46 protein-coding genes and 2 tRNA genes (1 of these 48 only partly in view) are annotated in these 57671 nt (G+C 39.9%); 37 read left to right on the forward strand and 11 right to left on the reverse strand.

Features of this window, described 5'->3' with window-relative positions; translation table 11 throughout:
• The first annotated feature begins 217 nt into the window (after positions 1 to 217).
• The 9 genes from glmS (at position 218) to HPC67_RS08535 (ending at position 9293) form a co-directional block, all read left to right on the forward strand.
• Complete coding sequence (glmS, locus tag HPC67_RS08495) at positions 218 to 2014, forward strand: glutamine--fructose-6-phosphate transaminase (isomerizing) (protein ID WP_217587157.1); 1797 nt, start codon at positions 218 to 220, stop codon at positions 2012 to 2014.
• Positions 2015 to 2651: 637 nt separating this feature from the next.
• Positions 2652 to 3224: a glycerol-3-phosphate 1-O-acyltransferase PlsY gene (plsY, locus tag HPC67_RS08500; RefSeq protein ID WP_217587158.1), complete on the forward strand. Its 573-nt coding sequence runs from the start codon at positions 2652 to 2654 to the stop codon at positions 3222 to 3224.
• 224 nt (positions 3225 to 3448) lie between these two features.
• A complete protein-coding gene (locus tag HPC67_RS08505) occupies positions 3449 to 4087 on the forward strand; it encodes a GNAT family N-acetyltransferase (RefSeq protein WP_217587160.1) in 639 nt (212 codons plus the stop codon).
• 284 nt (positions 4088 to 4371) lie between these two features.
• Positions 4372 to 5718 (forward strand): TrkH family potassium uptake protein, encoded by a 1347-nt coding sequence (locus HPC67_RS08510; protein WP_217587161.1) that lies wholly within the window; start codon positions 4372 to 4374, stop codon positions 5716 to 5718.
• A 218-nt stretch (positions 5719 to 5936) separates the two neighbouring features.
• Entirely contained in the window at positions 5937 to 7229 is a 1293-nt protein-coding gene (locus HPC67_RS08515; RefSeq protein ID WP_217587162.1) for a protoglobin domain-containing protein, read from the forward strand.
• 118 nt (positions 7230 to 7347) lie between these two features.
• Positions 7348 to 7800: a GNAT family N-acetyltransferase gene (locus HPC67_RS08520; RefSeq protein ID WP_217587163.1), complete on the forward strand. Its 453-nt coding sequence runs from the start codon at positions 7348 to 7350 to the stop codon at positions 7798 to 7800.
• Between the two features lie 94 nt (positions 7801 to 7894).
• Entirely contained in the window at positions 7895 to 8428 is a 534-nt protein-coding gene (locus HPC67_RS08525; protein ID WP_217587164.1) for a DUF1572 domain-containing protein, read from the forward strand.
• A 42-nt stretch (positions 8429 to 8470) separates the two neighbouring features.
• Positions 8471 to 8902 carry an N-acetyltransferase gene (locus HPC67_RS08530; RefSeq protein ID WP_217587165.1) on the forward strand — a complete coding sequence of 144 codons (432 nt, stop codon included), beginning with the start codon at positions 8471 to 8473 and terminating at the stop codon, positions 8900 to 8902.
• A 73-nt stretch (positions 8903 to 8975) separates the two neighbouring features.
• Positions 8976 to 9293, forward strand: coding sequence for a hypothetical protein (locus tag HPC67_RS08535; protein WP_217587166.1), 318 nt, complete (start codon positions 8976 to 8978; stop codon positions 9291 to 9293).
• 84 nt (positions 9294 to 9377) lie between these two features.
• On the opposite strand, the gene HPC67_RS08540 is transcribed toward HPC67_RS08535, so the two are convergent.
• Both HPC67_RS08540 and HPC67_RS08545 read right to left on the reverse strand, forming a co-directional pair.
• Positions 9378 to 10385, reverse strand: a complete 1008-nt coding sequence (locus tag HPC67_RS08540; RefSeq protein ID WP_217587167.1) for a hypothetical protein — start codon at positions 10383 to 10385, stop codon at positions 9378 to 9380.
• A gap of 2 nt (positions 10386 to 10387) precedes the next feature.
• Positions 10388 to 10729, reverse strand: a complete 342-nt coding sequence (locus tag HPC67_RS08545; RefSeq protein ID WP_217587168.1) for a PadR family transcriptional regulator — start codon at positions 10727 to 10729, stop codon at positions 10388 to 10390.
• Positions 10730 to 11044: 315 nt separating this feature from the next.
• Here HPC67_RS08545 and HPC67_RS08550 point away from each other — a divergent pair, with 315 nt between their 5' ends.
• The 4 genes from HPC67_RS08550 (at position 11045) to HPC67_RS08565 (ending at position 16165) form a co-directional block, all read left to right on the forward strand.
• Positions 11045 to 11845: a helix-turn-helix domain-containing protein gene (locus HPC67_RS08550; protein ID WP_217587170.1), complete on the forward strand. Its 801-nt coding sequence runs from the start codon at positions 11045 to 11047 to the stop codon at positions 11843 to 11845.
• Positions 11846 to 12014: 169 nt separating this feature from the next.
• The gene (locus tag HPC67_RS08555; RefSeq protein ID WP_217587171.1) at positions 12015 to 12563 is read left to right on the forward strand and encodes an RNA polymerase sigma factor; all 549 of its coding nucleotides are present in this window, start codon (positions 12015 to 12017) and stop codon (positions 12561 to 12563) included.
• Entirely contained in the window at positions 12556 to 14208 is a 1653-nt protein-coding gene (locus HPC67_RS08560; RefSeq protein WP_217587172.1) for a hypothetical protein, read from the forward strand. The genes HPC67_RS08555 and HPC67_RS08560 overlap by 8 nt, the downstream gene beginning before the upstream one ends.
• Before the next feature lie 265 nt (positions 14209 to 14473).
• Positions 14474 to 16165 carry a methyl-accepting chemotaxis protein gene (locus HPC67_RS08565; protein WP_217587173.1) on the forward strand — a complete coding sequence of 564 codons (1692 nt, stop codon included), beginning with the start codon at positions 14474 to 14476 and terminating at the stop codon, positions 16163 to 16165.
• Positions 16166 to 16479: 314 nt separating this feature from the next.
• On the opposite strand, the gene HPC67_RS08570 is transcribed toward HPC67_RS08565, so the two are convergent.
• Complete coding sequence (locus HPC67_RS08570) at positions 16480 to 17403, reverse strand: DsbA family protein (protein ID WP_217587174.1); 924 nt, start codon at positions 17401 to 17403, stop codon at positions 16480 to 16482.
• Between the two features lie 148 nt (positions 17404 to 17551).
• Between HPC67_RS08570 and HPC67_RS08575 the strand changes: the two genes are divergently transcribed.
• The 3 genes from HPC67_RS08575 to HPC67_RS08585 all read left to right on the forward strand — a co-directional run bounded on the left by HPC67_RS08575 (position 17552) and on the right by HPC67_RS08585 (position 19507).
• Entirely contained in the window at positions 17552 to 18097 is a 546-nt protein-coding gene (locus HPC67_RS08575) for a TetR/AcrR family transcriptional regulator (protein WP_217587175.1), read from the forward strand.
• Between the two features lie 176 nt (positions 18098 to 18273).
• Complete coding sequence (locus HPC67_RS08580; protein WP_217587176.1) at positions 18274 to 18933, forward strand: Crp/Fnr family transcriptional regulator; 660 nt, start codon at positions 18274 to 18276, stop codon at positions 18931 to 18933.
• Positions 18934 to 19015: 82 nt separating this feature from the next.
• Positions 19016 to 19507 (forward strand): OsmC family protein, encoded by a 492-nt coding sequence (locus tag HPC67_RS08585; RefSeq protein ID WP_217587177.1) that lies wholly within the window; start codon positions 19016 to 19018, stop codon positions 19505 to 19507.
• A 902-nt stretch (positions 19508 to 20409) separates the two neighbouring features.
• Here the strand turns inward: HPC67_RS08585 and HPC67_RS08590 are convergent.
• Positions 20410 to 23970, reverse strand: coding sequence for a GLUG motif-containing protein (locus HPC67_RS08590; RefSeq protein WP_217587178.1), 3561 nt, complete (start codon positions 23968 to 23970; stop codon positions 20410 to 20412).
• Between the two features lie 267 nt (positions 23971 to 24237).
• Positions 24238 to 27501, reverse strand: coding sequence for an ATP-binding protein (locus HPC67_RS08595; RefSeq protein WP_217587179.1), 3264 nt, complete (start codon positions 27499 to 27501; stop codon positions 24238 to 24240).
• A 498-nt stretch (positions 27502 to 27999) separates the two neighbouring features.
• Between HPC67_RS08595 and HPC67_RS08600 the strand changes: the two genes are divergently transcribed.
• The 4 genes from HPC67_RS08600 to HPC67_RS08615 all read left to right on the forward strand — a co-directional run bounded on the left by HPC67_RS08600 (position 28000) and on the right by HPC67_RS08615 (position 33733).
• Positions 28000 to 28566 (forward strand): hypothetical protein, encoded by a 567-nt coding sequence (locus tag HPC67_RS08600; protein ID WP_217587180.1) that lies wholly within the window; start codon positions 28000 to 28002, stop codon positions 28564 to 28566.
• Positions 28567 to 29270: 704 nt separating this feature from the next.
• Positions 29271 to 30584 (forward strand): YeeE/YedE family protein, encoded by a 1314-nt coding sequence (locus HPC67_RS08605; RefSeq protein WP_217587182.1) that lies wholly within the window; start codon positions 29271 to 29273, stop codon positions 30582 to 30584.
• A 113-nt stretch (positions 30585 to 30697) separates the two neighbouring features.
• Positions 30698 to 32392 carry an FAD-dependent oxidoreductase gene (locus HPC67_RS08610; RefSeq protein ID WP_217587184.1) on the forward strand — a complete coding sequence of 565 codons (1695 nt, stop codon included), beginning with the start codon at positions 30698 to 30700 and terminating at the stop codon, positions 32390 to 32392.
• A 12-nt stretch (positions 32393 to 32404) separates the two neighbouring features.
• On the forward strand, positions 32405 to 33733 hold the full coding sequence (locus HPC67_RS08615; protein ID WP_217587186.1) for an APC family permease: 1329 nt from the start codon (positions 32405 to 32407) through the stop codon (positions 33731 to 33733).
• Positions 33734 to 33853: 120 nt separating this feature from the next.
• On the opposite strand, the gene HPC67_RS08620 is transcribed toward HPC67_RS08615, so the two are convergent.
• Positions 33854 to 34267 (reverse strand): hypothetical protein, encoded by a 414-nt coding sequence (locus HPC67_RS08620; RefSeq protein WP_217587187.1) that lies wholly within the window; start codon positions 34265 to 34267, stop codon positions 33854 to 33856.
• A gap of 53 nt (positions 34268 to 34320) precedes the next feature.
• Positions 34321 to 34746, reverse strand: coding sequence for a YugN family protein (locus tag HPC67_RS08625; RefSeq protein ID WP_217587188.1), 426 nt, complete (start codon positions 34744 to 34746; stop codon positions 34321 to 34323).
• A gap of 201 nt (positions 34747 to 34947) precedes the next feature.
• On the opposite strand from HPC67_RS08625, the gene HPC67_RS08630 reads away from it, so the two are divergent.
• A complete protein-coding gene (locus HPC67_RS08630; protein ID WP_217587189.1) occupies positions 34948 to 37716 on the forward strand; it encodes a UPF0182 family membrane protein in 2769 nt (922 codons plus the stop codon).
• A 153-nt stretch (positions 37717 to 37869) separates the two neighbouring features.
• Here the strand turns inward: HPC67_RS08630 and pdxK are convergent, their stop codons facing one another.
• Complete coding sequence (pdxK, locus tag HPC67_RS08635) at positions 37870 to 38679, reverse strand: pyridoxine/pyridoxal/pyridoxamine kinase (RefSeq protein ID WP_217587190.1); 810 nt, start codon at positions 38677 to 38679, stop codon at positions 37870 to 37872.
• A 236-nt stretch (positions 38680 to 38915) separates the two neighbouring features.
• Between pdxK and HPC67_RS08640 the strand changes: the two genes are divergently transcribed.
• From HPC67_RS08640 to HPC67_RS08660, 5 genes are all read left to right on the forward strand, one after another.
• Positions 38916 to 39449 (forward strand): GrpB family protein, encoded by a 534-nt coding sequence (locus HPC67_RS08640; RefSeq protein WP_217587191.1) that lies wholly within the window; start codon positions 38916 to 38918, stop codon positions 39447 to 39449.
• A gap of 42 nt (positions 39450 to 39491) precedes the next feature.
• Positions 39492 to 39899 carry a secondary thiamine-phosphate synthase enzyme YjbQ gene (locus HPC67_RS08645; protein ID WP_217587192.1) on the forward strand — a complete coding sequence of 136 codons (408 nt, stop codon included), beginning with the start codon at positions 39492 to 39494 and terminating at the stop codon, positions 39897 to 39899.
• A 167-nt stretch (positions 39900 to 40066) separates the two neighbouring features.
• On the forward strand, positions 40067 to 40567 hold the full coding sequence (locus tag HPC67_RS08650; protein ID WP_217587194.1) for a hypothetical protein: 501 nt from the start codon (positions 40067 to 40069) through the stop codon (positions 40565 to 40567).
• 24 nt (positions 40568 to 40591) lie between these two features.
• A complete protein-coding gene (locus HPC67_RS08655) occupies positions 40592 to 41278 on the forward strand; it encodes an RluA family pseudouridine synthase (protein WP_217587196.1) in 687 nt (228 codons plus the stop codon).
• A gap of 72 nt (positions 41279 to 41350) precedes the next feature.
• Entirely contained in the window at positions 41351 to 42733 is a 1383-nt protein-coding gene (locus HPC67_RS08660) for a M17 family metallopeptidase (RefSeq protein WP_217587198.1), read from the forward strand.
• A gap of 57 nt (positions 42734 to 42790) precedes the next feature.
• Here HPC67_RS08660 and HPC67_RS08665 read toward each other — a convergent pair whose 3' ends face one another.
• Complete coding sequence (locus tag HPC67_RS08665; protein ID WP_217587200.1) at positions 42791 to 42997, reverse strand: CDGSH iron-sulfur domain-containing protein; 207 nt, start codon at positions 42995 to 42997, stop codon at positions 42791 to 42793.
• 229 nt (positions 42998 to 43226) lie between these two features.
• Between HPC67_RS08665 and HPC67_RS08670 the strand changes: the two genes are divergently transcribed.
• The 3 genes from HPC67_RS08670 to HPC67_RS08680 all read left to right on the forward strand — a co-directional run bounded on the left by HPC67_RS08670 (position 43227) and on the right by HPC67_RS08680 (position 44914).
• Positions 43227 to 43299 (forward strand) — tRNA-Thr (locus HPC67_RS08670).
• Between the two features lie 49 nt (positions 43300 to 43348).
• Positions 43349 to 43441 (forward strand) — tRNA-Ser (locus HPC67_RS08675).
• 243 nt (positions 43442 to 43684) lie between these two features.
• Positions 43685 to 44914, forward strand: coding sequence for an NRAMP family divalent metal transporter (locus HPC67_RS08680; protein WP_217587202.1), 1230 nt, complete (start codon positions 43685 to 43687; stop codon positions 44912 to 44914).
• A 179-nt stretch (positions 44915 to 45093) separates the two neighbouring features.
• On the opposite strand, the gene HPC67_RS08685 is transcribed toward HPC67_RS08680, so the two are convergent.
• Complete coding sequence (locus tag HPC67_RS08685) at positions 45094 to 45960, reverse strand: alpha/beta hydrolase (RefSeq protein WP_217587203.1); 867 nt, start codon at positions 45958 to 45960, stop codon at positions 45094 to 45096.
• Positions 45961 to 46995: 1035 nt separating this feature from the next.
• On the opposite strand from HPC67_RS08685, the gene allC reads away from it, so the two are divergent.
• From allC to HPC67_RS08725, 8 genes are all read left to right on the forward strand, one after another.
• Positions 46996 to 48243 (forward strand): allantoate deiminase, encoded by a 1248-nt coding sequence (gene allC, locus HPC67_RS08690; RefSeq protein WP_217587204.1) that lies wholly within the window; start codon positions 46996 to 46998, stop codon positions 48241 to 48243.
• A 19-nt stretch (positions 48244 to 48262) separates the two neighbouring features.
• A complete protein-coding gene (gene allE / locus HPC67_RS08695) occupies positions 48263 to 49027 on the forward strand; it encodes a (S)-ureidoglycine aminohydrolase (protein ID WP_217587205.1) in 765 nt (254 codons plus the stop codon).
• Positions 49028 to 49136: 109 nt separating this feature from the next.
• Positions 49137 to 50186, forward strand: coding sequence for an ureidoglycolate dehydrogenase (gene allD, locus HPC67_RS08700; RefSeq protein ID WP_217587206.1), 1050 nt, complete (start codon positions 49137 to 49139; stop codon positions 50184 to 50186).
• A 48-nt stretch (positions 50187 to 50234) separates the two neighbouring features.
• Positions 50235 to 51284 (forward strand): ureidoglycolate dehydrogenase, encoded by a 1050-nt coding sequence (gene allD / locus HPC67_RS08705; protein ID WP_217587207.1) that lies wholly within the window; start codon positions 50235 to 50237, stop codon positions 51282 to 51284.
• Between the two features lie 559 nt (positions 51285 to 51843).
• On the forward strand, positions 51844 to 53226 hold the full coding sequence (locus tag HPC67_RS08710; RefSeq protein ID WP_217587208.1) for an NCS1 family transporter: 1383 nt from the start codon (positions 51844 to 51846) through the stop codon (positions 53224 to 53226).
• Between the two features lie 66 nt (positions 53227 to 53292).
• Positions 53293 to 54642: an allantoinase AllB gene (allB, locus tag HPC67_RS08715; RefSeq protein ID WP_217587209.1), complete on the forward strand. Its 1350-nt coding sequence runs from the start codon at positions 53293 to 53295 to the stop codon at positions 54640 to 54642.
• 173 nt (positions 54643 to 54815) lie between these two features.
• Complete coding sequence (locus HPC67_RS08720; protein WP_217587210.1) at positions 54816 to 56135, forward strand: allantoinase; 1320 nt, start codon at positions 54816 to 54818, stop codon at positions 56133 to 56135.
• A gap of 174 nt (positions 56136 to 56309) precedes the next feature.
• Positions 56310 to 56684 carry a RidA family protein gene (locus HPC67_RS08725; RefSeq protein ID WP_217587211.1) on the forward strand — a complete coding sequence of 125 codons (375 nt, stop codon included), beginning with the start codon at positions 56310 to 56312 and terminating at the stop codon, positions 56682 to 56684.
• Between the two features lie 114 nt (positions 56685 to 56798).
• On the opposite strand, the gene HPC67_RS08730 is transcribed toward HPC67_RS08725, so the two are convergent.
• A protein-coding gene (locus tag HPC67_RS08730) for a PucR family transcriptional regulator (RefSeq protein ID WP_217587212.1) crosses the window boundary here: on the reverse strand, positions 56799 to 57671 show its 3' portion. 801 nt of this gene lie beyond the right edge of the window; the window shows 873 of its 1674 coding nt (coding positions 802-1674); its start codon lies off the right edge, out of view; the stop codon is at positions 56799 to 56801.

The following is a 57671-nucleotide window of genomic DNA, read 5'->3' on the forward strand; positions in this document are numbered from 1 at the left end:
AGTTGACGAGGTGGAGGTTTATCGAGTTTTCGGCGGGTACCTCCCGATTGCCGCATCCCAATTGTACGATTTGTTCATAAAACAGTGAGGCGACTCATTGGCCAACGGAACAAATTAGGGTGCCTATAACCAACACGAGAAAGGGGCAGGTCACAACGCCCCGGTTGATACACAATTCAGGGCGTTTGCCTGTCCCTTATCCAAGGAGGCAAATGCTATGTGCGGAATTGTAGGCTATATTGGACAGAATCAAGCAACAGACATTTTATTATACGGACTGGAAAAGCTCGAATATCGTGGGTATGACTCAGCAGGAATTGCGCTTATGAACGATGAGAACATTCACCTTTTTAAAGTGAAAGGACGCATAGAGGCTTTAAGGGAAAGAATCAACCATCGAATTCATGCGACAACAGGAATAGGTCATACGCGTTGGGCGACGCATGGTGCCCCGAGTGGCGTTAATGCGCATCCACATCAAAGCCCGTCTGGTCGCTACACACTTGTGCATAATGGTGTAATTGAAAATTATCAAGCATTGAAGCGTGATTATTTAATCGAGACTGTTAGTGATACAGACACGGAAATTGTCGTTCAGCTTGTTGAAAAACTCAATGATACGTATGCGGATACTGTAAAAGCATTTCGCGAGGCGATGCGTTTATTAAAAGGATCATATGCGATTGCGATGATTGATTCAGAAGACCCTGATACGTTGTACGTTGCTAAAAATAAAAGCCCACTCTTAATCGGTCTTGGAGATGGATTTAACGTCGTGGCAAGTGATGCGATGGCAACACTTCAGGAGACTGATCAATATGTGGAAATTGCTGATGGAGAAATCGTGCTCGTACAAAGAGATCGCATTGACATTCAAACACTTGATGGCACACCAGTTCAACGTGCGCCTTACACTGCTGAAATCGACCTCAGTGACATTGAAAAGGGTACCTATTCCCATTTCATGCTGAAGGAAATCGATGAACAGCCAATTGTCATGAGAAATATCATGAATGCGTATCAAAATGATCACGATGAGCTCAGTCTTGATCCAGCCATTCGCTCTGCCATGACAGCTTGCGATCGCATTTATATCATTGCATGTGGCACGAGCTATCATGCAGGTTTGGTTGGAAAATCATTGCTCGAAAAACTCGCACACATTCCAGTCGAAGTCCATGTGGCGAGCGAATTCTCTTATAATATGCCATTGCTGTCGGAAAAACCATTGTTCATATTCATCTCTCAAAGCGGTGAAACAGCCGATAGTCGTGCAGTTTTAGTAAAAGTGAAAGAAATGGGACATCACGCTTTAACGATTACAAATGTCCCAGGCTCCACCCTTTCTCGTGAAGCAGACCATACACTCCACCTGCATGCAGGACCGGAGATTGCTGTGGCATCAACAAAAGCATACACAGCCCAAATCGCTGTTCTAGCCATCCTAGCTGTTGACACGGCTAATGAAAAAGGGATTGAATTAGATTTTAATCCGATGCAGGAGCTTGCGATCGTCGCGAATGCGATGGAAGTATTAACAGACCAAAAGCCGACATTTGAACGTCTCGTCAACGCGTATTTACCGACGAGCCGCAACGCATTTTTCATTGGTCGCAGCGCAGACTATTATGTGTCTCTTGAAGCAGCTTTGAAGCTGAAGGAGATTTCCTACATTCAGGCAGAAGGATTTGCCGGTGGCGAGTTAAAACACGGCACGATCGCATTAATTGAAGACGGAACACCAGTCATTGCATTGGCTACTCAGAAAGACGTCAACGGTGCAATTCGCGGCAACGTCCAAGAAGTGGCTGCACGCGGTGCTAATACAATGGTCATCAGTATGAAGGGCCTTGATGAAGCAGACGATGCATTTGTACTTCCAGAAGTGCACGAGCTGCTCACACCGCTCGTCTCAGTAGTACCAATGCAGCTCATCGCTTACTATGCAGCCCTTTACCGTGGCTGTGACGTCGATAAGCCAAGAAACCTTGCAAAGTCGGTGACAGTGGAGTAGAGAGATGTTGGGAAGCAGGATTTTCTATCCCCCTGTTAAATAATAATTTAAATCAGGCTGGATCCAATAGCGGGTTCAGTCTTTTTTTTATGTCAAATATCCTTCAATTCCTTATCAGTATTATCTTCAGTAAGTGTCCAATCCGTTTTCAATAGTATTCCTTCATCTTTATAGGCATAAAGTGAAAATTGAATGTTTAGAATTTGTGGTAAAATAAACAAAGATATTAGAGGTTGTGCAATAAAGGGGCGGGTTATTAAAAGGTGGAAACGGTCAAATCAAGGTGAAAGGAGTAACTTATGAACAACTATTTTAAAGATGCTCCTCAGCTGAAATGAAAACGAATAACATTAAGACACATAAATCCTGAGATAGATAATCCACTATTTTATAAGATGCTCCTCCAACCAGATATGCATTTATGGACGGGTAACGACATACTCAATAATGCTAAGAGGTAGTATGTTAACTATTACACTTAACTATCGGGTAGCTTATGTTGAACTTAGGGGTTGCAGCGGCAATCCTTTCCTTGTTCTGCTAACGTAGCAGTTGAACGTAATAAATATTGCAAGAAAAAAGATACAGCAAATAGAAATACTTAAAATAACAAACTAAGTGAAGGGGTAATACTACTTTGAGTATGTTAACTTTAATTTTAAGCTATTTAATAGGGTCAATTCCATTTGCTTTAATAGTTGGTAAAGTGTTTTATAAGAAGGATATTCGTGATTATGGTAGTGGTAATCTTGGTGCAACTAATGCATATAGAGTCTTAGGTATGAAAGCAGGATTGATTGTTGCAATGGCTGATATATTAAAAGGTACACTTGCTTGTTTACTTCCATTAATACTGAGTTCTACGATTAACCCTGTTGTGTGTGGTTTATTAGCCATATTGGGACACATATTTTCTGTGTTTGCTCGTTTTAAAGGTGGAAAGGCTGTTGCGACTGCAACTGGAGTTTTTTTATTTTTGTCACCTTTAGGTGTTTTTGTTGGCTTTGTAGTATTTGTGCTAACTATATTATTTACTAAGTATGTATCACTAAGTTCAATGTTGGCCAGTATAGCATTATTTATTTACAGTTTAATATTTGAAGATAAAGTTATAATAGCACTTTCCCTGCTAGTAAGCGTATCAATCATTATTCTTCATCGACACAATATAAATAGAATTCTTAAAGGAACAGAGAACAAAGTAGTCTAAAAGCGGAAGAATATCCTAAATACAAGCGTGTCTAGTGAAATTAAGGATTAGTAAAGGGGGTGCTATGTCTTTGGAGATGAAAGAAGGCCCAATTGTATATTATAATCTCTATGAGGAATAAGAATTTGGCGGAAAAATGCACGGAGGTTTTCCAAAGAAAAGTGTAAACACAAGGGACAGATTATCAATGAAAGTAATTTACTTGATGTAGAAAGGATAAAATAATGCTGATCAATATAAGACGTGAAGAACCAAAAGATTATAGAATCGTTGAAGAAGTAGCACGAGAAGCTTTTTGGAATTTATATTTTCCTGGAGCACATGAGCATTATGTCGTTCATAAAATGAGAGAGCATGCTGATTTTATAAAAGATCTTGCATTTGTCATTGAAGTTGACGGTAAAATTGAGGGTGCAATCTTTTATACCCATTCTAAAATCGTGTCAAAAGACAATGAGGAATATGAAACAATTAGTTTTGGGCCAGTTTTTATATCTCCAGAGCACCATCGAAAAGGTCTTGGCAGAGAGCTTATCACTTATTCAATTAAGGCAGCTAAAGAAATGGGGTATCGTGCTATTTTAACACTTGGATATCCGTATCATTATGAGCCTTATGGGTTTTTGGGGGGAAAGCGATATAACATATCGATGCCTGATGGAAAGTTCTATAAAGGGTTATTGGTATTACCGCTTTATGAAGGTGCATTAGATTATACATCTGGACATGTTGTGTTTTCTGATGCATTAGAAGTTAGTGAGGATGCCGTTGAAGAATTTGATAAGTCGTTTCCGCCAAAAGAAAAGAAATATCAGGAAAGCCAAGATGAGTATGAAGCTACAATTTCCTTGCTAGATGAGTAAAGCAAGTGGGTTTATAAAAAAGTAGACGTAACAAATAGAGCATGTTTTTTTGAACATATGGTTTTGTTGCAGCACCAATATTAAGTCAAAAAACCACACATCAGTTAAGACTGGATCCAATCGTAATCCAGTCTTTTTTCTATGTGATGATTAACTTAAGAAATTATTGACAAGCTAAAATTGCAGGAGTAAATTTATCTTTGTTATATAATTTGTTGGCTTGTTTTTTAGAGTGAAGCAGATGAAGGCAACAAAAATCAAAAAAGAAAATGAGGAAACGTCAGATGCTAAAACCATTGAAAAATATCAAGTTAAGTCCTGCACAAGTTATTGTTTTGTTTTACGTAGTTGCTGTCATTGTATCTGTCGGTTTGCTCAGTTTGCCGATAACTTTGAAGCCTGGTGTTGAGTGGTCTTTTTTAGATGTGCTGTTTACGACAGTTAGTGCGATTAGTGTAACGGGACTGACAGTCGTATCAATTCAAGAGACCTTTAGCACGTTTGGCATATTTGTTTTACTATTTATCGTTCAGTTTGGCGGAATTGGGATTATGACGCTCGGGACATTTTTCTGGCTCGTGTTGAGAAAGAAGATCGGGTTGAAGCAGCGGCAATTAATTAGTAAAGATCAAAACCAATCGCATTTATCAGGGTTGGTCATTCTGATGCGGCAAATATTAATCATTATTCTTCTTATCGAGCTGGTTGGTACGATTATTTTAGGCACTTATTTTTTAAAATATTTTCCGACCTGGCAGGAGGCTTATTTGCAGGGGCTATTTGGAGCGGTTAGTGCGACGACGAATGCCGGATTTGATATTACTGGGAGCTCACTCATGCCGTTTGCGCACGATTATTTTGTGCAAATTGTTAATATTATTTTACTAACCTTAGGTGCAATTGGCTTTCCGGTGCTGATCGAAGTCAAAGAGTTTTTACGGAATAAGAAAGCGTATGGTGTTCACTTTACATTATTTACGAAGCTAACGACTTTAACTTTTTTCTCCCTAATGATTTTTGGAACGATTATTATTTTATGCTTTGAAGCCAATCACTTCTTTGCTGATAAAAGCTGGCACGAATCGTTCTTTTATGCATTTTTTCAATCGTCTACAACGCGGAATGGTGGATTAGCAACAATGGATGTCAGTCAGTTTACGACGCCGACCTTATTGTCTTTATGTGTGTTAATGTTTATTGGCGCTTCTCCAAGTTCTGTTGGTGGTGGCATTAGAACGACGACTTTTGCGGTTGTGATCTTATTAATTTGGTCTTTTGCAAAGGGTCATAAGAATGTTAAAGTATTCAAGCGCGAGCTGCACGAGGATGATGTTCGGAAGTCAGTCGTTGTGACGTTTCTCGCCGTTCTCATATGTTTTATTGCCTTAATGATTCTCACGCAGACGGAGAACTTTTCTTTAATGGCAATTATGTTTGAAGTCAGTTCTGCGTTCGGAACAACCGGCTTATCGATGGGCATAACCCCTGAACTGAGCTCAATTGGTAAAATTGTCATTATTCTCCTTATGTTCATCGGGAGAGTAGGGGTGTTATCCTTAGTGTTCATCTTTAACAAACAGCCTCGAGACGTGAGCTATCATTATCCAAAAGAACGGGTAATTGTCGGATAAAAAGCTAGGGGAGTGCTTGTCGCCCCTAGTATTTTTACATATTTTATAAGTGTTAACAACACTGACGCTTGTCAGAAGTGACAAAAATCGACAAGTAAAGCACCGTAAAATAACACATAGTACAAAAGTAGTCGGCATAAAGTACCAATATATTACATATACCCCTTAAATGTGTATAATATTACCATATAAATAACATACATACAGGGGGAACTTGGGTGCTTTTTAAAAAGACAAAACAACAAGATGTTAAGCTGAACATTGAGAGTGGGAATGGGGAGATAAGTCTCCAAAGAGGTAGTGAAGTTGAAAAGCAATTAAAAATGATAGGGCTTACAACGGAGGACTTACAAATTATAAATACGTTACAGCCATTTGTCCTAGAAGATGTAGATCACATTGTCGATAGGTTTTATAAAAATCTTGAAAATGAGCCTTCATTGTTAAATATCATAGATGATAATAGCTCTATTGAAAGGTTAAAAAAGACGCTCAAGCAACATATAGGTGAAATGTTTGAAGGGACAATAGATGATTCATATTTGGCAAAAAGAGTTACAATTGCTCATATACACGTTAAAATTGGTCTGCAGACAAAATGGTATATGGGGGCCTTTCAAGATTTGCTTTTATCACTTATGACCATCATTGAAAAAAATGTCACTCAGAAGGAAGATGTATGTCTTGCGATAAGAGCTGTAACTAAAATTTTAAGCTTGGAGCAACAATTGGTCTTAGAAGCATATGATGCGGAAACAGAACGGTTAAAGGCAGAAGGTGAGCAACAAAAACAAGCGGTTCGAGATCATGTAGCAAGCACAGCACAAAATCTTGCCGCTGTATCTGAAGAAACGAATGCTGCATTTCATCAATTGACCTCACAAGCTAACGGAATTGTTTCTCTCGCTGAAACGTCAACGAAATTAACCGTACATGCAAAAGAAAGTGCTGAGGACGGGAAGGAACACCTACATAAACAAACGATAAACATGTCAAACGTACATAGCTCTGTAGAAGAGATATCAAATGATGTCCAAGTATTGTTGGACATCTTGAACCAAATGCAAGAAATCGTTGGTATTGTTACCGATATCTCGGACCAAACGAATCTACTTTCTTTGAATGCCGCCATAGAGGCTGCGAGGGCAGGAGAATACGGCCGAGGCTTTTCGGTAGTGGCTGGGGAAGTACGTAAATTATCGGAGCAAACGAAGAGCTCGGTTACAAATGTGTCTTCGTTGATTTTAAATACCAATTCACAAGTGGAGAAACTATCAAAGTCTCTTGGGAAGATACGATCTGAAGTGGAAGACGGCAATCATAATATGCAAGCAACGACAAAGCAATTTGAGGAAATTTTACAAGGTATGGGAGAAACGATGGTTCAACGCAACAAGATTGGGCGTGACCTTCATTCATTTATAGATGTCGTCAATGAATTAGGGACGGCATTCGAAGAAGTCGCACACTCTGCAGATCGCCTGACTATGATTACACAAGAAATGGACTAGACAGTGCCTGGCACTCCCCGGAATTTGAAGTGTTTTGTCGATTTGATTCATGCCTGTGATGTTGAAAGCTGCAAAAACCGACAATTAAGGTGCTGTAAAGGGTATGGGGGGTTTTTAGATGCGCATAAGAGAAGTTGAAAATAAAGAAGAATTGCCCAAACGGTTATTGTTAATGGCTGATCCATCAGAAAAGGCGATTCGTGATTATACAAAAAGGGGAAGATGTTTTGTATTGGAGGAAGATGCCAAAACGAAAGGGGTTTTTGTCTTACTTCCAACACGACCGCATACGATAGAAGTCGTGAATATTGCGATTGATGCGCCCTATCAAGGTCAAGGGTTAGGCAAATATATGTTAACAGAAGCGATAAAAACCGCTGAGCTTGAAGGTTATCAAACAATTGAAATTGGTACAGGCAATTCAAGTTTAGGACAATTAGCCCTTTACCAGAAATGTGGATTCAGAATAACTGGTATTGATATCGATTTTTTTAATAGATATTATAGTGAAGAGATTTATGAAAATGGCATTCGGTGCTGTGATATGATTCGACTCTCAAGAGATTTATAAAAAAGGCTAAGTAATGTGCACATACCGAAAGAAGAGCGGCTTTTATGGGCTGGGTTTTTAGCTGATGAAAGTCATATAACGAGGGGGCGTGTTGATGAATCTTGGAGATGAATATTTGAAAGTTATAGTAGAAAGGTTTAGAAGTGTTAAAGATCTTGGAGATCGAACGCTAAGCCGATTATCTGAGGATGACATTCACTGGACCTTAAATGAAGCGTCAAATAGTGTTGCGATTATCGCAAAACATTTAAGTGGGAATATGGTGTCCAGATGGTCAGATTTTTTAACGACGGATGGAGAAAAAGCTGATAGGCACCGTGATCAGGAATTCGAAAATGACATCTCCTCTAAACAAGCATTAATAGCAGTGTGGGAAAAAGGCTGGAATACGCTTTTTGATACATTAGAAGGGTTGGGCGAACAAGATTTATTAAAGACTGTCAAAATTCGAGGGGAAGGCCATACGGTTATAGAAGCGATTGAAAGGCAATTGGCTCACTATGCCTATCATATCGGACAGATTGTTCACATTGGCAAGCAATTAAATGACAATTGGGAGAGCCTCAGTATCCCAAAAGGAAAATCAGAGGAATACTTACAACAAAAGCTGAATGAACATCGGTCTTGATTGGGTTAGGGTATGTTCGGTCCCATTTAAAAAGGTGATAACGTGAAGATTAGAAAATACGATAAAACAGACGTCAATCAAATCATTGACATATGGTATACAGCTTCCATACTGGCGCATGATTTCATCCATAAGGATTATTGGGAAAAACAGCGAACAGCGATGAGAGACACATATTTGCCTATGTCTGAAACATATGTGATAACGAATAAAAAGGGTGTTATCGGTTTCGTTTCAATGGTCGATCATTATTTGGCAGCTTTGTTCATTGAGGTTGCGCATCAAGGTGAAGGTTACGGACGTGAGTTGTTGGATTATATAAAGGCACGAACGGATCACATTCAACTAAAAGTGTACAAGAGAAATCAAAGAGCGGTTAATTTTTATGAGCGACATGGCTTTTCAATAAAAGAAGCGTTAATAGATGATCAAACTGGTGAGGCAGAGTTTTTAATGGAATGGCGCAAGGATTAGGTGTGTAGGGATTGTGAAGTGAAATATTAACGGAATATATTATGCGAAAATTTTAAAGAGGATGGTGCATGATATGGGTTTACCGTTAGATTTTTTACCTATTGTACTGCCGATAATAGTAGTAGGTGGGATTGCATTATTTATAATTCTAAGGATGAAACATAAGTATGAGAAAGGGACTCTGGGTAAGAAGAAAACAAAAAGTGCTCAAAATTTCTTAGACAGCTTAATACCACTCGGAATGATGATTGGTTTAGCTGTTGCGACACTTCTCAGCATTTTTACGTCTTTTTCATTATTAGCTGCAACTGCTTGGGGACCTGGAATAGGTATGTTAGTTGGTTATATTGCTTATGAAGTTTATAGCAAAAAAGAAGAAGTTGATCCATAATAGTCCTTCCGGAATAGAGCTCACTAATAAGAGTGAAGCTGCAACAGTCACCATCCTTTACAACGGATCGTGACTGTTGGATGATTATTTTCGATATGCCTTATAAAATACCGAAACCGTTTCAATTAATATGCCAGCTATGAAAATGATTAATATCCATTGTGTAGACCGTTGCCAGATGTCGTTGATCATAGCATATTCATTACTGTGCGTTTTTAGTTCAAGGACTTGTGATAGCTGGTCCATAAAAGTAGGATTCCAGATCATTTGATCCTTGAAAATAACAAAGAGCAGGCCTATGGATGCGATATTCAGGAAAAAATAATAAAGGGCGAGCTTCTTTGTCCATTTACCACTGATTAATTTCAAACATTCCTTAAGAATGCTAATTCCTAAGAAGACATAAATAAACGGTAATAGTGTGTTAATGGCTGTTTGGTTGAAAAATGGAATAATGCCTGCGAACGTGTCGTCTTTTACAATTGGAATCCCTAATAATCCACTTGCAGAAATGATTAGCACAATAAATATTAAGGAAAATACAATCCCTACGATCGTTTCTCCGCGTTTTATTTGCTTCTTTTCGTCTGGAATAGGGGGAAGATCTGTTGGCTTCCACTCACCCTTGAAATTATGCTTGAGCTCTTCGGGTATGATTGCTTTATAATCTGCAACTGCAAATCCGATTGTAATCCATGCAAAAGCATGTATGCCTGCATTAAAGAATGACGTTATCAATCCAATAAAATGATTTAAAATAGCTTGCGGATCCATGATGGATTCGATTATGAATACGACGCCCATTGCAATAGAAATAGACAATAATACGATTTTCAAAAGTGTTGTGTACGAATGAAATAGTTCGGGACTAATTAAATAGTGTTTTGAGCCGCGATACTGTGCAGCTAATTCTCCCGGGCTACCTAGTTCTAACAGCACTTCTTCAATCGCATCTTCCTCATTGCGCTGTTGACCAGTTCTTCCTTCAAGCATATCTTCAATTAACCCTCGCAGCTCCATTCCAATATCAGATCTTTGGGACTGAGGGACTTTCTGTGTCACAGCATAAATATAACGTTCGATCATATCCATCTTTATTTTCCCTCCTCCATTAAGATGTCCATGCTTGTCACAATGTTTTTCCATTCTAAACATAATGTGTCGTAAACATTTTGGCCTGTTTCACTTAATACGTAATATTTACGCGGCCTCGCTTCATTTGTATCCCATTCACTCTGTAATAGTCCTTGGCTTTCTAACCGTCTCAGCAATGGATATAGCGTGCCTGGCTCCACTTGTACGCCTTTCTCTTCTAATAACGTAACTAAAGAATAGCCATATTGTTTTTCTTTTAACTGGCTTAAGACACCAATCGTAATGGTGCCCCTTCTCAATTCCTGCATCAGCTTATGAATGATCTCATTGTCAGCGCTCATACAATCAACTCCTACTTCCATTATACTGTGTGACACACACTATTGTAAATTAAATATTATTATAGGAATAAAAAAGAGGCTTTTTAGTAGTGCCTACCAAACCGAAAACTCCCGTTGGATTATGTTGAATAAGCTATTAAAGCTACTGGCACATTTAGACCCAGTTGTCTAAAGGGCTTTTTTACGAGGAGTTGCCTTTAAACCCCGTTATAACAACAATGCAACCTTTAGTTGACAAAGTGCAACCGCTGAGATATAGAATGGGTTATATTGTTTTAATACAATCGAGCTATTAGAACAAAGGAGTTGGTTGCAATGGCTTTTGGTGAAAAGCTATTTAAGCTGAGAAAACAAAAAGGTCTGTCGCAGGAGGCTTTAGCGGAGAAATTAAATACGACAAGGCAAGCGATTAGTAAATGGGAAAACGGACAAGGCTATCCTGAGACTGACAAGCTACTTATGATCGGCAATATTTTTGATGTGTCGGTTGATTATTTGTTAAAGGACGGCCCTGAAGAACAACATGATCATGCTGAAGGGTATTATGTGAGTAAAGAAATGGCGGAAGGGTACTTGATAAGTCAGCGCAAAATTGCTAAATACATTCCGTTAGGATTAAGCTTTATCGTCTTATTTTTATTTTTAGCGCGTGTTCCGTATGTCCAATTGAAGGAAACAATGGACATGTACTCGATCATGATCGTCGTCATTGGCGTACTCGGTATTGGCTTGCTTGTTACGGCTGGGTTTAAAGAGGAAGACCACTATAAAGTGCTGAAGCGGGAGCGTCTATTATTTGATCACAACTATCATAAAGAGCTGATCGCGAGATATGAAACGCTTAAGAAAAAGTACACGGCTATTTCCGTCATAGGTGCTATCTCACTTGCTGTGGGTGGAATTGGTTTTTTACTAGAAAGAAAGCATATTGATCCAGAATTGTTTCAGACTTATTATCCAATATTTGTAGGTGCAATTATGGTTGGCGTTTATATTTTGACACGAACTATCATGATTTTAGAGGCATATAAACCACTTGTAAAAAATGAAGAGCATACCAATTCGTTGACCTTTAAGCTTTGGAAGAACGTAAGGAACAGGATTAATAACCTATGATGAAAGATATAAGGCGCCTGCCACTTGTCTAATTTTTGACAAGCGGCAGGCGTTTCTTCTATTTTGATCTAAAAATTTTCTTTTAACTTATGTAACAAACGGGTGGAAATGTTACGTTATATAAGTAGATACATCATTATTAGAGGCAGCATTAGAGGAGAGGATCGTTGTGGACGACGATGCAATCATTGAACGTGTGAAATGCAATGATATGTATGCTTTTGAGCAGATGATTGATGACTATAAGCCTATCATTGAACGGTTTGCCTTTCAGTTTGGGGTAAACGAGGCGTCGATACCTGATATTGTTCAGGAAACATTTATTAAAATTCATCGGAACATCCATCGGTACACGAAGGGAAAGTTTTCGACCTGGGTTTATCAAATTACATTAAATGTGGCGAGAGATCACCACCGAAAGGAAAAAAGACAGCGCAGCTTATTGGAAAAGGCTAAAAGAAAGCATCCAAAGCAGGAAACGTACTATTTCTTTGAAAATGAGTCGCATGTATTGCTTCACGAATGCATGCAACAGTTGAATCATAAGTACAAGACAGCTCTTATTTTATACTATTTTCATGACAAGTCTTATGAGGACATTGCCTTGATTTTAAACGTTAAACTATCCGTTGTTAAAACGCGAATTCATCGCGGGAAAAAGCATCTGAAGGAATTGTTTGAAGAAGCAAATGATGCGGAGGTGAGAGATCATGGATGATAAGCATTTTGATAAGCTGCTTAACGACATGAAAGAAGACTACGAGAGAATGCCGGAGTATGCTGATAAGCAATCGATTGTGGATGAGATATATCAAGAGAAGAAGCCCGGGATATGGCGAAGACTAGGACCACCAGCAGCGGGGGTTGCTGTTTTAATGATCTTTGCGATTATGTTGTTTACAATGACAGATCAGTCAAACGAGCAAGCAGATGGTCATGCAGATGATCAAGTAAATGATGAATCCAACTCTGATTCGAATGAATTAATGACTTTTTTTCTAGAGGGAAAGGAATATTTTAGACAATCAATTGGGATGAAAAATGTCGATGATTTCTATCGTGTTCAACGTGCTAGGGAGATGGTTAATTATTATGAAGACAAGGATAGCCCTGACGCGATCGAATCTGGAGAGCAGTCTATCAGTAGTATTTTGTATACACCCGAAAGAGCTATGAGCCGTATACAGAATAGTCACGGATCTGATGATGTAGGAAAAATTTTAGATATAAAATTTATGATTGAAGGTTTACGAGAATTTCAGGTTGATTTTCAAGAAGTATTGGCAGGGAGAATTTCAAAAAGTGAGTTGACCGTTGAAGAGCAGAAAGACATTGTGACGTTCCAAGACAACTTACAAGCCTATCCTGGACCGGATGCCATAAAAGATTTACTTCGAGCTCTGAATAAAAATGGGTATCACATCTTGCAGCGGTCTGATGGACAGTTGAAGGTTAAAGTTGATTACACGTTTATGATTGAGGTGGTGAAGAATTTAAACATTGCCGGGGCATCGTTTGAGAGTTATTTACGCCTTTTCGTAACAGAAGTTGATCCGGATCATCCTGGTATTGGTAATGACTATGGTTTGACCTGGGATGAATTTGATGACGTTCTGTTAGAGATTGACGCCTATTATGAGAAGTATAAAGAAGACCGACAGACGCAGTATTTTGAATATGATTTATTTCCGCTCACAACCATTTATTTAAATGACTATCTGTCAGCTGGTGTTAGAGTGGGAGAGCAAATTCCTATTCATGCCCAGGAGGAGCTGCGAACTTTTGTCGAAACGCATAAGGAATCAAGCTTGTGGGCTTTGGTATATGACGCAGTGGAGACCTATAAGGCGAATGATTGGATAAGGGTTGATCGGAAAGTGACCTCAGAAGAAGTGAGTGAAGCGTTAGGCTATCAATATGTACCTTCGTATGAAGAAGACGAGGATGCCGAAGTGATACATGAAGCCCTGTTACCTCTAGATGAGACACTACAAGCGCTTTATGCAGCGTATCAGCAGGAAAAAAATCCAGAGCTCTTACGGGATGTATCAGCATTTGACGTCATGCGACTGTATATGTATGCACAGGATCAAGGTGATTTTGACACGTATTATTCAATGTATGACAAAACGGGTATCTTGGGAGATATCGAGAAAGACATTGTACGAAAAGAAGCTGAAGAAGTGGCAGACCCTGAATATGGCAAGCTGGCTGCTCAAATAGATTATACTGTCTTTTATAATCAGTTGCCTGAAAACGAGACAGTCTTTTATTTTCGATCAAAGGATAACGAAGAGCGTGGGGCATTTCAAATGGTTAAGCAAGACGGAGTTTGGAAGGTACCGTTTATGCCGATGCAATAAACAATGAATTGAAGCTCAGCATTCATATGCTGGGCTTTTTGAGTACGACAAATTCAAGAATTGTCTAACAAAAACCAAATAATGACAAATAATCTTTAAAAACATGACTTTTGTCCGATATAAATATAGTACATAAGGCTTAATCATGGTGTTTTTACTGTTTTATTTGTTTTTGATCTTAAGAATTGTAGGCGTTTGATCAGATTCTTAGGAGCGTTTTAGTTTAGTCAAAATTTAAATTTATTTCGGATAGGAGCGTACTTAATTGAAAAAACGTCTTTCTTTCAAGCGTATTAGAACAAAATTACTGTTGAGTTTTGGTGTAATTATTATTTTAACCTCATTAATTAGTTTGTTGAGCTATATCATGACAGAGGATATTAACGAGGACACGAAAGAGATTATGAAAGAAGAACTTCCTTTACTAATCATGGAAAAAAACTTAGCGACTAATATGTATAAAAGCTCTGCATTGGTCGAGGGATATATGATATATAATGATCAAAATAGTAAGTCTCAATTATATCAAACGTTAGATGAGATGAAGGAAACAGCAGAGAATATATCTTCTATAAATGAATCTGCTGAACTAAAGGAATTGATGAAAAAGCTGGCCATTTGGGAAAGCACAATTGCAACCGCTTTAGAAGAACTTGACTCAGGCAATGAATCTCGCGCTGTACAAACTTTATCGTCAGTCAAATCACTTATGATAGAGATTGAGGACGGCTTTGATTTGCTAGCTTTAGAACGGGAAGATCATATGGTCGAACACGGGGAATCAATGGTGAAACAGGGCACTACGACTTCACGTATTAATATAATCATTGCAGCTGTGGTAACGGTTTTCGGTTTAATCATTGCTTTTTTAACGTCCGTCTCTATTACAAAACCCGTAACTAAAGTGATGCAAAGAATGAATGCTTTAGCAGATGGTGATTTAAGTCATGAGCCATTAGAAACAAAGGCGAGAGATGAAATTGCCCAGCTTGTGACGGCAACCAACATGATGAACAAAAATAATCGTGATCTCTTAGAACAGGTTTATGAAGTATCGGAAACTGTTTCAAGTCAAAGTGAAGAATTAACGCAAGCTGCTAATGAGGTTAAGTCCGGTACGGAGCAGGTTGCATCAACTATGGAAGAATTAGCATCAGGCGCAGAGACGCAGGCGAATAGTGCAAGTCATCTTGCTTCGATTATGGGCATTTTAGCAGATAGTGTTAAAACGGCCAATGAAAATGGCACGTACATCCAAGAGAACTCTGGAAAAGTGTTGAATTTAACGGCTGAGGGTAATCAATTAATGCAATCATCAGCTGAACAAATGCAACGAATTGAACAAATCGTTAAAGATGCTGTTGAAAAAATGGGTGGTCTTGATGAACAATCTAAGGAGATATCGAAGCTCGTTTCTGTGATCAAAGATGTCGCTGAGCAAACGAATCTACTCGCTTTGAACGCAGCGATTGAAGCAGCCAGAGCAGGTGAGCATGGCAAAGGCTTCGCTGTTGTAGCTGATGAGGTCAGAAAGCTTGCTGAACAGGTCGCCATATCTGTTAATGACATTACGTCCATTGTGACCAACATTCAAAATGAAACAGGTGCCGTTTCAGGCTCATTAAGAGAGGGCTATAACGAGGTTGAGGCTGGTACGACGCAAATAGAGTCGACGCGGGACACGTTTAATGATATTCAGACAGCAGTGAGAGATGAGGGAGCACGGATTAACGAGATGTCTCAAAATCTATCTGAAATCGTCGCTAATAGTGAAAATATGAATGAATCAATCGAGAACATTGCGTCTATTTCAGAGGAATCTGCAGCAGGTGTTGAAGAAACCGCTGCATCTGCACAACAATCAAGCAGCTCTATGGAAGAAGTCGCAGCAAGCTCCCAGCAACTCGCTCAGCTAGCTGAGCAACTGAACACACTTGTCGGCCGATTTAAATTATAAGTGGATTAGACTTTAGGTAGATGAAGCCCTTCGCTTGTCGAAACTACAAAAACTTTATGCAGCGTATCGACAGGGGAAAAATTCTTACTACGGATGTATCAGCGGTGCCTTTCAAATGGTTGAGCAAGACTGCATTTGGAAGGTACTGTTTTTGCCGATGTAATAGAAACAATGAATTGAAGCTCAGCGTTGTGCGCTGAGCTTTTCTAATTTCTGTTGACATCATAATAGTTTACACGAGTGACGCATCATGCAAGAGCTAGCGATTAAACACGACAAAAAATATAACTCAAGAGGTGATCACAGACACGATTTCAAATCGTTTTGACATACACTTCACCTAAAAGGGTTTGTGTTTGAAATGTGCCCGCTGTTAAATGATGTTCTATGAATGTTTTTACTTCAGGAGCCTCAATATCATACATCACTTCTATTTCTTTTGAGAAAAGCAGTTGATCTTGTTTGAGTAAGCTAGAAAGTGGTGGTGCTGATTTTGGTGCTAGTATTTTCTCGTTTAAGATTCGTTTAAGTCCGTCGACATAATTATCTAAGGAACGAGCCCCAACGATTTTTACGCCTTTTTGTTCCTCATTAACCATAATAATTGTCGGGAAGCCACGAACACCTAGTTTTGCTGCGCGTTGAAAGTCTTCATCTAACAGCTGTTGTCCTCTCTTTTCGGATTCAGTAACAACGGCCTTTCCGTCAAGTCCCATTTCATTTACAATGTCGATCATGACGCTCTTTTCTGCAATGTTTTTATTAAAGGCAAATAATTGCTCTCTTGACCGCCGTAGATATTGATCAGCTAGTGCATCGCTGGTCATGTTTTGAATGACTTTAAAAACACGAGAAGGTGGAAAGGATGATTGAACGGGATCGTTATACCACAATGTGCCATCAATAGGCATTCGTGAGTGTTCGCCCACTTCCCTCCAATGGCCTGCAACATCTTCAGGCTTTTGGATACCGTTTGAAGGATCAATTGGATCGTCACTCCATTTTTCAAGTAATCCCCCCATGACAATCTGAACATTAAAATAGTGCCCGTATTGTATTTTAAATTGACGAAAAACGGGTTCAAGCGCCCAACAGTGAGAGCAAATAGGATCGGTGACATAATATAAATCAACTTTTTTAGCTTTTTGGCTCAAATCGATCACGTCTAAATCTTCATCTTCGGCAACACCACATACGCCTGTTTCCATATCACATATCATTTGATGGTTATTTGACATGCTGGTCCCTCCTTGGTTTGAATGAATGTATTTGTTTGTAAAGATATTTTAGTACATAATGAAAATGAACCATACCGATAGAAGACGTAATATGTTGCTTATACGACATATTGATAAAACTGTTGGAAAACTAGGAGTGAAATAACCGATGACAAAGCATAAAATAGATCCTCGTGTTCAACGCACTCGTCGCTTAATCATGGATGCATTTATAGAGCTATCAAGCCAAAAAGAATTTCGTGATATTACAGTTAAGGACATTACAATAGAAGCGATGATCAATCGTGCTACTTTTTATTATCATTTTCACGATATATATGACTTGCAGGAAAAGGCACTTTCAGAAGTGTTATTGATTAAGTTAGAGTGCAATGAAAGTTACAAACTGAATGAGGATCTGTTTATCAATGTATTTAAGGCTATTACCAATTTTCAATGTGCCTTGTCAAATCGCTGTCATAGAGGTTATGAAGATACAATTGCTCGTATTATACGTGAACAATTAGAGGTTATATTTTACACGGTACTTAAAAAAGAGCACCCTACACATGATCAGGAAGCACTTAAAATCGCCTCTGGTATGCTTAGTTGGGCGATATATGGCGCATCTATTAAATGGAAACAACAAACAACACAAACCTCTGAACAATATATTCAATCAATCATCCCATATTTAATGAGAGGAATCGCTTGAAATATAAGGTGTACGGTTGTTCACTGTCACTTGTCGAATTTTAAAATGATTTGACAAATGACGGGTATTTTTGTTATGAACAGCATCCTTGTTATTATATGTGAAAAGGAGAATAATAGAGCTGTATGCATGGACAATATAAATTTAATCAATAGACAATATTAAGGAGCAGTCATATGATTGAACAGAATCCATTACAGCCGACAAGTGTTTTCCATTTATTTGATGAAGAAACAAGACAAGGATGGATGAGCCGTCAGACATATACGTTTAAAAAAGGGGAACAAGTGACATCACCATTCGACGTCGCGGATGATATATATTTAATTGTTGAAGGTGATGTACGTATTTTTCACCTCCATGAGGACGGCAAGGAATGTGTGTTAGGCATTTTAACAGTTGGAGACTTCATCGATTTGGCACGTATTTTTTCAAATAAGGAAAGTGATACGTTCACGATTGCTTTGACACCTGTTTCTGTTGTAAAGGTGACGAAACAAGAAATTGTTGATGAGGTCACGCATAACCCTAAATTATCCTTTGCGCTGTTGCAGCATTTTTCTGATCAGCTTCGGGATGTTGTAATGATATTAGAACAGGTCGCCTATGATAAAGTCGAGGAACGGTTATGGCGTACGATCATCAAGCTTATGGAGGAGAACCAAGCACAAGATGGTTGGTGTCCGCTTCCTCCTTATTTGACGCATAAGGATTTGGCCGGAATGATTGCGTCTACGCGGGAGACTGTGACTTTTTTGCTTAATAAATGGATGCAAAAAGGGATAGTCCGTCATGAAAATCAGCGACTTTGGATTAAAAAAACTGCTCAAATGTAAGGAAGCTTACATCTATTTATCCTCTAAAAATATATGCTATCAATAGAGTTTACAAACATATATTTTATGGAGGTTTTTTAACATGAATGGTATTCAATTTGAAGCAGTAGAACAAACAGTCAAAGCAATATCCGAGGATCCATCCTTGAAAATGCGTGATTGGCATGCAAAGATTAACTGGGAAACCGGTGTAAAAAACACGTTGCAAATTCGTGATTTTGCTCCGATGGTTGTGGATGAACCAGCTCCATTGGGGGGAACGGATGAAGGTGCAAATCCAGTCGAAATGCTTATTGGAGCAGCGGGCAGTTGCTTTGCGATTACATTCGAAGTATTATCTAGTCAACAAGGCATTGAATTGGAATCTGTAGAGGTTAATGTTGAAGCAGGTTTGAACGCAGCTGTCTTTTTGGGACTTGAAGAAGGCGACGGTGGCGTATTGAATCCAACAATCAACTTAACAGCAAAGACGTCAGCTACGAAGGAACAAGTAGAAGAAATTGCTAAAGTAGCACTACAAAAATCACCTGTCCTCAATAGTATGAAGGCAGCTTTGAATTTGAAGGTTAACTAAGTAAGACTGATATAGGTATCGCCCTCCGGCCCTCGTGTCGGAGGGCGGTTTTTTGGAGAGGACGAGGTGCATAGACTTATGAATGAGGGTGCGAGCTGAGCGCAAACGCATATAAGCGAATTGAGCCGCATATCATCCAGACCGGCCGTATATATCAAAATCGTGACGTATAAAACGAGATTCCACCGCATATATCTCGGAAGCGCCGCATAAGAGGATATTCAGCCGTATAAAAGTCTGTGCAGCCGCATAACGTTACTAACCTATCAAATAAAAAATCAACACCACACTAAATTCAAAAGGAAGTGGACCTGTGTTGACTTCCCTTAGACGTTTTGAAGAAGTAATATGATGGAGGGTGCGAGCGGAGCGCAAATGCATATAATCGACTTGAGCCGCATATCATCAGCACCAGCCGCATATATCAAAATCGTGACGCATAAAATGAGATTCCACCGCATATATCGCGAAAGTGCCGCATAAGAGCATATTCAGCCGTATAAAAGTCTGGGCAGCCGCATAACGTTACTAACCTATCAAATAAAAAATCAACACCACACTAACATCAAAAGGAAGTGTACCTGGGGTGACTTCCCTTAGATGTTTTGAAGAAGTAATATGATGGAGGGTGCGAGCTGAGCGCAAACGCATATAATCGAATTGAGCCGCATATCATCCGCACCAGCCGCATATATCAAAATCGTGACGCATAAAATGAGATTCCACCGCATATATCCCTGAAGCGCCGCATAAGAGCATATTCAGCCGTATAAAAGTCTGTACAGCCGCATAACGATCTGTCGCCGTATTCCGTGCGATGCATTAACCTCATTTCCAAAAAAAAACGCCTCAAGTCGTCATATGCGACTAGAGGCGTTTAATAAAAACAACTCAATGTGTCGTTAGCTCATTGTATGTCTGATTCTTCTAAAGACAAGTAAGCCTCCCCCGACAAGTATCATGATCAAGCCGATGGCTAACACTGTGTAATAAGGTGTTGCTGTTTTTGGTAATGTTTCAGCTTTGGTGTCGGTCTCTTTTTCCTCAGATTTACCTTCATCGTTACCTTTATCCTTATCTGATGTTTTGTCAGATTGCTCTTCATCCTCTGTTTCTTCTTCAGGTTGCTCTTCGTTATCATCCTGTTCCTCATCCAAGTCATCTTCTTCTTCCACAATGACGGTGGTCGTTGCGACGAGCTCATCAGGATTCGTGATCCCTTCAGGAAGAATGAGATCACCAGTAAATTCATAATCTCCTGGCTGTTCAGGGTCATACATCGGTGTTGCATCGTCCCAATTGACGTCTACGAACGTTGTTGAGCCATCGTCTAGAGTGACTTCAACCTTATCAGGAAGCGCAAGCTCATCTTGCTCTGTCCCATAGCTTACTGTTATAGAATCAAGCTCTTCAACACCTGTGATTTCACTTGGAATAACACCCTGAAATTCATATGCGCCCATGTCAACGATTTGATTTTTCACACGATCATTTCCAGCTAAGTCAACAAGGATATTTTCAGGTATAGCCTCATTGTTACCAGCTTTTATTGCTGGAGAATCTGCTTCCAGTGTATACTCATCAGCCGAGGCGTCTGTAAACATTGGATCTAAATCTAAGTTATTGCCACCGTCTATTCCATAATCAGCATCCCAAGCGTCACTTCCACCGGAGCCTTCAATTAAACTGTAACTGATTTGTGTGACAGCATTATTGATGTTATAAATGCTCTCACCATGGTTGCCCCAAATAATTGAGTTTTCAATGATCGTTTCTGGATGTGCGTTTGTTGTTCCTCCTGCATATATTCCATGGCCAGATCTACCTGCATTGTTATCTGTAATGGTTGTATTGATAAATGTGCTTTGGCTATCATCGGAAATGTATACCGCGCCACCTTTACCACTACTAGGTGAGTCAGGGTCATATATGGCTTTATTATCATGCATTAATACGTTCACGAACGTTGGAGAGCTGTTATACATATACAAGCCTCCTCCGTAAAGCGCTCCGTTCCCATGAATGGTTACATTTTTAATAAAAGGCTCACTAGAAGAGTAGTTGGCAATTGCACCACCATACGTTGCTTCGTTCCTGAAAAACTGTACACGCTCTAAATGCGGCGAACCACTCGCGTTGGCCATCGCACCTCCAGACCCCAATGACATGTTGCCCGTAAACAAAACGTCTGTTAATGTCGGGCTAGCACCAAAATTGTATAATGCCCCACCGCCATTTTCAGCCCTGTTATCTTTAAAGGTTACATTTCTTATGGTCGGATTTGCATTTCTGTTATGCATGCCCCCACCATATTGATGATCACTATTTTGTCCATCTGCAAAACCTTTTGTAATCGTAACGCCATCTAACACTGCCGTATCATTTAAAGTGGCCTGAGAATATCTATGATTAAACACATGATAGGCACGTTTAGAGGGTTCGTATTCACCACTTAAAATCGTTTCATAAATCTTAGGGTTACGCTCAGACATGGTCGGGTCCCCATTTGCTGGGAAACCGCCGTAAATTGTGACGTCGTTTTTCATTTGGAATGTTTTCGTTCGTTCATCGTTTTCATCTAATGCTCTTGTTGGCACATACGTACCTGCTGCAATCCATATTTCGTCACCGGCTGTTGCAATATCTAAAGCTTCTTGCAACGTACCGAATGCATCAGCCCAGCTTACACCGTAACCGTTTGATCCTTCTTTTACATAAATGGTCCCTTCAGGAATAGGTGTCGGAGGTGCGGGTGGTGCATTAAATTGCAAATGAGGATACTGTCCGTTATGAATGCCCCAGATGGAAGTGAAGTCCCAATTATCATACGTGCTAACGTCCTGCATCTCTGCTGTCGTTTTTCCTTCGCCTTTACCTTCATCATCCTGGCCGGTGGTTTCTTTATCGTAATAACTATTTTCAACGTTTAACGTCGTACCACTCACGTGACCACCAATTAAACCACCACTATAATTTCGTCCTTCAACGACATTCCCAGCTGCATAGCTATTCACAACGTTTGTGGAATGTACCAATCCGATTAAGCCACCAATATAAATGTTGCTTCCTTCCACTGTTCCAGTTGCAAAACTGTTTTGAATGAGACTATCGGTTGTTCTTCCGATTAATCCTCCAGCTTTATCTGTGCTAGATACATAACCTGTTGCGTAGCTTTCTGTTGTAGTACTCCCGGTATGAAATCCCACAAGACCACCGACATTATCCGATCCTGACACTGCGCCAGTGGCATAGCTATTTTCGAATTCACTTCCCCGAGTGTATCCGACAAGACCACCGACGTGTCTGTCACCTGTAATCTCTCCCGTTGCAAAGCTGTCTTTAATGAGAACGTCACTTAGCGCATTCCCGATAAGGCCGCCAACATTGTTCTCACCCGCAACTTCACTTGTAGAAGAAGCATTGGAAATCGTGCTACCATGTAAAAATCCAACCAACCCACCAATATCACCAGTTCCACCAGTGCCACTCACCGTTCCTGATGTAGAACTGTTAAGAACTGCACTGCTGTTTGTGTAATGACCAATTAATCCGCCGACTTTATCATCACCCGTTATGTTAGCAGAAACAACAGTTACATCGTCAACCGTTGTGAAAATACCTGTTCCGATGAGTGCGCCAACTTGGTCTCTTCCTGTTACTTCCACATTTTCAAGTGTGACATTTCGTATCACGGCCCCACTCGTGTAAGAGAACAGACCTACTTCATCACTACCATATCTATAAATGTTTAGATTACGAATGGTATGCCCGTTCCCATCAAATGTCCCCATAAATGGGCTAGAACGTTCTCCAAGTGGAACCCACCATCCATCGCCATTAATGGTGGAAAGATCAATATCGTTCATGAGGATGTATTGTCCCCTTAAGTTATCCCGAATGTTGTTTAAGTCCTCTGCTGTATGGATTTCGATAGGTTCTGTTGATGCAGGCGTTTTGGGCTGAATGTCTTTGCGATCAGCCACGTCATGAGAGCTTTTTAATGTTTGTGCTTGATTGTTAGAGGTTGACGTTGCGTCTTTGGTGTTTGCGTCATCCGCAGTGGTTTCTGTTCCTTCTGACGTATCTGTCGTATGATCTGCGTTGTCTGCTTCTTTACCTGTGCTCTCTAAATCAGTCGAATCACTTAACGTCTCGTCAGCATCAGCCACATCTTCCAATTCTTCAGTGCTAGCGTCGGTGTCTTCTTCATCAAGTGGTGGATCTGTTTCATCGTTTGCTTGATTCTCGTCTGATTGTTCAGCGTCATCTTCACCCTCAGCTGTTTCTGGATTTTCCTCACTTTGTGGATCAATGTGCTCGGTCGTGTCATGGTTTTCATCTGTTTCTGCATGCACATAGGTTATTCCCTGAAGTGATGGGAGGAGAGACCCGATGACGAGAATCGTACAAAAAAAGATCAATAGGTTTTTGGATAACTTGATCTGTTTTGTTTTCCCAAACATTTTTACACCTCGTTATTCAGTTTTTAGTTTTACTAGATTACTAGTTAGCGACTTAATCGCTATTAATAGAGTAGGTGAGATAACCTACTCTTCTTAGAACGCCCCCCTTCATAGCGAGATGTGGCTATGATACTGATATTAAGCAACCAATGTTAACACTAGGTTAAATAGACTTAAAAACATTCAGACCACTAACGCGACATGCAAAAAAAGCCATGAACGTCGAAACGTATCATGGCTCATGCAATAGGCATCCTGGGAAATATGTTATTGTTCGTTTGCAGATCGGAACATGACGGGAAGATCAATGTAAAAGGTTGTTCCTTTATTAACGGTGCTTGCAACATGAATAGAACCTTTATGACTGTGGATAATTTCTTTTGCAATTGTGAGTCCTAGTCCTGTTCCATTCTTATGTTCTTCAGAGAAAGGGCCTTTGTAAAATCGTTCAAATATATATGGTATGTCATCCTCTTTAATCCCTATGCCATTGTCGTGAACTTCAATGTTTAGACGGCCTTTTTCATCGTCTATGATGGCGTGAATGGATATACATCCGTTATGCTCAGATGTGTTTTTAATGGCGTTCGATATTAAATTGGAAAAAACTTGATCCATTCGTTCAATGTCAATGACACATATGGCGTGTTCGCTGTTAGGAGGGAGGTCTATTCTGTTAAATGTTCTATTTCCTTGTAATACTGCGAACTCACATTTGTTATAGAGCTGATCTAACCATTTGCCCACCGGGACTTCTTTCATGTTTAAAGTGGCTTTTCCTGCTTCGAGCTTAGACAGATCGAATAAATCACTGACTAATCGATTTAGGACGTTGATTTTATCAAATACTAACTGATTGTAGTGACCATCATTCAAAGCAACGACACCTTTTTGTAAGGATTGCACATAACCATGGATCAGCGTAATAGGCGTACCCAATTCATGCGCAATATTAGCTAATAGCTGACGTCTGGAATCGGCCATGTCGATGAGTTCTTTGTTCATTTCTTGAAGCTCGTCATTTGCAATCTTGAGTGCTTCTGTTCGCTTTTGAACCTTCTCCTCCAAGTGTATATTCATTTGAATGAGCTCCTGGTTCAGTGCCCTCATTTGTACGAGCGTTTTGACACGCGAGAGTAGTTCTTGTTTTTCACAAGGCTTAACCAAATAGTCGTTCGCTCCTGCTTCAAAGGCGGCGATCGTATCTTGAAGCTGATTCTTTGCGGTAAGCATTAATATTGGTAATTCCATCAAAGAATGTTTTTGTCGTATGAGGTGGCACACGTCATATCCCGACATATGAGGCATCATAATGTCTAGTATGACGAGATCGATCTCTTGTTCTTCAACAATTCGTAAAGCTTCTTCTCCATTAAAAACTGGTATAACATCATAACCTTCTAGCACAAGCTGATTCATTAACACTTGAAGATTGACGGCTTCATCATCTGTAATCAGTATCCGTGTTGTGTTTTCAGAGACGTCCTGGACAGGTTTACGTATCGCTTCAGTTTTGGAAAAATGTAATGGTTCCATTGTGACGGTAGCTTCTTTGGTCCATTGCTGCTTATCTGAGTAGATCGGTAGCATTACAGAAAAGGTTGATCCTTTTCCGAGCTTCGAGTCTACGGTTAAACGTCCCCCATGTAGATCGACTAGCCGTTTTGTAATGCTAAGTCCAATACCCGTTCCACCGACACTTCTTGAAATAGAGTGATCTACTTGTTGGAAAGGATTGAATATGTTTTTGCGCTCCCTTTCAGGTATGCCTTTTCCCGTGTCCGACACACTGATTTGCATCCCACCATCGGTAACCGTCGCCGTAATGGTGATGGTTCCATTGTCTGTGTACTTAATCGCATTATCTAGTAGGTTATACAAAATTTGTTGGAGGCGATTTTCGTCTGCGAATACGGGAGGTAATGTTTCATCTAAGTTTTTTATTAGTTTAATAGGCTTGTTTTTGATAAGTGGTTTGGACACGGTGATCACGATATCAACAATGGCTTCAACATAGACGGGTTTCAGTTGTAGTTCAAGCGCGTCATATTTCAGCTTCGAGAAGTCTAATATGTCATTGACTAAATGTGTGAGTCTGTTTCCGCTTGTAATGAGCATTGAAAGCTGTTCCTTCATCTCAGTGGAGGCCTTTCCAGCGATGCCATCACGCAACGACTCGGCGATTCCGATCATACCATATAGCGGTGTACGCAGCTCATGGGATGTGACCGCTAGGAATTCATCCTTTAAAGTATCCACCTTTTTTAAGTTTTCCATTGCAAGTGATTGGCTGTCTTTCGCTTGTTTTTCTGCTGCTTCTTTTTCCGTACGCATGATCTTTATTTTATCTGCTAGAGCGAAGGAGAGAAGGACAACTTCAGCAACGAGTGCGCCTTGACCAGCATATTCTGTGAGTAATGAGTAAGGTAAGACAACAGACCGTTCTAGTATTGTTATGAATACGCCGGTTAAAAAGATGAGCCAACCGATAATATAAAAGCGCGCTTGCCGAGCACCTCTCTTCAAACACATAAACGCAACGACTAGCACAGTAACAAAAGTTGAAAAAGCACCTATGACCATAAAGTTGAGAGCGGTATAATGCGAAACAGGTAACAACAACAAGGTGAAGCCATTTAAAGTCATCAGTCCATAAGCAATATATTTATATGAGGGAATATATTGATCAACATCTAAAAAGCGTCTTGTAAATATGAGTATGAATATACAAGCTAAGCTTACCCAGGTGGGTGTCGCAATCAAATTCCACTCTGGAGCATTAGGCCACACATATTGAAATCCTAAACCGTTAATAGAAAGCTTTCCCATCAACGTACAAGTGATCACAATGACGTAATACAGATAGCTTTTTATTCGTAAGCTGATGTAAAGAAATAAATTATATACGATCATGACGAGTACGATGCCGTAGAAGAGCCCGAGTAGTAGGAATTCTACCTGTAACTTATCAAAAAATGCTTCGTTGTTCCATAGAATTATAGGTGGGTGCAAATCACCACCACCGAGTGCTTTTACATAAAAAGTTCTTTCTTCACCGGGATTTATTTGCAGGTTAAATATAAAATTACGGTGATTAATGTCTCGGTTATCAAACGGTAAATTGGCGCCTGCCATTTTGTGTTTTATGATTCCGTTATTTGTTTGTTCATAAATGTGTAACTCATAAATAAGGGGAAAAGCAAATTCAAGTAGCCAGTCACTGATTTCGGACTCATTGCGTATGTCAAATCGTAGCCATGTCGCCGTCTCAAAAAAACCGCTCTCTTGTTCGATGTCTTCTGTAGGAATAAATTGATCATTCCACTTTCCAGATGTGACGTCGGTGATTGTGAGTTCGTTGTTTCGGTCTTTAATCATAGAAATGGCAGGGTACAAACTAAGTTTATCAGTAGAATCCGTTAGTGTGAGTGCTTCTTGCTTGGCTTCTTTTTCTGGCAATGGAAAAGAAACGGCCGTTATTATAAATACCGTTAAGATCAGTAGCGTCTGTTTAATAGGTTTAGAAAACATAGGCGCTCATCCTTTTCTATAGGCATATTTGTATGAAAGAAAATGAGTATGCATAGGGTTTAGGTGAATGTCTATGGTTGGTTAGATTCTCGGTTTACAAGGTGTTGTTTAGTCAGGAATTTATGTTGGGTGGATCATAGATGTGTTAGGGCGAGGAGAAACGTGTGTAAAAGTCGATGTGAGAAATCGCAATGATGACTGTTGCTAAAGATAAGTATATATACATTGTATGCGAATGCGATAGATTAATCTAGTTCATATTTGTGCATGGTTATGTATGGTCAGTGTGATGTTTATGTTTGGGGCAATCGTTTCTTTTTTAAATAATTGTTGAATGTTTACCTGGACTTAACCTTGCGCATCTATAATGATGTCAATATTGCATAAGGAGGAGGACAGTAATTGTCCATGCAATGTGCGTCATGGATAGATTCGTATGGATAGGTATACAGATGTGCAAGCACAAAAAAATTCAACAAATGGTAGAGGTGTTTAAAGATGAAATTTGTAAAAAAGGGTTCTTTTATATTCGTCATTATGCTTTTGCTCAGTGGGTGTTTTAACATTCCAATTGGTGATGGCAATAAGTTGAAGTTATCAAAGGACGGTGTCACTGTAACGGATAAAGAGGGTCAGGAACATAGTGTTACGGTTGATGAGGACAATGAACAGGTTAAGGTGAAAGGCTTTGGTCAAGATGGTGAAGAAGCATCAGTGACAATTGGAAATAATACAGAGATTCCAGATGCCTTTCCATCAGATATTCCATTGCCAGATGATGCAGAGGTTTTTCAAGCAAGTGAAATTCAAGAATTGGTGTCTGTTGGGTACGAGACGAAAGTGACCCCTGAGGAAATTGGTGAATTGTATGTTGGTTATTTAGAAGGCTCAGTATCTGGTGACTTTGATCAAGTCGTTGGTCAAAAAGAGAATGACTCTTATAGACATTATGCTGCTGATATGAAAGGTGGGTCAGTTAGTATTCGTGTGATAAACTCTCAAAAGTATGAAGGTGGATCGAATGTAATCGTGATGTTTACAAAACAAAAGGATGATACAAATTAACTAGGATAGGTTAATATTTATGATTTATATTGAACATGCGAAAAATCCGGGAGTGTTGACTTTCGGATTTTTTGTGGTGTTGAGTAAATGCTAGTTATGGAAAGTGGAAATCATGTGTTCATTGGCTATAATAGAAATTTTGTGTTGGGTGTATGTTCACCTTCATGAAGCGTTATCGTCAATAGAGATGGACCGGAGTCGGAGTATGACGTTGGTGGTCGCTTTTTGTGGTTAGCTGAGTGGGATCCTTGTAAGCAACTTCTTCACATTAAAGGATGAGGGAAGTCACCAAACAGATGTCCATCCGTTTTGGTTTTGTGGTTGAAGTGTAAAGAGATATCTAGGCTGGGGAGGTGCGGGCGGCGAGCGGCTAGGCTGGATATGCGGCGGATCTAGAGGTTATGCGGCTTTGGTTACTGTTATGCGGCACTTTTATGTGTTATGCGCGCGGATATCAATATATGCGGACTGAATTGGATATATACGTTACTTTTATGTTTTATCCGTCTGAACTTTAATTTATGCGTTCGGCTCAACATGTTAAATACTTCACATAATAATTGTTAGTAATTATTACCAGTACGGGTATTTTTGTCGACATTTTGAACAACGCGTTGTGCATATTGCTATTTAAACTCTACAGTTTTATAATAAGAATGTGAAATATATCACAAACTAAATGAACCTTAAAGGGGGACATCAAGATGGAAGCAAACGTGAAACAACCTGTCAATCAAAGTAAAGGACTAGGTGCGGTCAAAGGCGAGTATATCTTTGGTTTTGTTGCTATTATTTTAGTTCTTATGTTTGGTCACTTTTACCTCAAATCAGATATGCTATTCTTTAGACTTTTGGTTGGCGTTGGTTTAGGTTATGCGCTATCTCGTGCATTTACAGGCTTTGCTGGCAGTATTAATCGTGCATATGCAACAGGTTCTACAAAATTGTTAAGAGCAATGGTTTTAATGTTCTTTATTTCTACTTTAATGACAACAGCGTTTTTATTTAATGCAGATCCAGCGAGTTATGATTTATGGGTTAATCCAATTAACCTAGGTTTGCTTTTAGGTGGACTTTTATTCGGATTTGGCATGTCATTTTCGGCTTGCTGTGCATCAGGTGTTTTGACGGACTTGGTGACAGGTTTGCCAAGAGCACTGATCACACTTTTATTCTTCGGTTTTGGTGTGTTTATTGCGTTTCCGATCCAGCATAGTGCAGGTTGGGTACAAAATTCATTGTTTACAACTGAAGTAGGAGAAAAGCTTTCTGGTGGTGTTTATTTACCAGATCTATTTAAATGGGATGGTGTCGGTGGTTATTTAGGTGCTCTTTTAGTAACGGCTCTACTTTGTGGTGTTGCTGTTTACCTTGCTTACCGCTATGAAAAATATCGCAAGGAAAAGAATACGTACAGCGGTCATTTCACGGAAAAGATGCAAGAACAGCCTGATGACTTCGATAGTAAAGATTACAAATTATTGAGTGCTACAACTTACAATCGTTTATTTGTTAAGCCTTGGACATTAACGCAAGGTGCAGTGGTTCTAAGTGCATTATTCGTTCTATTAATGGGTGTTACAAAAGCGGGTTGGGGTGCATCAACACCTTATGGCCTTTGGTTTGGTAAATTATTAATGGCTTTCGGTGTGTCTCCTGACGCAATTGCGGAATTCACAATCATGCCTGCTGATCCATATATCTTGCCATTCTTTGAACATGGTGTGTCTGTGCAAAACTTTGGTATTTTAGCAGGTACATTAATCTATCTATTAATGGCTGGCAAATTTAAGAATATGTTTAATGCTGGTCGCCATATTCAGGGAAAAGAAATTATGATTTTTGCAGTCGGTGGTTTACTCATGGGTGTTGGCACAAGATTGTCTAACGGTTGTAACGTTGGTGCTTTGTATACACCAATTGCCAACTTCTCATTGTCAGGTTGGATTTTCTTCGTATTCTTAGCGCTAGGTGCCATTTTAGGTAATATGTTCTCAAAACGATTTTTCTACCGTTAATTGGTAATGTAAATTTGACAGAAATATGACAGGCAGATTATGAGGTGTCTGTGAGCGTTTGAGCGTACAATGTAATTAGTCTTAAATTACTTTCTAGAAGGGAAGACAACATAATGAGTAAAAAAATATTGATTGTTGGCGGTGTCGCAGGTGGTGCATCTGTAGCAGCTAGAGCAAGAAGATTGGATGAGCACGCAGATGTCATCATGTTTGAAAGAGGCCCACATGTGTCATTTTCAAACTGTGCTTTACCGTTTCATTTAAGTGGCATTGTTGAAAATAGTGATGATCTCGTTCTTATGAGCCCACAGCAATTCAAGAAGCAATATAATATCGAAGCACGTGTAAGTAGTGAAGTCGTTAAAATTAACCGTGATGAAAAGACGATCACGATTAAAAATCTCGAAACTGGCGAGCTCTATGATGAAAGCTATGACCATCTAGTATTATCACCAGGGGCTAATCCAATTGTTCCACCGTTGGAAGGCATTGATGGCCCTAATGTGTTTACTGTTCGAAATGTTGTTGACATCGCTAAATTGAACGCTTATGTCCAACAAGAAGGTATCAAGAACGTTGCTGTTATTGGTGGTGGGTTTATCGGTGTTGAAGTTGCTGAAAACCTAAATATGGCTGGCTACAACGTGTCATTGGTTGAGTTTGCGAACCAAATTATGGCGCCATTCGACTATGACATGGCACAGCTCTTGCATAAAGAAATGATGGACAAGGGCGTTGACTTGGTATTGAGTGATGGACTCGCCAAAGTTGAAGAAGGCTCGATTGAATTACAATCAGGTAAAACTATTGCTGCAGACGCAGTTGTTCTTGCAATTGGGGTAAAACCTGAAACAACACTTGCAACAGAAGCTGGTCTTGAGCTTGGTGAAACTGGCGGCATTAAAGTAGATCACAATTACCTTACAAGCGATCAATCAATTTATGCAGTTGGTGATGCAATTGAGGTGTATCATAAGTTAACGCACAAGCCAACGAGATTGGCTTTGGCTGGTCCGGCACAGCGTCAAGCAAGAGCTGCAGCAGATCATATGTACAATCGCCCTCACCGAAATACAGGTGTCATTGGGTCATCATGTATTCATGTTTTTGATCAAAATGCTGCTTCAACTGGACTCAATGAAAAAGATGCTCAGAAAGCTGGCATTCAGTATGACTTTGTCTATATTATTCCAGGAGATAAAGTTGGTTTAATGCCTGAAAGCAATCCACTTCATTTTAAATTGCTTTATGAATACCCAACGGGCAAAATCCTCGGTGCTCAAGCAATCGGTAAGGGTAATGTCGATAAGCGTATCGATGTTATTGCGACAATGATTACAATGGGTGGTACGCTTGAGGACTTGAAAGAGCTTGAACTATGCTATTCACCAATGTTCGGTACTGCTAAGGACGTTGTAAACTTTGCAGCGTTGGTCGGATTGAATATCTTGAACGGTGATTTTAAACAAGTTCCTGTAACTCAAGTGCGTGAACTGGTCGAAAACGGCGCATATATTGTTGATGTTAGGGAAAAACATGAATATGCTCAAGGTCATTTGAAAAATGCTGTCAACATTCCGTTGAGTGAGATTCGTGACCGTTTAGACGAAATCCCTAAAGATCAGCCTGTTTATTTACACTGCCGTACAAGTCAGCGTAGCTACAATGCTGTCATGGCATTACAGCACCTTGGTTTTGAAAATGTAACGAATATATCAGGTTCATTCTTAGGCATTAGCTTATATGAATACTTTAATGACCAAGTAAACGACAGGGAAAAAATTGTAACAGACTATAACTTCAAATGATGTTGATGATATATGGACAATAAGCTAAACCGTTATGACATATTAAGCTTGGTACTCGGATCAATTATCGGATGGGGATCTTTCACACTACCAGGTGTGAAATTTCTCCATGAATCCGGTGTTATTAATACAGCGATCGGTCTGTTCATCGGTGGGCTAGCCATTATTTTCATCCAAAAGGGCTACCACATAATGATGCAACAGCATGGCGAGGACGGCGGAGAATTTTCCTATGCATATAAAAGTATGGGAAAAAAGCACGGGTTTATTGTAGGATGGTCTTTGATCTTATGTTATTTAAGCATTGTGCCGTTAAATGCAACAGCCTTTGTACTCGTTATGAAAATAATGTTCGGTTCAAATATCGCCTTTGTCTATTTGTATGACGTTGCTGGATATCCTGTCTATTTAACTGAAGTCATACTGGCGAGTGCCGTCATCATTTTGTTTGCGTGGATTAATATTAAAGGGCTGCGTAAAAGCTCTAATGTGCAAAACGTGATGGTGTTATTTTTGGTCAGCAATATTTTAATTGTGCTCGTCGCGATGCTGTTTGGAACTGGAACAGACAATTTAACAGAAACGTATATTGCGCATTATAACTTTAGTTTCAGTGAAATTGCCAAGGTGATTGCGATCGTTCCGTTTCTTTTTGTCGGGTTTGATATCATCCCCCAGGTTGCAACAGATTTAAAATTCAAGCCTGAAAAAGCAACACGGGTCGCTATTTTTTCAATCTCTTCCGGAATTATCGTATATACGATCCTCAATGTCATAACAGCACTTGCCTTCACACCTGAACAGGCTGTACAGCATGATTGGGCGCTTGGAACAGCTGTGATGGATCATGTCGGCATGATTGGATTTTTGTTATTGGTCGTTGCATTAATGACAGCTGTATCAGGCGGCATTAACGGGTTTATGATTAGCAGCAGTAAATTACTGACATCGTTGTCAAGGTATCGTTTATTCAGTGCCAAATATCAAAAGAAAAATCAAAGAGATGTGAATGTCAATAGTATAAAATTCGTGACTTTGCTCAGCTTGCTGGCACCTTGGTTTGGCCGTGAAGTCATAATTTATATTGTAGATATGTCGTCTTTATTAGCAGCGATTGCTTATTTGTACGTCTGCTATATTAGTTTTAAAAAGGCGTTAAACCGCTGGGATAAGTATCTGTCGTTTGTCGGCGTTCTTATTAGCGTCAGCTTTATTGGATTACTCATATTGCCATTTTCTCCAGGGCGATTGAGTACGCCATCCATGATCTTTATGATTGCATGGGCTGTAGCCGGATTTTTCTACTATAAACAATATACAAAAAAGCTATCAACTGAATAGGCACTTAACAGCCAGACCATCAGTTGATTAGGTTATATAAAAGACTAGGACTTAAAAGTTTAACTAAAAAAACGAACAATACTCCCGGAGCGGGTCGTATTGTTCGTTTTTTCATTACTGTTATGAAAGATCGTCTTTATCTCTGTAGTGAAGGATGTCCTTAATCATCTCGATATGTAGAGCCGCCCAAGCTTTTTCCTTAAAATGAAAAAACGTGCTAGCTGTAAGAAGTATTAAGTAAACCGTGACAAATATCAACCAAAGAATATTCCCGTTCTGAAATAGGACATCTTGCAACTTACTAGAAAATAAAAAAAGCAGCCACGGAATTGATGTTACATAAAGCGGGATGATACCAAGACCATTTTGCTCTTTAATCATTCTGTAATGAATCAGTCTGAGCGTCTCGCTGTCAATAGATTGGTAAAATGATTTGATGTCAGCTGTTTCCTTCAGTTGGCGGTCGTTTTTAATATCATTTTTTTGTTTTAATTGTAAATAGATTTTGTGTGCATCCCCGCGAAAAGAAAACATAATAAATCCCCTTTAATGCTCGTCTAGTGAAAGGTTTTTTTGTTAAAAACCCTTTAGGAGGTGTGGAGCTGGTCAAGGCGACCAACGATATAGTTGATTGCTTGCTCGCCTTCGTGCAGCCATTTGTTTTTTTGTGTGATTTGCCCATCTGTGTCTAAAGGCTCCTGGAATTGACTGAGTCCTCCAGCTGTTAACAGTTCATGGCCATCTCTATCGAGTCCAATGTTAACAACGTGTTTAATCATGTAAGGTGTTTGGAATTCAATCAGTGCATCACCATCTTCGAGCATACCTGATACAACATGAAATGGCAGTCTAATGTAAAGTGTCTCGCTTCCCTGTCGCCAAAGAGTCCCGTCAAAGTATGCTCTGTCATACTGCCAACTACTACACAATGCATAACCATTTGCTTTTAACAAGTTAAAAGCAGGCCCGAAAAAGGTCTGTTTGCCTTCAAGCTCCGTATTCAGCTGTAGCATTGAGGGACCTCCATTCTAATTAACTTTCTAATTAAAACTCACACAATATAAGTATGAGCTGTTAAAGGAATGGTCATACATTGCTTTTTTTGTAGCTGAAACTTATGTCGATGTGAATCGTATGTTAAACTGTACAATAGACATTAATGTGTTGACCTAGCTCATCAAGATTGAATAACAATTTTTATTGGGGGAGACGTAGTGGATTTTAATCAATCATTTAATAAACAGGAATTGGAAAAATGGCGCAAAAAAATTAAGCGCATCGGCTATACAGTAGCCATTATATTATTGCTCGTCATTGGTGGTATCATCGCTAACAACCTGTTAGTCGATTATATTTGGATGGACACGATCGGGTTTGGCGACGTATTTAAGACGGTGCTCGGAAGTAAGGTCATTCTTGGGGTGGCTGGTTTTGTTATATACGGAATAGCGACCTATATGACGTTATTTTGGATTCGTCGGACGTATTTAAGTCATTTTGACAAAGTTCAGCTGCATCCGTTATTCCTAAACCGTAAATTAGCGACACTTGTTTTACTTGCGGCTTCAACCGTTGTCGGTTTGGTCGGTAGCAGTATTTTGCAAGGTGTTGGTTGGGAACGCGCATTAAAATTCTTGAACTATGAATCATTCGGCATCACAGACCCCCATTTTAATCTAGATATTTCGTTTTATATGTTTGTGTTGCCTTTATTGAAATTTGCAATATCGCTCGTTCTTGGATTGGCCGTATTTTTCTTGTTACTTGAAATTGGTGCTTACTCTGTCTTTAACATGTGGCGTCTTAACCGATCAGCCCAAATTCATATGGGTATGACTTTAGGTATTATCGGACTGTTGTTGGCTGGGATGCATGCATTGGCTCCTTATGAGACGTTATTGACAAATCAAGTTAGTCTCTTTCAAGAAAGTGCTGTGTATGGCTTAAGCTATACCGATGATGTTATCAACATTCCAAAAGCATATGTACTAGCTGGGGCAGCAGTCATTGGCACCATTTGGCTCATCATCTTGCTTGTGCGAGGACGTATTAAAACAGCGATTGTTCCGATTGCCTTATATTTCGGACTTGTCATTGTCGGTCAGGCTGCGTCAGTCGTTGTGCAAAACTTTATCGTATCTCCAAATGAATTTTCTAAAGAAACACCTTATCTTGAACAAAACTTAAATTATACACGTGAAGCGTATCAACTAGCTGACATTGATGAAATGGAGCATCCAAGTGAATCGACGCTGAATCAGGAGATGGTTGATCGTAATGTTGATACGATTGATAACATTCGTGTGAATGATGTACGCCCACTTCTTGAGGTGTATAATCAGCTGCAGACGATTAGAACGTATTATAATTTCCATGATGTTGACATTGACCGTTATGAAATTGACGGTAATTATGAACAGGTGTTTATTGGTGCCCGTGAATTAAGTATGAATAATTTACCGGATCAGGCTCAAACATGGGTGAACCGTTATTTACGCTATACACATGGCTATGGTGTCGCGATGAGTCATGTAAATGAAGTGACGCCACAAGGACAACCAAAATATATGATGGAGGATATTCCACCAAAAGGGATCATGGATATTGAGCGCCCACAAATTTACTTTGGTGAAGAAGACTATCCGAACGTTATTGTAAAGAGTAAGGTCGATGAATTTGATTATCCATCAGGTGGCGAAAACGTCTCAAGCCGCTTCGAAGCAGATTCAGGTATCCCACTAAAAGGGATTAATCGCTATTTATTCGCTTTGAGTGAAGGCTCGTTCCGTATGCTTGTATCTGATCAAATTACCGATGAAAGTGAATTGCTCGATACGCGTAACATCGTTGACCGTGTCAATCGTATCGCACCGTTTTTCGAGTATGATGAAGATCCTTACATTTTCGTCCGTGAAGACGGCACACTCGCATGGATGATGGACGCGTACTTAACAGGTGAGCGCTATCCATATGCAGAGCCTTATAAACGCGGGGAAAGCTATATTAGAAACTCTGTTAAAGTTGTTATTGACGCATATACAGGTGAAGTTGATTTTTATGCAGTTGATCAGGATGAACCGTTGATGAAAACTTACAACAATATGTTCCCTGAGCTGTTCACAAAAGAGATTCCGGATGATGTACGCGCACACTTCCGCTATCCAGAGCGTTTGTTTAAAATTCAAGCTGCTATGTATGGGACTTACCATATGTCCAATTTAGAAGTGTTCTATAACCGTGAGGACTACTGGCAATTCCCGACAGAGAAATACTTTAATGAAGACATTGAAATGGAACCTTACTACATTACAATGAAAATGCCCGAAGCAGATGAGGAAGAGTTTATTCTCATGATGCCGTATACACCGAAGAAGCGTCAGAACATGATCGCTTGGATGGGTGTACGTAATGATGGTGAGAATTACGGCGAGAAATTCGTCTATCGTTTTCCAAAGCAGAAAAATATATACGGGCCACAGCAAATAGAGAACCGAATTAATCAGGACAGTGACATTTCTAAAGAGTTGAACCTCTGGTCACAAGGTGGGTCAAAGGTTATTCGCGGAAATCTACTTGCGATCCCAATTGAGGATACGGTTTTCTATGTTGAGCCAGTTTATATTGAATCATCAAATGAGACATCGTTACCTGAGGTGAAGCAGGTAATTATGGCCTATGACGATCACATCGTTATGGAGCCGTCATTTGACCAGGCGCTGGATAAAATACTGTCCCTTGCTGATCCAGAAAGTGCGGATGATGAACAGGATACGTCGCCAGAAGAGGATACTCCTGAAGAAAACGGTACTGGTGAAGACGAAGGTGAAGCAGAAACAGAAGATCCGATCGTCGGTGCAGAGGCACAGCTTCGCGAATTTGCTGAGCAGTTTGACGCCTATCAGAAGGCGCTCTCAGAAGGCAAATGGGAAGAAGCAGCAAAAATTATGACAGAACTGCAAGAGCAGCTGGAGTCATTTAAATAAAGTACTGTGACGATAGTCTCTAAGAATTTTTGAGGCATGGCGTTATAAAAAATAAAGTGAAAAGAGGTGTGCTCATTGAGTTTTGATGAGCGCACCTCTTTCTTTTGTAGGCAACAAAAAAGAGGAGATGCTTGATCTCCCCTTGTTAAGATATTATTTTTCGAATCGGTTGTATGCACCATGCATAACGGGACCAACGTATCTGTTTAGCTTCCAGCCATGTTTAATCGCAGCCGTAACAAATGATTTAGCAGAAACCACTGCATCCTTTACCGACATGCCTTGTGCAAGGTTAGCCGTAATGGCGGCAGCAAATGTACAACCTGCTCCGTGATTGTATGTTGTGTCAATCTTATCTTGTTCAATTAGCTCGAATGTCGTACCATCATAGAACAGATCGATTGCTTTATCATGATCCAGCCCTTTTCCGCCTTTGATGACAACGTTTTTAGCGCCTAATTCATGAATTATACCAGCAGCCTCTTTCATGCCGTCAATGGTTTTAACGCGGCCAATACCAGCTAGTTGCCCCGCTTCAAATAGATTTGGAGTCGTAATCATCGCTCTTGGCAAAAGTAAGTCGCGCATCGCTTCCGTATTTTCCGGCTGAAGCACTTCATCTTCACCTTTACATACCATGACAGGATCAAGAACGAATTTCTCTAACTGATAGTCATCTATTTTTTTAGCGCCAAGCTCAATAATGTCAACAGAACCGAGCATTCCTGTTTTCATCGCATCTACTTCAACAGACAAAATTGTATCGAGCTGTTTTTCTACGATATGAACATCGATTGGAAATACGCCGTGCTTCCAGCTTTGCTCTGGATCCATCGTGACAATAGATGTGAGGGCGTTCATACCATAAACGCCATGTTCTTGGAATGTTTTTAAATCTGCCTGTATGCCTGCACCACCGCTGGAGTCGGACCCAGCAAGTGTGAGTGCTTTTTTCATGCTCATGATGATTCCCCCAATTATAGTTGAAATGATAGCGTACTGTTTAAGAATATACTAGATGAAGGAGGAATTAAAGAGGGATGCTTTTGTTTGTGATAGGTGTATGCTGACTATCACTTATGTGAATATTCCTATTATATTATACCACATAGCCTCTGAAATTTGCAGACTATGAATCGCTCTAGGTCTGCTTTAGGATAGGGGGAGGGCGTGTTTTATAAATGTTTTGGAGTGATGAAATGAATTTAGGTCTAAAAAAAGATGAAGTGCGACTTGTTGATCATCAACCAGATTGGCAAGGACAATTTAAGGACGTCAAAAGAGTGCTTCAAGCACAGACGCTTATGGCAGAAGAACGCATTGCACATATCGGTAGTACAGCCATTAAAGATATGCCAGCGAAGCCGATTATTGATATACTCGTAGGTGTTGATGACATTAACTATATTGAACCTGTTTTTTTTCATAACTTAAAAAAAGCAGGCTTCCTACGTATAAAAGTCGAGCGGCCCAATGAAATTGTCTGTGCCAAATTTACAGATCACACATTTACGACGAAAACCCATTTTCTACATATCGTCAATTATGAAGGAGATTTGTGGCAGAATCTCATTTTCTTTCGTGATTATTTGAATGATCATGAAGATGCACGCGAGGAATATGCGGCACTTAAAAGGACCTATGCCAGCCAATCGAGTTATGGAATTATCCAGTATACCAATCAAAAGGAACCTTTTGTTAAGCGCATTTTCGCTAAAAGGCTCACCATGTAAGAGGTGCTAGGTTAATCGATAGTATGGAAGGGGGTAACAAAGATGAAAAATGGACTGTACGAGTACAACATTTCAACAGACGAGAAGCAAGCATTTATTAATATAGATGTATACGCTGAGGATGCTCTCCAAAAAAGTGGTGTAGCAGAGGGAATTATGGTGGTGTATTGTCCTCATACAACGGCTGGCATTACGATCAATGAAAATGCTGATCCAGATGTAAAAACGGATTTAAAGCTTGGTCTCGACCATACATTTCCGAATAAGCGAGACTATATTCATATGGAGGGTAACTCAGACGGTCATATGAAGTCATCTGTCATAGGTGCAAGTGAAACGGTAATCATTTCTGACGGACGTTTATTATTTGGAACGTGGCAAAGTCTTTATTTTTGTGAGTTTGATGGTCCGCGAACGCGACAGCTATGGATAAAGATTCTTGCAGGATAAAGAAGCCCCATCTGAACGATATCGCTGAGCTAAATATGTCAGTCGATGACGTGTAGCTAATGGTATCCATCATAATGATAAAAATTGGTTTGTGCTCGATACTTTCAATCATGAACATGGTGAAGTATGATGGATAATGGTCAATTTTAATAGATGGGGGTTCATACATGCCATTATTCGTTCTTTTTGGCATTCTGTTTTTGGTGTCATTTTCATTATTATTTATGTTTGTTTTGAAGAGAGAGAATACGAAAGACGGGCTATCAAGCCTAGTACATATCTGTTTTGCTTCAGCTCTTTTAGCGCTTGTGCCAACTTTCGTCATTGGATTGTTTCTGTTTGCGATATTTGGATCAACGAATCTTGTTACAATGATCTTTGCATTTGAGATCAGTACTGGTAAGCTTATAGTAATCTCAATCGCCTATCTTGTTTACTTGTTCACAATTGATAGTGTCATAGAAGGGATCGCCGAGACGTTTTTCCGAAACGATCGGATAATCTCAAAAGCAGTTATGGTCTTCGTGTTCCGGGTCATTATACTGACAGGAGTGGCATTAATGGTAGGTGTCCATTGGGAGCCGAGTGGTGCACTTGCCGTTGGAGTCGCTGGGATCGTTGGCGTGATAGAAGTGTTATTTATTCAAAGTCAACAGAAAGAAGGATAGAATCATATAGAAGGGGGAAGTGGCTTGGACATACCAATTTTGTATGAGGATAATCATGTTCTTGTTGTGGAGAAGCCTGTCAACATACCTGTGCAGGCGGATCAGACGGGTGATTCTGATATGCTCTCACTTTTGAAAGTGGATATTAAAGAACGCTATCAAAAGCCAGGTAATGTATTTTTAGGTCTTGTGCATCGTCTTGATCGTCCGGTTGGCGGTGTTATGGTGTTTGCGAAAACGTCAAAGGCGGCATCACGTCTATCCGATTCGATCAGGCGTGGGGTATTTGAACGGACATATTTAGCGGTTGTCCGCGGGAAGCCGGCTGTTCAAAAAGGTGTTTTAGAGCACACACTTTTAAAGGATCATAGAAAGAACAAGGTCCACGTCGTACCAAAGAAGACTAAAAAAGCGAAGGATGCGAGATTGATATATCATACAATTGCTCATACGGAGGGGTTGAGCCTTCTAGAAGTTCAGCTGGACACAGGCCGACCACATCAGATTAGAGTTCAGCTCTCTCATGAAGGCACACCCATTTACGGTGATCAAAAGTATGGTGCGCATATGAACAAACCAGGGCAGCAAATCGCACTTTGGGCGCATGAGCTGTCTTTTGAGCATCCAACACAAAAACATATGATCACAGTTCAATCTCATCCGCCTCACGCATATCCGTATGATTTATTGTATTCGAGAAAAATAAGTTGATGGCTAAGCAGGATTTTTTTATTCGAGAGTCGAAATACATAATGGACTAAATGATGAAGGAGATTATAACATATGGCACAACAAGCTTATATGGTCCATGTTAATGATGCACGTGTGACCTCACACAATGGATTAAAACAATTTACAGATAATCAATCTGGTGATTTTTTTAGCGTTTTTGCTGAAGATACATTACTAGTCGTCTTAAAACCAATTGAACAAAAGCAGCAATCAACAGAAAAAATCCGGATGGTAGCTGGAGAGGTGGTGCGCCAACTATCGTCTCAAAAGATTGAAAATGTGACCTTATCCGTAGAAGTGTTGAGCCACGTGTTTGATTTGATTGATCAATCTGCTGCTGTGACAGCATTTGTAGAAGGCTGGCATTTAGGGGCATATTCCTTTGCATCCTATCAATCTACGTCAAGCTCTCAAAAAACAGCATTGACAATTGAAGGCGAGGATATTGCTGAAAGTGTCGCAATAGGTGAAATTCGCGCAGCTGCAATGGCTTATTCTCGAGATTTGATGAATGATATTCCGACTTCATTAAACCCAGCTACGTTTCCGGAGCGTTTAAAAGAAACGTTCGCTGATAGTCCTGTGACTGTAACAGTGCTTGGTAAAAAAGAGATTGAAGAGCAGCAAATGAATGGTGTCTTAACCGTTAACCAGGGCAGTATTTATGATCCGGCCTTTGTTGAATTGTCTTACCAGGGTGATTCCTCAAAGCCGTTGATCGCCCTTGTTGGAAAAGGCGTTACGTTTGATACGGGTGGAATCAGTTTGAAAAGCGGGCGTAATTTGAGTGATATGCGAATGGACATGGGCGGTGCTGCAGCGGTTGCTGGCGCTATGAAGCTGTTAGCTGATTCTAATGCTCAAGTGAATGTCGTGGCACTTATTCCAATTGTTGAGAACGCGATTGATCGTAAAGCTGTCTTGCCAGGTGATGTGATTCAGTATAAGGACGGACAGACGGTACAGATTGGTAATACAGATGCAGAGGGTCGGCTTATTTTAGCCGATGGTCTTATACGCGCTGGTGAGCTTAACGCCAAGTATGTGGTCGATATTGCAACACTAACTGGTGCGATTGGTAACGCACTGGGCTCTAAAATTGCAGGGGTTTTTGGTGATGAAGCATTATCAATGACGATGAAGCATATCGGTTCAGAAAATGGCGATGCCGTTTGGCCAATGCCATTAATCGATGCGTATGATGCTTATTTGAAAAGTGATTACGCGGACTTTTGTAACATTAGTTCTAAAGGAGAGGCTGGTTCCATTACGGCTGCTTTATTCCTAAGACGATTCGTACCTGAATCGTGTCAGTGGTTACATGTTGATATGGCCGGTGTTATGGAAGGTGAAGAAGCTGGTTATTATACGAAAATGGCATCTGGCTTCGGAGCACGACTTTTAGCAGATTATGCAGTAGAGGTATCTAAATAGTTTGTTAAATCATCACAGCCTTTTTTCTGTAAGGATTAAAGGCTGTGATGGTTTGTGTTATTCTTTATCAGCTCTTGGTGTGCTTTCAAATCCGATTTTTTTATGTGTTCCGTCACAAAAAGGTTTGTTTGCAGATTCACCGCAACGACAAAGGGAGACGGCTTTTTTTGTTTCGAACGTGTCTCCATCTGCATCAACAACTTCAAATGATCCTGTTAATAATAAGGATCCATTGTCATTCACTTTTATTTTTGCTTCCGACATGATCTCACCCCCTGTATATGTTATATCATTCTTTCTTAGATTCGACAAAACATGGTGCATATATATCTTTACATCGTATGTGGGCAGGGTGTTCTCTGTTAAAGAAGTTTCCTCTTACGAACCTTGACAAAAAAAGGAACGTTTGGTTGTAGTTTTTTTCGGAAATTAGTTTATTAGGGTTGAAAAAAAGACAAAATCGTATTATGATTTTTCTTGTAGCTCATTTTGCGCTGGTGTAGCACAGTTGGTAGTGCACTTCACTCGTAATGAAGGGGTCGGGGGTTCAAATCCTCTCACCAGCATAATCGAACAAGGATTGCCTGCATAGGTGATCCTTGTTCACGTATTCATGGAGAAGTACCCAAGCTTGGCTGAAGGGGACGCACTCGAAATGCGTTAGGGCGTGTAAGCGCCGCGTGGGTTCGAATCCCACTTTCTCCGCCATGACACATATTTTACATACCAACCAAGCTCATCGCTTGGTTTTTAATGTTTTCTCAATGAAATCGTTTACATTTTTATTCGAATGCAATGTATAAATTGGTAAAATCCAAGTGCAGAAACGGAATGGGAATTGTTGCCCTGCTTCATCGAGATTTCGTGTAGCGCGCTTTTCCCAATTCACCAACCTCTTCCCTCAACACACTTAAAAGAAATGACTAAACTTGTCGGGAAAGGAATTTGCCAATGAATATATTTAAGAAGCGACAGACACTCTCAGAAGAAGCTGCCGACACGGCAAACCGTTTCAAAGTCATGATTAGCGCTGCCTTTTTAATGGCGACCTCGGCGATTGGGCCAGGGACGTTAACACAGGTAGCCGTATTTACAGAAAGTCTTTTAACAAGTTTTAGCTTCGTCATTTTGATTTCGGCATTTTTAAATGTCGGTGCCCAAATCAACATATGGCGGATTATTTCTATCGCGAAGATGCGTGGGCAAGATATCGCCAATCAGGTTATGCCTGGTCTAGGATATTTTGTTACGTTTTTGATTGTTCTTGGCGGAATTGCTTTTAATATGGGTAATTTAGCTGGTGCGGGTCTTGGTTTGAATGCGTTAACAGGTATGAACGCGAACTTAGGCTCAGCTATTACAGCTGGGATTTGTATTGTGATTTTTTTATCAAAAGAAGCTGGCATTGCAATGGACTTTGTCGTTCGTTGGCTTGGGGCGATGATGATTGTTTTAACGGCATATGTCGTCGTTGTGAGTGACCCACCAGTTGCGGATGCTGCTATTCGTACATTTATGCCTCTGGAATTAAGCTTTTATTCGATTGTCACAATTGTTGGTGGGACTGTTGGTGGCTTTATTACATTTGCTGGAGCCCACCGTCTACTGGATGCCGGAATTACTGGGCAAGATAATCTAAAGCGGGTGACGAAATCATCTATATCAGGTATCGGTGTGACGGCTATTATGCATGTCCTCTTATATTTGGCCGTCCTAGGTGTTGTGACTTCTGGGATTGCACTTGATCCGAACAATCCAACTGCTTCGGCATTTTTCCATGCAGCTGGCGATTTTGGTTATCGGTTATTCGGTCTCGTCCTATGGGCTGCGGGAATCACGTCAGCTATTGGTGCCTCTTATACAACAATTTCTTTTTTTACATCGTTTCACCCTAAACTAGAAAAACATCGAAAGCTGTGGATTATGCTGTTTCTCGTTATGACGACAAGTGTGCTCGTTACAATTGGACGACCAGTAACGTTGTTGATTTTAGCCAGTTCATTTAATGGCTTAATTTTACCGATTACGTTGTTGTCTATTTTATTAGCTGCGCATAACAAGCGTATTATTGGTGATTACAAGCATCCGATTTGGATGACTGTATTCGGTGGTATCGTTGTTATATTAACGACGTACTTTGGCATTAACACGCTCATCGAAACGATTCCGCAATTGTTTTAAAACGTTTTCTTGAAATGTTTATCATTCGGAAAGCTAGGAAACAAGAGTGGTGAAAGTGTTAGTCGTGCAGCGGTAGGTCTAGGTATGCGCGGGTGAGGAATCGGCGAGCCAGCACCAATAGTTCTTTTTTATATAAATAATGACCCCCTGTTGGAATTTTATCCGGCAGGGGGTTCGTTTTACAATTGTTTGTTAAGGAAATTGATGACGCGATCAAATGCATCTTTAACAATGGGGTCATCCATATGTTCATCAAAGGTATGCTTTCCGTTAGGGATCGTTATAAGCTCGTTGAAAACCCCCGCTTGATCGAGTGCTTCTTTCATTTTTAATGATTCCTCATATGGTACATCTTCGTCTACATCACCGTGTAGCAGTAACGTTGGTGGATAGGTAGCATCTACATGTAACACGGGACAAAACTGTTTTAGAGCGTCTTCGTTTGAAGTCGTTCCCATGTCTGCTACGTAATCGAGCCACTTCCCTTGCTGACGGCAGAACAGATATATGGCATAGCGACGTTGAATTGGTGATTCGGCGATTGTGTTCGGTTGAATCAGCTGCTTTGCCAAAACTTCTGGTACATTGGTCATTGTTAAAAAATGTGCGCTTGGTTGCAAGTACCAATCCCCGAGTATATCTCCATATCCGTAAAAAGATACAATTGCTTTCGGTTTAACTGGAAATGTCCCTGTCATGAGCGCGAGGTAAGCCCCAGCAGAGCTGCCGATCACGGCTACTTTTTCAGTGTTGAAGTTCATGTGCTTGTGCCCTTCATCATAAACCCACTTTACGGCATCACGAATATCGTCAATGATGTTAGGAAGCTTGGTCTCAGGAGCGAGTCGATACGCGATGGACAAGATGTTATAGCCTGCTTGATTATACAGTGCCACCTGTTCTTTGTTAATATCTTCACGTGTACCCCAGACGAGGCCACCACCGTGAATGTAAATAATCAATGGTGCATTTGGTTGATCGACAGGATATAATTCCGCTTTAATGCTACATTGGTCAACTTCTTTATACACAAATGTTGTATTCATGTCTCATGTTCCTCCATCTTAGATGCTTAAATTGATGATGTAGGCATAATAACGCAAAAACAGGGAAAAAGACAAATGACATGTCTTTATTTGCTTTGAGACTTATTTTATAGTCTTTCTAAAAAACATATAGAGTATAGCGTTAAGTAGAAGGTTGAGTTTCGCTTTTTCGAGTGTGAACGTTCCGTAAGATTTCGGGGAAATCAACTTCACGTAGACACCCGATAAGCTCAACTAGACATTTGCTGGAGAAGATCACTCCATCAAATGAGTTTCGCTTTTCCGAGTGTGAACGTTCAGTAAGATTTCCACGTTTAGAGAAGTGGTTAAGCTGAGTATGATTAGTCGAAATCGACTTCACGTAGACACTCGATAAGCTCAACTAGACATGTGCTGGAGAAGATCACTCCAACAAATGAGTTTCGCTGTTCCGAGTGTGAACGTTCCGTAAGATTTCGGGGCAATCAACTTCACGTAGACACCCGATAAGCTCAACTAGACATTTGCTGGAGCAAACCACTCCATCAAATGAGTTTCGCTTTTTCGAGTGTGAACGTTCAGTAGGATTTCCACGTTTAGAGAAGTGGTTAAGCTGAGTATGATTAGTGGAAATCAACTTCACGTAAACACCCGATAAGCTCAACTAGACATTTGCTGGCGCAAACCACTCCATCAAATGAGTTTCGCTTTTTCGAGTGTGAACGTTCAGTAGGATTTCCACGTTTAGAGAAGTGGTTAAGCTGAGTATGATTAGTGGAAATCAACTTCACGTAAACACCCGATAAGCTCAACTAGACATTTGTTGAAGTAAACCATTTCAACAAATGAGTTTCGCTTTATCTAAAATGACCATATTCTAAATAATTATTTGTTTAAAGGGGACAATTACATTCTAGGTGTTATGGGATATAATCTAAGGTGGTAAAGATGTGACGCTATATAGCGTTTATGCACAATAGACATAAAGTGTCATGGATTTATCGTTTAGGTAACTTTTTTATTGATACTTTTTAACATATAGAAAGGCGGGTTTGTATGGAAAAAGGAACGAATGCTTATTCAGGACAAGACATTCAGGCTAAGTTGGATTGGTTAGGCGAGTTTGGTAAAGATCCAAGTGGCGGTGTTTCCAGAGTGCTGTACTCGAAAGAGTGGGTTAAAGCGCAAAACGCCCTTAAAGACTTGTTTGAAGAAGCAGGATTATCAGTTGAGTATGATGAAATTGGCAACTTGTTTGGAAGACTAGAAGGATCGAAGCACAAAGACGAAACGATTTTGACAGGTTCTCACGTTGATACAGTCAAAAATGGTGGTAAGTATGACGGTCAATACGGTATTATCGCAGGATTCCTAGCCTTGAAGTATTTGAAGGAAACATATGGTGCTCCTTTGCGTAATATTGAAGTTGTTTCAATGGCTGAAGAAGAGGGTAGCCGTTTCCCATTTTCTTTCTGGGGTTCAAAGAACATTGTTGGTCACCCTAGCACAAAAGAAGTTAAAGACATGACGGACTTTGACGGTATTCCATTTGAGCAAGCAATGCATAATGCAGGGTTTGATTTCAAAGAAGATCCTAGTGATGTCAGAAAAGATTTGAAAGCGTTTGTTGAAATTCATGTTGAACAAGGCAATGTGCTTGAAAGAGAAAACAAAGCTGTTGGTATCGTACGTCATATTGCTGGTCAACGCCGTTATACGATTACCCTTGATGGTCAGGCAAATCACGCTGGAACAACACCAATGGGCTATCGTAAAGATGCAATGAATGCAGCGGCTCGCATGATCACTGCAATTAATGATATGGCATTAAAAGTGGGCGATCCGCTCGTTGCAACTGTTGGAAAGCTTATCGCTGAACCAAATACGGTAAACGTTGTACCAGGTAAAGTAACATTTACGATTGACATCCGTCATACAGAAAAAGATGCATTGTATAGCTTTACTGAAGAAGTTGAAAATATGTTACAAGATGTTGCTGAGAAAATCGGCGTCGGCATTAACATCGATCGTTGGATGGATGCCCCACCTGTACCAATGGACGCAGGTGTTGTTAATGCCATTAAAGAACAATGTGATGCTGATGGTCTTGACTATAAAATGATGCATAGTGGTGCAGGTCACGATTCACAAATCATGGCACCGGTCATTCCGACTGCAATGATTTTCGTACCAAGTAAAGACGGTATTAGCCATTCACCATATGAGTATACAAGCCCAGAAGATCTTGCTGAAGGTGTCGATGCATTAATTGCAGCCCTATACAACTTAGGCTATAAAGAATAATTTAGAGGAGTGTTCTAATATGGGATATCCAAATGATATTTTAACAAGCAGAGCAGTAGTTAAGCATGGTTTATACGCAGTTATTCCACCTGAAGGACGCGTTAACAACGTCATTCCAGGCTTTGAAAATGTAACAATGAGTATTCTATCTTCCCCTGGAATTGGTGCGAAGTTTGTTGATTACATTGCTACATTTCATAAAGATGGTAAAAACGAAAAAGGTTTTGGCGGCCAAGAAGACATCGAAACATTTGTATATGTTGTAGAAGGAAAAATGGAAGCTAAAGCTGATGACGAAACATTCGTTCTTGAGCAAGGTGGCTACTTGTATTGCCCACCATCCGTTAAAATGTACTTAAAAAATCTTCAAGACGAAGATTCAAGAGTTTTCCTTTATAAGCAAAAGCACACACCATTAGAAGGTCATAAGCCATGGGTTTATGCAGGGAACTCTAACGATATCGAAGAAGTTATTTATGATGATATGGAGAACGTTCACATTCAAGACTTACTCCCAACAGACATTGCGTTTGACATGAACTTCCATATTTTAACGTTTGATCCAGCAGCAAGTCACCCATTTGTTGAAACACATTATCAGCAGCATGGTGCATACTTACTATCTGGTGAAGGCATGTATAACTTGGATAATGAATGGATGCCTGTTAAAAAAGAAGATTATATCTTCATGGGTCCATATTGCTTACAAGCTGCATATGCAGTAGGCCGTGAAAAGCTATCATACGTTTACTCAAAAGATTGTAACCGAGACGTATCTTTATAAGCGTGTGCATAATTGCCTTTTAAACAACACTAAGCTAACACTGTTACGATTTTTCCTTTGAATATTATATTACGGGTGTCCATCACCCGAACGAAGGGTGTTAATAGATATGAGAGTAGCAAAAGAAGATTTGACAAAACTCATTCAAACAAAATTACATCGTGCCGGTCTAACGGAAGAGCATGCCGGTATTGTGGCTGACGTACTCGTATTCGCCGATGCAAAAGGTATCCATTCTCATGGTGCTATGCGGGTTGAATATTATGCAGAACGCATTGCCAAAAAAGGTATTACCCATAACCCGGAATTCCGTCTTGAAAAAACAGGCCCATGTACAGCTATTTTCCACGGTGATAACGGAAGCGGACATGTTGCAGCTAAGCTTGCAATGGATGAAGCCATTAAAATTGCTAAAGAAAATGGCGTAGCTGTTGTCGGAATGAAGAAAGTGAGTCATAGTGGAGCAATTTCTTACTTCACAGAAATGGCTGCTCAAAATGATCTTGTTGGCTTCTCTGTATGTCAGTCTGATCCTATGGTTGTTCCTTTTGGAGGCGCAGAGCCTTATTATGGAACAAACCCACTTGCATTTGCTGCACCAGGCAATGACGGAAAAATGATCAGCTTTGACATGGCAACAACTGTTCAAGCATGGGGTAAAATTTTACATGCAAGATCAAAGCATGAATCGATCCCGGATACATGGGCAGTAGATGAAAATGGCGAAGCAACAACTGATCCACATAAAGTAAGAGCCTTATTACCAATTTCTGGTCCTAAAGGCTATGGCTTAATGATGATGGTTGACGTATTATCTGGTATTTTACTCGGCTTACCATTTGGTAATAAAGTGTCATCGATGTATAATGATCTAAGCGAAGGCAGAGATCTAGGACAATTGCATATTGTTATTAACCCTGATGCGTTCTCATCAGTTCAAATGTTTAAAGATAACATTACACAAACAATGAAAGATCTTAATGGCATTAAACCAGCCAAAGGATTTGACAAAGTTCTTTATCCAGGGCAAAATTATGATGCTGTAGCAGAAGAATACGAAGAAAATGGCATTGAAATTGTCGATGACATTTATAACTATCTCGTTTCTGATGTTATTCATAATGATGCATACGATCATCAGGATGCATTTGTAGACTAATAAAAAAGTATGCATTCAATTGTTTATAGTTTTGGAGGGTGGAAATAGGTGCGAGTATCAAAAGAAAAACTTCATGAATTGATCAAAAACAAGCTAAACAAAGCAGGATTGACAGTAGAACATGCGGATGGAATTGCTGATGTACTGGTCCATGCCGATGCGCGCGGTATTCACTCACATGGTGCCATGCGAGTAGAATATTACGCTGAGCGTATTGCCAAGGGCGGCATTAATGCTAATCCACATTTTCAATTTGAAAAAACAGGCCCATCGACAGCGACCTTTGACGGAGATAACGGAGCTGGTCATGTTGCCGCTAAACAAGCTATGGATGAAGCGATTAAAATGGCTAAAGAAAATGGCGTTGGTGTCGTAGGCGTTAAGCGAATTAGCCATAGTGGTGCGCTATCGTACTTTGTTAAGCAGGCGTCTGAACAAGGTCTAGTCGGAATTTCTGTTTGTCAGTCTGATCCAATGGTTGTTCCGTACGGAGGAGCAGAGCCTTACTACGGCACGAATCCAATTGCTTTTTCTGCGCCAGGAGAGAATGATGATTTAATTACATTCGACATGGCAACAACTGTTCAAGCATGGGGTAAAATTTTGCATGCGCGTTCCAAAAATGAAACCATCCCTGAGACATGGGCTGTTGATCATAATGGAGAGCCGACAACGAACCCGTTTGATGTGAGTGCTTTACTACCAATTGCCGGACCAAAAGGCTACGGTTTAATGATGATGGTTGACGTATTGTCAGGTGTTTTACTGGGCTTACCATTTGGTAAAAACGTCTCTTCCATGTATCATGATCTTGAAAAAGGCAGAGAACTTGGACAGCTTCACATCGTTATTAATCCGGCATTCTTTACGGACATTGATATGTTTAAACAAAACATCTCACAAACAATGAAGGAATTGAATGCAATTAAACCAGCACCAGGCTTTGATCAAGTATATTATCCGGGCCAAAGAAGTGCTGAACGAGAAAGACGCTATAATGAGAATGGCATTGACATTGTTGATGACATTTATGATTATCTCGTTTCTGATACAATACACAACAATGCATACGATCATAAAGATCCGTTTGCGAAATAAATGATTTAAAAGCTGCTCATGTGTCCATACACGTGAGCAGCTTTTTTAGTGTCGAATTCGCGTGAAAAGTCGTGTATAACGTTGTATAGCTTGTCTCATAATAAATGGGGATAAGCTATTATTATGGGGAAAAAAGAGGATTTTTCATGTTACGAGTAATGATTTGTGTAGCAATAAAAAGCAAAATGTTTCCATAAGTGGCATTATTGGTTACGAATTAAGGATTTGTCCTCTAGATATTTGTATACTTATTTGTGCAATGTAAACAATAAGCAGTGCAAAAGTGTGTATTCACTAAAATTCTTATGCATGCTATACAACTACCTTTGTTGATTTTGTCCAAACGGTATGAATACAGCGCTTAGGAATTATTATATAATGTTCAATGTGGTCGATGAAAGCGTTTGATCAATGGAATATTATCAACCTGCACAGCAATTATCAATCACTATATTTAAAGGGATTTAGACACTTCATTATGTGTCCGTTATGATCCATGGTATTCCATAGAACAAGCATCAAAGTTGATCACATCAGAAACCATAGGAGGAGATACAATATGGCTAATAATGTAGATGGAGCCGCAGTAGATAACTCGGCAGCCGCAGATGGCTCTCTAAAGCCGAATGGCGCAAAAGATAGAACAGTTGGTAAAGTCCCGTATATATTTATGTGGATTGGTGACGGCGTTAACATGGGTAACATGACGCTAGGAATGAGTATTGTTGTAGCGGGTATTGCAACGCTCAACATTTGGCAGACTCTCGCTGCTGCATTCATTGCCATTCTAATCATTTCTGGTATTTTCGCTTTAAATGACCGTGCTGGTTATCGTGAAGGTATTCCGTACGTTGTTCAATTAAGAATGTCTTTCGGATTTAAAGGTACTATTATTTCCTCACTCATGAGAGGTGTACCGGCCATTATCTGGTATGGTATTCAAAGTTGGATCGGTGGTACTGCACTAAATGAAATTATGAAAATTTTAACAGATGGTGCATTTGACAGCATCGCAATCTGTTTCGTTGTTCTACAAGTTGTTCAAATTGTCCTTTCCCTATATGGCTTTACAGCTATTAAGTGGGTAGAAACACTTGCATCAGTCGTAATTATGGGTGCTATGCTTTACGTATTTACAATCTTGATGTCAGATTACAGAGGCGAGTTATACGACAGCTGGGTCTCTACTGAAGGTACATGGGGCTTACCATTCTTCGCATATATCATGGTATTCTTGGGTAACTATGCTGCTATTTTCCTTAATGCAAGTGACTACTCAAGAGAGCTTGAAACAGGTATTAGTGATACAAAACGTGGTTTAATGTATTTCTCACCAATTATGATTTCTTACGGTTTTGTTTTGATCGTAGGTGCAATGGTTGCGACTGTAACGGGTGTTAACAACCCTCCTACAGCATTGGCTATCGTAATTGACAATCCATATGTAACAGTTGGTGTTTCAGCATTTATCGTAATGGCTACAATTGCTACTAACATGGTTGCTAACATTATTCCACCAACCTATGTTATTCAGTTGATTACAAAAGTACGTTACAAAGTTGCTGTAACAATTACTGGTTTACTTGCTATCGGTTCATTCCCTTGGTTGTTAGTTAAAGATGACAGTTCAAAAGGTCTTGACATGTTCATCTTGATTTACTCAGCATTCTTAGGACCAATTGTAGCGATCTTGTTAATCGAGTACTACATTTTAAGAAAACAAAAAGTAAATCTACCTGAGTTGTATAATGAAAAAGGTATATATGCTGGCTATAACCCTGCGGCTATGCTTGCTCTATTCATCGGTGCAGGTGCTGCATTTGTCGAAGTTGACCTTGCTTGGTTAGTTGGTTTCATCGTTGCAGGTATTTCTTATCTGTTATTGTCCAAGTATGCATTTAAAGGGTCTAAGTTTAAAGAAGGTACAATTTACGAGGATTAATTCACTCGTCAACCCTATAATGTCTTGGCGAGCATCCAATTCCTACTTCTGAGAGGAGCATATAAAATGATGTATGATTTAATCATTAAAGGAGGGAACGTCGTCTTTCGGGACGGCGTTCGGAAATGCGATATCGGTGTCAAGGATGAGAAAATTGCTTGTATTGCCGAACGTATTGAAGATGATGCAAAAGAAACAGTAGATGCTAGCGGACAGTATGTAATGCCAGGAATGATTGACACACATGTTCATATTAGTGAACCTGGTCGTACTGAGTGGGAAGGATTTGAAACAGGTACTAAGTCACTAGCAGCTGGCGGAACAACGAGCTATGTTGAAATGCCACTGAATGCTTTGCCAGCAACAACGAACAAAGCTGCACTCGACTTAAAGCTTGAAGCTGCAAAAGAACAGAACTATGTTGACTACGCATTCTATGGTGGACTCGTTCCTGGTAATGTTGACGATTTAGAAGGCATGCATAATGCGGGCGTACCTGCTTTCAAATGCTTTATCTCAACATGTGGCAGCGATATTCCTGATGACTTTACAAATGTAGATGACTACACATTGTATAAAGGCATGCAGAAGCTTGCTGAGTTGGATCAAATCCTTTGCATTCATGCGGAAAATCCAACAATTACAGATAACCTCACGAAGGAAATTGTGAACTCAGGCCGTACAACTGCAATGGATTATGTTGAATCACGCCCTGTATTCACTGAGGTTGAAGCTGTGCAACGTGCATTACTGTTTGCAAAAGAAACAGGCTGTAAATTGCATCTCGTACACATTAGCACATCAGAAGCTGTTCAAGCGATTCTCAAGGCACGTGCTGAAGGTGTAGATGTAACAGTTGAATCTTGCCCACACTATTTTGCAATGACTGCTGAAGATGTAGAAGAAATCGGACCAAGAGCAAAATGTATGCCACCGCTCCGTAAAGCTACCGATCAGGCTAAGCTTTGGGATGAGCTCATGGCAGGCAATATTGACTGGCTAACATCTGACCATTCACCATGTACAGAAGACTTAAAGCAAGGTAACATCTTTGAAGCATGGGGCGGTATTTCTGGTGCACAAAACAACGTTGACTTGATGTTTGATCTTGCTGTGAAACAGCGTGGATTAGCGGTTAACAAGTTCGTTGACATGATTGCAACAGCTCCAGCTGAACGCTTTAACATTCCTAACAAGGGTGAAATCGCTGTTTCAAAAGATGCTGACATCATTTTAGTGGATCCGAACCAGTCTTATACGGTTAAACGTGAAGATCTCTATTATAAGAACAAGCATAGTGCATATGAAGGCAGAAAAATTGACTGCCGCGTGACAAAAACTGTCGTTCGTGGTCACATCGTTTATGACTTGAATGAAGGAATTGTTGGAGAGCCTATCGGCAAACTTATGCATTAATCGAAACGGATTTGAAGAACGATTTATAAAATCATAAAGTAACCGGCAGTGGAAATATGCCACAGATTTGTGACACATGCTGCCACAAGAATGTGTGTATATTTCCACTGTAATTATAAACAGCTTGGAGACAATAAAGCCCCCAAGTCAAAACACATAATGGAGGGTCTAATATGGCTACGTACGATTTAATTATTAAAAACGGTACAGTCGTAACTGCGGAACAAACAATTCAAGCAGATGTTGCAATTAAGGAAGGCAAAATTATTAAAGTAGCTGACCAGATTGTTGCAGATGCAGATCGGGAAATTAACGCAGAAGGTCTTCATGTTTTCCCTGGTCTCATTGATTCTCACGTTCACTTTAATGAACCTGGTAGAGCAGATTGGGAAGGTCTAGAGACAGGAAGTAAAAGTCTTGCTGCAGGTGGAGCAACGACATTCTTTGATATGCCGTTGAATAGTACGCCTCCAGTTGTTGACAAAGAAAACCTAGCAAATAAACAAGCGCTTGCAGATGAAAAATCTGTCGTCAACCCACGTTTCTGGGGTGGACTCGTACCAGAAAACATCGACAAGCTACCTGAACTACATGAAAATGGTGTTATCGGCTTTAAAGCATTCATGTCACCAAGTGGTATTGAAGACTTTAACAATGCTGATGATGCAACATTGTACAATGGCATGAAAGTCATTGCTTCTTTAGGATCCCTTTTAGCAGTTCATGCTGAAAGCACAGTTATTTGTGAGCAACTGGCAAAAGAAAAGCAGGAAAAAGGCTTAACATCAGCAAGAGACTTTGTTGAATCTCGTCCAGTTATTTCAGAAATTGAAGCTGTAAGAAGAGTAATCTCTTTTGCTGAGGCAACTGGATGTAAGCTGCATATCGTCCATGCAAGCAGCCGAAAAGTTGTTGAAGTTATTGAGGAAGCTAAACAAAGAGGCGTTGACGTAACTGTTGAAACATGCCCACACTACTTATCACTAACTGTAAAAGATCTTGAGGAACAAGGCGGGCTTGCAAAATGTATGCCACCTCTTCGTGATCAAGATGAAGTAGATGAGCTATGGGAAGCTGTTAAAAATGGTGAAATCAATGTGATTGGCTCTGACCACTCACCTGCACCAGCAGATATGAAGGTCATTACTGATAATTATTTTGAAGGCTGGGGCGGAATTTCTGGTGCCCAAAGCACTTTAAATATTTTACTAACAGAAGGCTACTTCAAACGCGGTGTTTCTTTGGAAAAAATCGCTGAAATTACTGCTAAAAATCCAGCTGAAATCTTTAAACTGACAACAAAAGGTACGATTGCAGCAGGCTATGACGCTGATGTAACGCTCGTTGATTTAAGCGAAAGCTTTGAGTTGAAAAACGAGGATCTGTTATATCGTCATCAGCATTCTCCATATGTCGGTCGAACATATCAAGGTAATGTCAAAACGACAATTGTAGAAGGCAAGGTCGTCTACGAAAACGGAGAAATTAAATAAGCATAACATCCTATAATCTTTAATAAATACCTTATAATAAGCCCTTGCTTTACGTGTCTGTCACAAATAGACAAAAGCAAGGGCTTATTTTGTGCAAAATCGATGGAAAAAGGTTGCTAAGATGGCAGCATATAGGATAAAATTTTATCATCATAGCAAGAGGAGTTGTTTTTTATGAGAAAAGCGTATTCAACAGGAAGAGCATCGTCATCAGGACCGTATTCACATGCAATTGATTCTGGCGATTACATTTACTTATCGGGACAAACTGCAAAAAACTGTACCGATGAAAATCTAGATGGCGATATTGCAGCACAAACGAAAGAGTGCTTTTTAAGTCTTTTTGACGTACTAAAAGAGGCTGGTTTGAGTGAAGAGCACGTCGTAAAAGTCAACGTATATTTAACAACGATGAAACATTTTGATGCGATGAATGATGTGTACAAAACACAATTTAGCGAACCATTCCCTGCTCGAACATGTGTGGCTGTATCTGAATTGCCACTCGGTGCAGAGGTCGAAATAGAGCTTGTTGCAAAACGCTCATAATACAAGTTTATATATGTACAAATAAAAAGGGAGCTTGACGATGGTCAGGCCCCTTTTTTGTATGGACGATTATTGATGATGCTATTCATGAGGTCAACGATGTCTTAAGCTTGTTTAAATAAGGAGTGTGTCCTTTTCTTCGTCATTTTTACTTTCTTCCATGATATGACCAATAACGAGCGCGACGCGGATGCGTAGTGAATCAACAGGATCATGGAAGGAACAATTGAGCATTTCCTCTGTTTTTTTGACGCGATACTTTACGGTGTTTCGGTGAACATAAAGCTTTCTGGATGCTTCAGATATTTCACATTGACAGTTTAGATAAACCTCTACCGTCTTTAGTAATTCCTGATCTTCTTTTGTTTTAGGGTATGCAAGCGATTTTAAGGCGCTTTCATACAATGCCTTCAAATCCTGCTTCGGAATCGTACTGAGTAATTCTTTAACTTCTTTGGCTTTATAAAAATTAATAAAGCCTTTCATATGCATGCTATATCCATAAGTGATCGCTTCCACAGCCTCACTATAGGCACTAGACATATTAGATAGCGGTTGGAAAGGGTAGCTAACACCAAATGACGTTGAATGCTCGTTATCTAAATTAGCTTGTACGTCCTTTACAAAGTTTGTGACAATTTCAATTTCCGTGTCCGTATATTTAGGGAACTGAAGGATGATGACAAAGTATTTCTCTTTTGTAAACAGTGTTGCTTCCATGTTGCTGCCAGCAATCTCATCTTCAAGCTGATCATAAATATAATTGTGTAATTCCCCAATTTTCTTTTCATATAATTGCAACGCTTCATAGCTATCGGAGTCGGCGTCGACTGTGCAAACAATACAAACGCTGAAGCGATCTTCATTCAAGCCGTAATAATTCGCACGGCTCAATATTTCTTCCTCGGAATGGATGCGTTCCTCAATTAAATCAGCAAAGAAATTATTCTTTAATAATCTAGAGTTTTCATTAATCGCTTGCTCTTT

The sequence above is a fragment of the Lentibacillus saliphilus genome (assembly GCF_019093865.1).
Classification (GTDB): domain Bacteria; phylum Bacillota; class Bacilli; order Bacillales; family Amphibacillaceae; genus Lentibacillus_B; species Lentibacillus_B saliphilus.

What these genes read in the sequence shown, in the direction of transcription:
- pdxK (WP_217587190.1), bottom strand. Translation starts at nt 38,679, where the DNA reads ATGAGCATGAAAAAAGCACTCACACTTGCTGGGTCCGACTCCAGCGGT.
- HPC67_RS08665 (WP_217587200.1), bottom strand. Translation starts at nt 42,997, where the DNA reads ATGTCGGAAGCAAAAATAAAAGTGAATGACAATGGATCCTTATTATTA.
- HPC67_RS08580 (WP_217587176.1), top strand. Translation starts at nt 18,274, where the DNA reads ATGATTGAACAGAATCCATTACAGCCGACAAGTGTTTTCCATTTATTT.
- HPC67_RS08520 (WP_217587163.1), top strand. Translation starts at nt 7,348, where the DNA reads ATGCGCATAAGAGAAGTTGAAAATAAAGAAGAATTGCCCAAACGGTTA.
- HPC67_RS08725 (WP_217587211.1), top strand. Translation starts at nt 56,310, where the DNA reads ATGAGAAAAGCGTATTCAACAGGAAGAGCATCGTCATCAGGACCGTAT.
- HPC67_RS08615 (WP_217587186.1), top strand. Translation starts at nt 32,405, where the DNA reads ATGGACAATAAGCTAAACCGTTATGACATATTAAGCTTGGTACTCGGA.
- HPC67_RS08595 (WP_217587179.1), bottom strand. Translation starts at nt 27,501, where the DNA reads ATGTTTTCTAAACCTATTAAACAGACGCTACTGATCTTAACGGTATTT.
- HPC67_RS08505 (WP_217587160.1), top strand. Translation starts at nt 3,449, where the DNA reads ATGCTGATCAATATAAGACGTGAAGAACCAAAAGATTATAGAATCGTT.
- HPC67_RS08605 (WP_217587182.1), top strand. Translation starts at nt 29,271, where the DNA reads ATGGAAGCAAACGTGAAACAACCTGTCAATCAAAGTAAAGGACTAGGT.
- HPC67_RS08660 (WP_217587198.1), top strand. Translation starts at nt 41,351, where the DNA reads ATGGCACAACAAGCTTATATGGTCCATGTTAATGATGCACGTGTGACC.
- HPC67_RS08650 (WP_217587194.1), top strand. Translation starts at nt 40,067, where the DNA reads ATGCCATTATTCGTTCTTTTTGGCATTCTGTTTTTGGTGTCATTTTCA.
- HPC67_RS08570 (WP_217587174.1), bottom strand. Translation starts at nt 17,403, where the DNA reads ATGTCAAATAACCATCAAATGATATGTGATATGGAAACAGGCGTATGT.
- HPC67_RS08510 (WP_217587161.1), top strand. Translation starts at nt 4,372, where the DNA reads ATGCTAAAACCATTGAAAAATATCAAGTTAAGTCCTGCACAAGTTATT.
- HPC67_RS08600 (WP_217587180.1), top strand. Translation starts at nt 28,000, where the DNA reads ATGAAATTTGTAAAAAAGGGTTCTTTTATATTCGTCATTATGCTTTTG.
- HPC67_RS08545 (WP_217587168.1), bottom strand. Translation starts at nt 10,729, where the DNA reads ATGAGCGCTGACAATGAGATCATTCATAAGCTGATGCAGGAATTGAGA.
- HPC67_RS08585 (WP_217587177.1), top strand. Translation starts at nt 19,016, where the DNA reads ATGAATGGTATTCAATTTGAAGCAGTAGAACAAACAGTCAAAGCAATA.
- HPC67_RS08710 (WP_217587208.1), top strand. Translation starts at nt 51,844, where the DNA reads ATGGCTAATAATGTAGATGGAGCCGCAGTAGATAACTCGGCAGCCGCA.
- allB (WP_217587209.1), top strand. Translation starts at nt 53,293, where the DNA reads ATGATGTATGATTTAATCATTAAAGGAGGGAACGTCGTCTTTCGGGAC.
- allE (WP_217587205.1), top strand. Translation starts at nt 48,263, where the DNA reads ATGGGATATCCAAATGATATTTTAACAAGCAGAGCAGTAGTTAAGCAT.
- HPC67_RS08645 (WP_217587192.1), top strand. Translation starts at nt 39,492, where the DNA reads ATGAAAAATGGACTGTACGAGTACAACATTTCAACAGACGAGAAGCAA.
- HPC67_RS08685 (WP_217587203.1), bottom strand. Translation starts at nt 45,960, where the DNA reads ATGAATACAACATTTGTGTATAAAGAAGTTGACCAATGTAGCATTAAA.
- HPC67_RS08610 (WP_217587184.1), top strand. Translation starts at nt 30,698, where the DNA reads ATGAGTAAAAAAATATTGATTGTTGGCGGTGTCGCAGGTGGTGCATCT.
- HPC67_RS08720 (WP_217587210.1), top strand. Translation starts at nt 54,816, where the DNA reads ATGGCTACGTACGATTTAATTATTAAAAACGGTACAGTCGTAACTGCG.
- allD (WP_217587206.1), top strand. Translation starts at nt 49,137, where the DNA reads ATGAGAGTAGCAAAAGAAGATTTGACAAAACTCATTCAAACAAAATTA.
- glmS (WP_217587157.1), top strand. Translation starts at nt 218, where the DNA reads ATGTGCGGAATTGTAGGCTATATTGGACAGAATCAAGCAACAGACATT.
- HPC67_RS08540 (WP_217587167.1), bottom strand. Translation starts at nt 10,385, where the DNA reads ATGGATATGATCGAACGTTATATTTATGCTGTGACACAGAAAGTCCCT.
- HPC67_RS08625 (WP_217587188.1), bottom strand. Translation starts at nt 34,746, where the DNA reads ATGCTACAGCTGAATACGGAGCTTGAAGGCAAACAGACCTTTTTCGGG.
- HPC67_RS08525 (WP_217587164.1), top strand. Translation starts at nt 7,895, where the DNA reads ATGAATCTTGGAGATGAATATTTGAAAGTTATAGTAGAAAGGTTTAGA.
- HPC67_RS08640 (WP_217587191.1), top strand. Translation starts at nt 38,916, where the DNA reads ATGAATTTAGGTCTAAAAAAAGATGAAGTGCGACTTGTTGATCATCAA.
- allC (WP_217587204.1), top strand. Translation starts at nt 46,996, where the DNA reads ATGGAAAAAGGAACGAATGCTTATTCAGGACAAGACATTCAGGCTAAG.
- HPC67_RS08680 (WP_217587202.1), top strand. Translation starts at nt 43,685, where the DNA reads ATGAATATATTTAAGAAGCGACAGACACTCTCAGAAGAAGCTGCCGAC.
- HPC67_RS08575 (WP_217587175.1), top strand. Translation starts at nt 17,552, where the DNA reads ATGACAAAGCATAAAATAGATCCTCGTGTTCAACGCACTCGTCGCTTA.
- HPC67_RS08620 (WP_217587187.1), bottom strand. Translation starts at nt 34,267, where the DNA reads ATGTTTTCTTTTCGCGGGGATGCACACAAAATCTATTTACAATTAAAA.
- HPC67_RS08535 (WP_217587166.1), top strand. Translation starts at nt 8,976, where the DNA reads ATGGGTTTACCGTTAGATTTTTTACCTATTGTACTGCCGATAATAGTA.
- HPC67_RS08590 (WP_217587178.1), bottom strand. Translation starts at nt 23,970, where the DNA reads ATGTTTGGGAAAACAAAACAGATCAAGTTATCCAAAAACCTATTGATC.
- HPC67_RS08550 (WP_217587170.1), top strand. Translation starts at nt 11,045, where the DNA reads ATGGCTTTTGGTGAAAAGCTATTTAAGCTGAGAAAACAAAAAGGTCTG.
- HPC67_RS08560 (WP_217587172.1), top strand. Translation starts at nt 12,556, where the DNA reads ATGGATGATAAGCATTTTGATAAGCTGCTTAACGACATGAAAGAAGAC.